Origin of the sequence: Peteryoungia ipomoeae, from assembly GCF_004912165.1 — a bacterium.
In the GTDB taxonomy this organism is placed as follows: Bacteria; Pseudomonadota; Alphaproteobacteria; order Rhizobiales; family Rhizobiaceae; genus Allorhizobium; species Allorhizobium ipomoeae.
Window position 1 is genome coordinate 225,006 of the sequence record NZ_STGV01000005.1, and the last position, 56,361, is coordinate 281,366.

At 60.6% G+C, this 56,361-nt stretch carries 56 protein-coding genes (2 of these 56 running past the window's edge); 39 read left to right on the plus strand and 17 right to left on the minus strand.

Annotated features, from left to right (window positions below):
- The 6 genes from gap to FAA97_RS15875 all read left to right on the plus strand — a co-directional run.
- Positions 1–980 carry the 3' portion of a type I glyceraldehyde-3-phosphate dehydrogenase gene (gene gap / locus FAA97_RS15850; protein ID WP_136599534.1) on the plus strand. The gene continues 31 nt to the left of window position 1, outside the view, so only the last 980 of its 1,011 coding nucleotides appear in the window; its start codon lies off the left edge, out of view; it ends in the stop codon at positions 978–980.
- A gap of 228 nt (positions 981–1,208) precedes the next feature.
- On the plus strand, positions 1,209–2,867 hold the full coding sequence (locus FAA97_RS15855) for a BCCT family transporter (RefSeq protein ID WP_136599535.1): 1,659 nt from the start codon (positions 1,209–1,211) through the stop codon (positions 2,865–2,867).
- A 205-nt stretch (positions 2,868–3,072) separates the two neighbouring features.
- Positions 3,073–4,899: a potassium/proton antiporter gene (locus FAA97_RS15860; RefSeq protein ID WP_136599536.1), complete on the plus strand. Its 1,827-nt coding sequence runs from the start codon at positions 3,073–3,075 to the stop codon at positions 4,897–4,899.
- Between the two features lie 84 nt (positions 4,900–4,983).
- Positions 4,984–6,183, plus strand: a complete 1,200-nt coding sequence (locus FAA97_RS15865; RefSeq protein ID WP_136599537.1) for a phosphoglycerate kinase — start codon at positions 4,984–4,986, stop codon at positions 6,181–6,183.
- A 399-nt stretch (positions 6,184–6,582) separates the two neighbouring features.
- Entirely contained in the window at positions 6,583–7,479 is an 897-nt protein-coding gene (locus tag FAA97_RS15870; protein ID WP_136599538.1) for a fructose bisphosphate aldolase, read from the plus strand.
- A 199-nt stretch (positions 7,480–7,678) separates the two neighbouring features.
- The gene (locus tag FAA97_RS15875) at positions 7,679–8,113 is read left to right on the plus strand and encodes a PACE efflux transporter (protein WP_136599539.1); all 435 of its coding nucleotides are present in this window, start codon (positions 7,679–7,681) and stop codon (positions 8,111–8,113) included.
- A gap of 24 nt (positions 8,114–8,137) precedes the next feature.
- On the opposite strand, the gene FAA97_RS21105 is transcribed toward FAA97_RS15875, so the two are convergent.
- A complete protein-coding gene (locus FAA97_RS21105; RefSeq protein WP_168801018.1) occupies positions 8,138–8,293 on the minus strand; it encodes a hypothetical protein in 156 nt (51 codons plus the stop codon).
- A gap of 239 nt (positions 8,294–8,532) precedes the next feature.
- Between FAA97_RS21105 and FAA97_RS15880 the strand changes: the two genes are divergently transcribed.
- The 3 genes from FAA97_RS15880 to rcdA all read left to right on the plus strand — a co-directional run bounded on the left by FAA97_RS15880 (position 8,533) and on the right by rcdA (position 10,897).
- A complete protein-coding gene (locus FAA97_RS15880; RefSeq protein ID WP_136599540.1) occupies positions 8,533–9,828 on the plus strand; it encodes an MFS transporter in 1,296 nt (431 codons plus the stop codon).
- The gene (locus FAA97_RS15885) at positions 9,825–10,019 is read left to right on the plus strand and encodes a DUF1192 domain-containing protein (protein ID WP_136599541.1); all 195 of its coding nucleotides are present in this window, start codon (positions 9,825–9,827) and stop codon (positions 10,017–10,019) included. The genes FAA97_RS15880 and FAA97_RS15885 overlap by 4 nt, the downstream gene beginning before the upstream one ends.
- A gap of 362 nt (positions 10,020–10,381) precedes the next feature.
- On the plus strand, positions 10,382–10,897 hold the full coding sequence (gene rcdA / locus FAA97_RS15890) for a protease adaptor protein RcdA (RefSeq protein ID WP_136599542.1): 516 nt from the start codon (positions 10,382–10,384) through the stop codon (positions 10,895–10,897).
- A gap of 160 nt (positions 10,898–11,057) precedes the next feature.
- On the opposite strand, the gene rpmE is transcribed toward rcdA, so the two are convergent.
- On the minus strand, positions 11,058–11,279 hold the full coding sequence (rpmE, locus tag FAA97_RS15895) for a 50S ribosomal protein L31 (protein ID WP_006726858.1): 222 nt from the start codon (positions 11,277–11,279) through the stop codon (positions 11,058–11,060).
- Positions 11,280–11,480: 201 nt separating this feature from the next.
- Between rpmE and FAA97_RS15900 the strand changes: the two genes are divergently transcribed.
- Complete coding sequence (locus FAA97_RS15900; protein WP_136599543.1) at positions 11,481–13,283, plus strand: ABC transporter transmembrane domain-containing protein; 1,803 nt, start codon at positions 11,481–11,483, stop codon at positions 13,281–13,283.
- A gap of 58 nt (positions 13,284–13,341) precedes the next feature.
- On the opposite strand, the gene FAA97_RS15905 is transcribed toward FAA97_RS15900, so the two are convergent.
- From FAA97_RS15905 to FAA97_RS15930, 6 genes are all read right to left on the minus strand, one after another.
- Entirely contained in the window at positions 13,342–14,988 is a 1,647-nt protein-coding gene (locus tag FAA97_RS15905) for an FAD-binding dehydrogenase (protein ID WP_136599544.1), read from the minus strand.
- A gap of 94 nt (positions 14,989–15,082) precedes the next feature.
- Complete coding sequence (locus FAA97_RS15910) at positions 15,083–16,114, minus strand: peptidoglycan -binding protein (protein WP_136599545.1); 1,032 nt, start codon at positions 16,112–16,114, stop codon at positions 15,083–15,085.
- Complete coding sequence (locus tag FAA97_RS15915; RefSeq protein WP_136599546.1) at positions 16,114–17,154, minus strand: flagellar motor protein MotA; 1,041 nt, start codon at positions 17,152–17,154, stop codon at positions 16,114–16,116. Before FAA97_RS15915 ends, FAA97_RS15910 begins: the two co-directional genes overlap by 1 nt.
- A gap of 100 nt (positions 17,155–17,254) precedes the next feature.
- Positions 17,255–18,055: an inositol monophosphatase family protein gene (locus FAA97_RS15920; RefSeq protein ID WP_136599547.1), complete on the minus strand. Its 801-nt coding sequence runs from the start codon at positions 18,053–18,055 to the stop codon at positions 17,255–17,257.
- Between the two features lie 217 nt (positions 18,056–18,272).
- Positions 18,273–19,469, minus strand: coding sequence for a tetratricopeptide repeat protein (locus FAA97_RS15925; RefSeq protein WP_136599548.1), 1,197 nt, complete (start codon positions 19,467–19,469; stop codon positions 18,273–18,275).
- Positions 19,470–19,477: 8 nt separating this feature from the next.
- Positions 19,478–20,125, minus strand: a complete 648-nt coding sequence (locus FAA97_RS15930; RefSeq protein WP_136599697.1) for a thiamine phosphate synthase — start codon at positions 20,123–20,125, stop codon at positions 19,478–19,480.
- Positions 20,126–20,232: 107 nt separating this feature from the next.
- Here FAA97_RS15930 and FAA97_RS15935 point away from each other — a divergent pair, with 107 nt between their 5' ends.
- Together FAA97_RS15935 and FAA97_RS15940 are read left to right on the plus strand one after the other, a co-directional pair.
- On the plus strand, positions 20,233–21,009 hold the full coding sequence (locus FAA97_RS15935; protein ID WP_136599549.1) for a sulfite exporter TauE/SafE family protein: 777 nt from the start codon (positions 20,233–20,235) through the stop codon (positions 21,007–21,009).
- A 68-nt stretch (positions 21,010–21,077) separates the two neighbouring features.
- On the plus strand, positions 21,078–21,338 hold the full coding sequence (locus FAA97_RS15940; protein ID WP_136599550.1) for an ArsR/SmtB family transcription factor: 261 nt from the start codon (positions 21,078–21,080) through the stop codon (positions 21,336–21,338).
- Positions 21,339–21,463: 125 nt separating this feature from the next.
- On the opposite strand, the gene FAA97_RS15945 is transcribed toward FAA97_RS15940, so the two are convergent.
- On the minus strand, positions 21,464–21,640 hold the full coding sequence (locus FAA97_RS15945; RefSeq protein ID WP_136599551.1) for a YdcH family protein: 177 nt from the start codon (positions 21,638–21,640) through the stop codon (positions 21,464–21,466).
- A gap of 234 nt (positions 21,641–21,874) precedes the next feature.
- Between FAA97_RS15945 and FAA97_RS15950 the strand changes: the two genes are divergently transcribed.
- The 6 genes from FAA97_RS15950 (at position 21,875) to FAA97_RS15975 (ending at position 25,915) form a co-directional block, all read left to right on the plus strand.
- Entirely contained in the window at positions 21,875–22,078 is a 204-nt protein-coding gene (locus FAA97_RS15950) for a YdcH family protein (RefSeq protein WP_136599552.1), read from the plus strand.
- Positions 22,079–22,096: 18 nt separating this feature from the next.
- Positions 22,097–22,597, plus strand: a complete 501-nt coding sequence (gene purE, locus FAA97_RS15955) for a 5-(carboxyamino)imidazole ribonucleotide mutase (protein ID WP_136599553.1) — start codon at positions 22,097–22,099, stop codon at positions 22,595–22,597.
- Positions 22,594–23,661, plus strand: coding sequence for a 5-(carboxyamino)imidazole ribonucleotide synthase (locus FAA97_RS15960; RefSeq protein ID WP_136599554.1), 1,068 nt, complete (start codon positions 22,594–22,596; stop codon positions 23,659–23,661). The genes purE and FAA97_RS15960 overlap by 4 nt, the downstream gene beginning before the upstream one ends.
- A gap of 171 nt (positions 23,662–23,832) precedes the next feature.
- Positions 23,833–23,958 (plus strand): type B 50S ribosomal protein L36, encoded by a 126-nt coding sequence (gene ykgO, locus FAA97_RS15965; protein WP_006726873.1) that lies wholly within the window; start codon positions 23,833–23,835, stop codon positions 23,956–23,958.
- 111 nt (positions 23,959–24,069) lie between these two features.
- Positions 24,070–24,777, plus strand: coding sequence for a tetratricopeptide repeat protein (locus FAA97_RS15970; RefSeq protein WP_136599555.1), 708 nt, complete (start codon positions 24,070–24,072; stop codon positions 24,775–24,777).
- 76 nt (positions 24,778–24,853) lie between these two features.
- Entirely contained in the window at positions 24,854–25,915 is a 1,062-nt protein-coding gene (locus FAA97_RS15975; RefSeq protein ID WP_136599556.1) for an alpha/beta fold hydrolase, read from the plus strand.
- A gap of 55 nt (positions 25,916–25,970) precedes the next feature.
- On the opposite strand, the gene pyk is transcribed toward FAA97_RS15975, so the two are convergent.
- Positions 25,971–27,410, minus strand: a complete 1,440-nt coding sequence (pyk, locus tag FAA97_RS15980; protein WP_136599557.1) for a pyruvate kinase — start codon at positions 27,408–27,410, stop codon at positions 25,971–25,973.
- Positions 27,410–27,916: a DUF1036 domain-containing protein gene (locus FAA97_RS15985; protein ID WP_136599558.1), complete on the minus strand. Its 507-nt coding sequence runs from the start codon at positions 27,914–27,916 to the stop codon at positions 27,410–27,412. Before FAA97_RS15985 ends, pyk begins: the two co-directional genes overlap by 1 nt.
- A 185-nt stretch (positions 27,917–28,101) precedes the next feature.
- Between FAA97_RS15985 and FAA97_RS15990 the strand changes: the two genes are divergently transcribed.
- From FAA97_RS15990 to FAA97_RS16000, 3 genes are all read left to right on the plus strand, one after another.
- Entirely contained in the window at positions 28,102–28,911 is an 810-nt protein-coding gene (locus tag FAA97_RS15990; protein WP_136599559.1) for an N-formylglutamate amidohydrolase, read from the plus strand.
- Positions 28,912–28,921: 10 nt separating this feature from the next.
- Positions 28,922–29,227: a DUF1244 domain-containing protein gene (locus FAA97_RS15995; RefSeq protein WP_136599560.1), complete on the plus strand. Its 306-nt coding sequence runs from the start codon at positions 28,922–28,924 to the stop codon at positions 29,225–29,227.
- 87 nt (positions 29,228–29,314) lie between these two features.
- Positions 29,315–29,581: a DUF2312 domain-containing protein gene (locus FAA97_RS16000; RefSeq protein WP_054148241.1), complete on the plus strand. Its 267-nt coding sequence runs from the start codon at positions 29,315–29,317 to the stop codon at positions 29,579–29,581.
- A gap of 72 nt (positions 29,582–29,653) precedes the next feature.
- On the opposite strand, the gene FAA97_RS16005 is transcribed toward FAA97_RS16000, so the two are convergent.
- Both FAA97_RS16005 and FAA97_RS16010 read right to left on the minus strand, forming a co-directional pair.
- The gene (locus FAA97_RS16005; protein WP_136599561.1) at positions 29,654–31,465 is read right to left on the minus strand and encodes a peptidoglycan L,D-endopeptidase MepK; all 1,812 of its coding nucleotides are present in this window, start codon (positions 31,463–31,465) and stop codon (positions 29,654–29,656) included.
- A gap of 211 nt (positions 31,466–31,676) precedes the next feature.
- Positions 31,677–33,218, minus strand: coding sequence for a sigma-54-dependent transcriptional regulator (locus tag FAA97_RS16010; protein WP_136599562.1), 1,542 nt, complete (start codon positions 33,216–33,218; stop codon positions 31,677–31,679).
- Positions 33,219–33,467: 249 nt separating this feature from the next.
- On the opposite strand from FAA97_RS16010, the gene FAA97_RS16015 reads away from it, so the two are divergent.
- The 6 genes from FAA97_RS16015 (at position 33,468) to FAA97_RS16040 (ending at position 38,538) form a co-directional block, all read left to right on the plus strand.
- Entirely contained in the window at positions 33,468–35,306 is a 1,839-nt protein-coding gene (locus FAA97_RS16015; RefSeq protein ID WP_136599563.1) for a M3 family oligoendopeptidase, read from the plus strand.
- Positions 35,307–35,517: 211 nt separating this feature from the next.
- Positions 35,518–35,892, plus strand: a complete 375-nt coding sequence (locus tag FAA97_RS16020) for a hypothetical protein (protein ID WP_136599564.1) — start codon at positions 35,518–35,520, stop codon at positions 35,890–35,892.
- 37 nt (positions 35,893–35,929) lie between these two features.
- Entirely contained in the window at positions 35,930–36,388 is a 459-nt protein-coding gene (locus FAA97_RS16025; protein ID WP_136599565.1) for a hypothetical protein, read from the plus strand.
- Between the two features lie 84 nt (positions 36,389–36,472).
- Positions 36,473–37,639 (plus strand): aminodeoxychorismate synthase component I, encoded by a 1,167-nt coding sequence (locus tag FAA97_RS16030; RefSeq protein ID WP_136599566.1) that lies wholly within the window; start codon positions 36,473–36,475, stop codon positions 37,637–37,639.
- Complete coding sequence (locus FAA97_RS16035; RefSeq protein ID WP_136599567.1) at positions 37,624–38,244, plus strand: aminotransferase class IV family protein; 621 nt, start codon at positions 37,624–37,626, stop codon at positions 38,242–38,244. The genes FAA97_RS16030 and FAA97_RS16035 overlap by 16 nt, the downstream gene beginning before the upstream one ends.
- 9 nt (positions 38,245–38,253) lie before the next feature.
- Positions 38,254–38,538, plus strand: coding sequence for a YciI family protein (locus FAA97_RS16040; protein ID WP_136599568.1), 285 nt, complete (start codon positions 38,254–38,256; stop codon positions 38,536–38,538).
- 9 nt (positions 38,539–38,547) lie between these two features.
- Here the strand turns inward: FAA97_RS16040 and FAA97_RS16045 are convergent, their stop codons facing one another.
- A complete protein-coding gene (locus tag FAA97_RS16045; RefSeq protein WP_136599569.1) occupies positions 38,548–38,838 on the minus strand; it encodes a type II toxin-antitoxin system RelE/ParE family toxin in 291 nt (96 codons plus the stop codon).
- The gene (locus FAA97_RS16050; RefSeq protein WP_136599570.1) at positions 38,835–39,077 is read right to left on the minus strand and encodes a hypothetical protein; all 243 of its coding nucleotides are present in this window, start codon (positions 39,075–39,077) and stop codon (positions 38,835–38,837) included. The genes FAA97_RS16045 and FAA97_RS16050 overlap by 4 nt, the downstream gene beginning before the upstream one ends.
- Positions 39,078–39,222: 145 nt before the next feature.
- Here FAA97_RS16050 and FAA97_RS16055 point away from each other — a divergent pair, with 145 nt between their 5' ends.
- The 9 genes from FAA97_RS16055 to FAA97_RS16095 all read left to right on the plus strand — a co-directional run bounded on the left by FAA97_RS16055 (position 39,223) and on the right by FAA97_RS16095 (position 50,383).
- Positions 39,223–40,110: a heme-dependent oxidative N-demethylase family protein gene (locus tag FAA97_RS16055; protein ID WP_136599571.1), complete on the plus strand. Its 888-nt coding sequence runs from the start codon at positions 39,223–39,225 to the stop codon at positions 40,108–40,110.
- A gap of 140 nt (positions 40,111–40,250) precedes the next feature.
- Positions 40,251–41,693, plus strand: coding sequence for a homospermidine synthase (locus FAA97_RS16060; protein WP_136599572.1), 1,443 nt, complete (start codon positions 40,251–40,253; stop codon positions 41,691–41,693).
- A gap of 197 nt (positions 41,694–41,890) precedes the next feature.
- Positions 41,891–42,256 carry an outer membrane lipoprotein Omp10 gene (gene omp10, locus FAA97_RS16065; protein WP_136599573.1) on the plus strand — a complete coding sequence of 122 codons (366 nt, stop codon included), beginning with the start codon at positions 41,891–41,893 and terminating at the stop codon, positions 42,254–42,256.
- 203 nt (positions 42,257–42,459) lie between these two features.
- On the plus strand, positions 42,460–44,439 hold the full coding sequence (locus FAA97_RS16070; protein ID WP_136599574.1) for a bifunctional metallophosphatase/5'-nucleotidase: 1,980 nt from the start codon (positions 42,460–42,462) through the stop codon (positions 44,437–44,439).
- 121 nt (positions 44,440–44,560) lie between these two features.
- Positions 44,561–45,595, plus strand: a complete 1,035-nt coding sequence (gene hemH / locus FAA97_RS16075) for a ferrochelatase (protein WP_136599575.1) — start codon at positions 44,561–44,563, stop codon at positions 45,593–45,595.
- 513 nt (positions 45,596–46,108) lie between these two features.
- Positions 46,109–46,717, plus strand: coding sequence for a hypothetical protein (locus FAA97_RS16080; protein WP_136599576.1), 609 nt, complete (start codon positions 46,109–46,111; stop codon positions 46,715–46,717).
- Positions 46,718–46,788: 71 nt separating this feature from the next.
- Positions 46,789–48,735, plus strand: coding sequence for a methyl-accepting chemotaxis protein (locus FAA97_RS16085; RefSeq protein WP_136599577.1), 1,947 nt, complete (start codon positions 46,789–46,791; stop codon positions 48,733–48,735).
- 164 nt (positions 48,736–48,899) lie between these two features.
- A complete protein-coding gene (locus FAA97_RS16090; protein ID WP_136599578.1) occupies positions 48,900–49,919 on the plus strand; it encodes an SPFH domain-containing protein in 1,020 nt (339 codons plus the stop codon).
- A gap of 5 nt (positions 49,920–49,924) precedes the next feature.
- Positions 49,925–50,383 carry an NfeD family protein gene (locus tag FAA97_RS16095; RefSeq protein WP_136599579.1) on the plus strand — a complete coding sequence of 153 codons (459 nt, stop codon included), beginning with the start codon at positions 49,925–49,927 and terminating at the stop codon, positions 50,381–50,383.
- Between the two features lie 4 nt (positions 50,384–50,387).
- On the opposite strand, the gene FAA97_RS16100 is transcribed toward FAA97_RS16095, so the two are convergent.
- Positions 50,388–51,383 carry a KpsF/GutQ family sugar-phosphate isomerase gene (locus tag FAA97_RS16100; protein ID WP_136599580.1) on the minus strand — a complete coding sequence of 332 codons (996 nt, stop codon included), beginning with the start codon at positions 51,381–51,383 and terminating at the stop codon, positions 50,388–50,390.
- Positions 51,384–51,517: 134 nt separating this feature from the next.
- On the opposite strand from FAA97_RS16100, the gene FAA97_RS16105 reads away from it, so the two are divergent.
- Positions 51,518–53,023, plus strand: a complete 1,506-nt coding sequence (locus FAA97_RS16105) for an outer membrane beta-barrel protein (protein WP_136599581.1) — start codon at positions 51,518–51,520, stop codon at positions 53,021–53,023.
- Between the two features lie 90 nt (positions 53,024–53,113).
- Here the strand turns inward: FAA97_RS16105 and galU are convergent, their stop codons facing one another.
- Positions 53,114–54,001: a UTP--glucose-1-phosphate uridylyltransferase GalU gene (gene galU, locus FAA97_RS16110; protein ID WP_136599582.1), complete on the minus strand. Its 888-nt coding sequence runs from the start codon at positions 53,999–54,001 to the stop codon at positions 53,114–53,116.
- A 254-nt stretch (positions 54,002–54,255) separates the two neighbouring features.
- Here galU and FAA97_RS16115 point away from each other — a divergent pair, with 254 nt between their 5' ends.
- Both FAA97_RS16115 and FAA97_RS16120 read left to right on the plus strand, forming a co-directional pair.
- A complete protein-coding gene (locus tag FAA97_RS16115) occupies positions 54,256–55,410 on the plus strand; it encodes a lytic murein transglycosylase (protein ID WP_425467429.1) in 1,155 nt (384 codons plus the stop codon).
- A gap of 109 nt (positions 55,411–55,519) precedes the next feature.
- A protein-coding gene (locus tag FAA97_RS16120; RefSeq protein WP_136599584.1) for an SGNH/GDSL hydrolase family protein crosses the window boundary here: on the plus strand, positions 55,520–56,361 show its 5' portion. Its footprint extends 370 nt past the window's final position; only the first 842 of its 1,212 coding nucleotides appear in the window; the start codon lies at positions 55,520–55,522; its stop codon lies off the right edge, out of view.

The following is a 56,361-nucleotide window of genomic DNA, read 5'->3' on the forward strand; positions in this document are numbered from 1 at the left end:
GCCGTATCGGACGTAACGTTCTGCGCGCGATCGTCGAATCCGGCCGCACCGACATCGAAGTGGTTGCGATCAACGATCTGGGCCCGGTGGAAACCAACGCCCACCTGCTGCGCTACGATTCCATCCACGGCAAGTTCCCGGCCGAGGTCAAGGTCGACGGCGACACCATCACCGTTGGTGGCGGCAAGCCGATCAAGGTCACCGCGATCAAGGATCCGGCAACCCTCCCGCATGGTGAGCTTGGCGTCGACATCGCCATGGAATGCACCGGCATCTTCACCGCCCGCGACAAGGCTGCCCTGCACCTCCAGGCCGGCGCAAAGCGCGTCATCGTCTCGGCACCGGCCGACGGCGCTGACCTGACTGTCGTCTTCGGCGTCAACCACGACCAGCTGACCAAGGACCACCTGGTCATCTCCAACGCCTCCTGCACGACGAACTGCCTGGTTCCGGTCGTCAAGACGCTGGACGATGCCGTCGGCATCGATCACGGCTTCATGACCACGATCCACTCCTACACCGGTGACCAGCCGACGCTCGACACCATGCACAAGGATCTCTACCGCGCCCGCGCGGCAGCGCTCTCCATGATCCCGACTTCGACCGGCGCCGCAAAGGCCGTCGGCCTGGTTCTGCCGCACCTCAAGGGCCGCCTCGACGGCACCTCGATCCGCGTGCCGACCCCGAATGTCTCCGTCGTCGACTTCAAGTTCGTCGCCAAGAAGAACACGACCGCCCAGGAAATCAACGACGCCATCATCGCCGCCTCGAACGGCGCGCTGAAGGGCATCCTGGGCTACACCGACGAGCCGCTGGTTTCCCGCGACTTCAACCACGACAGCCACTCGTCGATCTTCGCGCTCGACCAGACTAAGGTTCTCGAGGGCAACTTCGTGCGCATCCTGACCTGGTACGACAACGAGTGGGGCTTCTCCAACCGCATGTCGGACACGGCTGTGGCGCTTGCCAAGCTGATCTAACGATCAACACGCACTTAGACAGTTACGCGGGCGGGCTGGAAACAGCCCGCCTTTTTACGTTGATATCGCGATTTTCTGAAACGCGGTGGAACAATTCGAGCGGCCCGCCGTTGGCCAATCGAATTATGGCGCAAAGATGGCATTGAGCCGGCGCCTTCAAGCGCGTGCCGTCAAGGCACGCAGGTGGCCATCGCAGGCCGCAACGGACGATGAAAGGAAACCGACGTTTTGACGTATACACCGACCGAGCAGGATCTCGTGCGCGCGGAAGACGCCATACCCGCACCCGAAGGCGATACCGAGATCATCGAAACCCCCTATGAAATCGGCCAGGACAACATCAGTTTCCGGCGCCGCTTCGTCTTCGAACTCGACATCCACAATGTCGTTTTCAGCGTGTCGGCGATTGCCATCATTGCCTTCACCTTCCTGACGCTGGCATTCCAGACCACGCTGGAGCCGGCCTTTACCGGCCTGCGTGACTTCCTGACAGCCAATCTGGACTGGTTCTTCCTGCTGGCCGGCAATATCTTCGTGCTCGTCTGTGTCGGACTGATCGTCTCGCCGCTCGGCCGCATTCGCCTCGGTGGCCCTGAAGCGACGGCTGACTACAGCACCATTTCCTGGTTTTCGATGCTTTTCGCCGCCGGCATGGGTATCGGCCTCATGTTTTACGGCGTCTCCGAACCCATGGGCCATTTCACGGCTGCCATGGGCGGTCCTGTTTTCGAAGATGGCCTGCGCACCGACTGGGCGCCGCTCGGCGGTGCTGCCGGCGATGCCGAGGCATCGCGCCGTCTTGCCATGGCCGCGACGATCTTCCATTGGGGTCTGCATCCCTGGGCGATCTATGCCGTGGTCGCCCTCGCGCTGGCGCTCTTCTCCTTCAACAAGGGACTGCCGCTGACACTGCGCTCGATCTTCTATCCGATCTTCGGCGAAAAGGTCTGGGGCTGGCCGGGCCATATTATCGACATCCTCGCCGTTTTTGCCACCATCTTCGGCCTGTCGACATCGCTTGGCATTGGCGCGCAGCAGGCAAGCGGCGGTCTGAACTTCCTGTTCGGCATTCCCTCCAATGACACCACCATGATCCTGCTGGTGCTCGGCATTACAGCGATCGCCGTCACTTCGGTCGTTGCGGGGATGGACAAGGGGGTGAAGCTCCTCTCAGAGATCAACATGGGTCTTGCTGCCCTGCTTCTCCTCTTCATCATCGCGGTCGGCCCGACCTCGCAGATCGCCCAGGGCTTCTTCCTCAACCTGCAGGCCTATGCCATCAATCTGCCGGCACTCTCGAACCCGTTCGGCCGCGATGACACGAACTTCCTGCACGGCTGGACAGCCTTCTACTGGGCCTGGTGGATCAGCTGGTCGCCCTTTGTCGGCATGTTTATCGCCCGTGTCAGCCGCGGCCGTACCGTGCGCGAATTGCTCACGGCCGTCCTCGTCATCCCCTCGCTGGTCTCCGTCCTCTGGATGACGGCACTCGGCGGCACGGCCATCAGCCAGGTCGTCAATGAAGGCCTCACCAGCGTTCAGGATGCAGCACTGGAGCTGCAGCTGTTTGAAATGCTGGCGCATCTGCCGCTCACCGGCATCACCTCGCTGATCGGTATTGTTCTGGTGATCGTCTTCTTCGTCACCTCGTCGGACTCCGGATCGCTCGTGATCGACACGATCTCCGCCGGTGGCAAGGTAAATGCCCCCATTCCACAGCGCGTGTTCTGGGCAACCTTCGAGGGTCTTGTCGCGATTGCGCTGCTGCTTGGCGGCGGCCTGGTCGCGCTTCAGGCGATGGCTGTCTCGACAGGCCTGCCCTTTGCCTTCGTTTTGTTGGGCGCATCTTACGCGCTGGTCAAAGGCCTGCTTGCCGAACCTCGCTAAAAAACCAATGGGGCGGATTAAAATATTTAAATCCGCCCCATTATGATCACGATCACACCCGAGATTGCCGAGGCCATTGGGCAAGGCACATGATCCCCGCCACATGTATCGTCTCATGATGAGACCTGCGGACTTCCGGTTTGACAGCCGGAAGGCACAGCAGGACAGTGGACGGGGCTGGGTAAGGTGGGAAAGGGGTCAACGATTGGCAGAGTTCTACGCGGTAACGCTGGTGGCCACCGCACTTGTGCTTCTGGCCGCCTTTTCAAGCCTCCTCGCCTTCCGGTTTGGCGCACCCTTGTTGCTGCTTTTTCTGGTCATTGGTCTGTTTGCCGGCGTTGATGGACTTGGCATAAAGTTTGACAACTTCGGCATGGCCTATGTCATCGGCTCTCTCGCGCTCGCCGTCATCCTGTTTGATTCAGGCTATGGCACTTCCCTGCAATCCTTCCGCCTGTCAGCAGGGCCTGCACTGACGCTGGCCACGGTCGGCGTGCTGCTCACCACGGTTCTTTTCGGCTTAGCCGCCCATTTCCTGCTCGGCTTCACCTATCTCGAAGGCATGCTGCTCGGCGCTATCCTCGGCTCCACCGATGCGGCTGCGGTCTTCTTCCTGTTGCGCATCGGCGGCATCAATATCCGCGACCGGGTACGCTCGACGCTCGAGGTGGAATCCGGCACCAACGACCCGATGGCGATCTTCCTGACAATCGCTCTGGTCACGCTGATATCGAACGACAACCCCGATGGCTTCAACCTCGATCTCGTCAAGCTGTTCATCGAACAGATGGGTATCGGCATTGCACTCGGCCTGCTCGGCGGCGTGATCATCGTCTTCATCCTGCGAAGGCTGCAGATCGAACGCGGCCTTGCGCCAATCTTCATGCTGGCGCTCGCACTGATGATCTTCTCCTTCACTGGCGCCATCGGCGGCAGCGGATTTCTCGCCGTTTATGTTGCCGGCATTTATGCCGGCTCACGCAAACTCCCGGCCAACATCGCCATCAGCCGCTTTCAGGACGGCATGACATGGCTCGCCCAGATCGTGATGTTCCTCGTGCTGGGACTTCTGGCGACCCCTTCCGAGTTTCCGAGCATTCTTATTCCGGCAATCTTGCTTGCCCTGTTCCTGATCTTCATCGCGAGACCGACTGCCGTATGGCTCTGTCTCCTGCCCTTTGACTTCACTCAGCGCGAAACGGGTTTCATCGCCTGGGTCGGCCTGCGCGGCGCCGTCTCGATCCTGCTCGGCATTTTGCCCGTGATCGGCAATCTCGAAAACGGGCAGATCTTCTTCAACACGGCTTTCATCGTCGTGATCCTCTCGCTGGTCATCCAGGGATGGACGATCAAGGCGCTCGCCAAGCGTCTGGCGCTGATCATCCCGCCGCGGATCGGCGCGATCGACAAGGTGGAACTCGACCTGCCGGGTGCTGCCAATCACGAATTGCTGGCATATCGCGTCGTCGCAGGCAGCCCTGTCCTGCAGGGTGAACGCATTCCCCGCTGGGCAATGCCATCCCTCGTCATTCGCGATGGCAAATCGATGCGCTATCAATATGCGGGACGCCTGCGCGAAAACGATCAGGTCTACCTGTTCATCGCGCCAAGCTATTCCAAGCTGCTCGACCGGCTGTTTGCCACGGAAGCCCCGGTGGACGAGGACGACAGTGAATTTTTCGGCACCTTCACCATCTCGCCCAACACCCAGGTTCAGGATCTGGACGACGCCTATGGCCCCCTGTCAATTTCCGATAGCGAGCGCGGCAAGTCCGTGGCCGACATGATCACCCAACGACTTGGAGGGCGGGCCGATTATGCCGACCGCGTACGCCTGGGGTCTATCGTTCTGATCGTGCGGGACATCGACGAACACGGCCATATTTCGTCCGTCGGCGTCTCGCTTGAGCCGGTTGAGCCCGCCACCGAACTGCCGATCTTTCGCAACATCAGCGACATGGTCCATGCAATCCGGGATTATCTGCGTCAGAAGCGCGCCGAGGCGCGGGCCCGACGACAGCCGGAAAAATGAGGCGCGTGCCTTGCACCGCCATTTCAGCGGTGTAAGGTCCGGCCCGTCACCCCCAGTTCAACGCTTTTCACGACGGGTTACTCCATGCCGGCTTTCAAGACACTCGACGATCTCACCGATATCGCAGGCAAGCGCGTGCTTGTCCGCGTCGACCTCAATGTGCCCATGGCGGACGGCAAGGTCTCCGATACGACCCGGATCGAACGCGTTGCTCCCACCATTCTCGAACTGTCGGACAAGGGGGCAAAGGTTATCCTGCTGGCGCATTTCGGCCGTCCCAAGGGCGAGCGCGTGGCCGACCAGTCCCTGTCGCTGATCGCGTCCGCTGTCGAAGAAGTGCTCGACCAGCATGTCCGCTTTGCCGATGATTGCATCGGCCAGCCGGCAGCAGATGCCATTGCCAAGATGCAGAACGGCGACATTCTGCTTCTGGAAAACACCCGCTTCCACAAGGGCGAAGAAAAGAATACGCCGGACTTCACCGCAGAGCTCGCCAAGAACGGCGACATCTACGTCAACGACGCCTTCTCGGCCGCCCATCGCGCCCATGCTTCGACCGAAGGCCTCGCCCATCACCTGCCCGCCTATGCCGGTCGCACCATGCAGGCGGAACTCGAGGCGCTGGAACAGGGCCTCGGCCAGCCGAAGCGTCCGGTCGTTGCCATTGTCGGTGGCGCGAAGGTATCGACCAAGATCGATCTTCTCTCCAATCTCGTCACCAAGGTCGATGCGCTCGTCATCGGCGGCGGCATGGCCAATACCTTCATCGCGGCACAAGGCATCGATGTCGGCAAGTCGCTCTGCGAACACGACCTTGCAGACACGGCACGCTCGATCATGGAAACGGCAAAGACCGCCGGCTGCGCGATCGTCCTGCCCGTTGACGGCGTGGTTGCCCGCGAATTCAAGGCCAATGCCGCCGATGAAACCGTCGAGATCAACGCTATTCCCTCGGATGCCATGATGCTCGATGTCGGGCCGAAATCCGTCGCGCTCGTCAATGACTGGATTTCCAAGGCCTCCACGCTTGTGTGGAACGGCCCGCTCGGCGCGTTCGAGATCGCGCCCTTCGACACGGCAACCGTCTCGGCAGCCAAACATGCGGCAGAGCGCACACGCGACGGCAAGCTCGTTTCGGTGGCCGGCGGGGGCGACACGGTCTCGGCCCTCAACCACGCCGGCGTCGCGGACGACTTCTCCTACGTGTCGACGGCCGGCGGCGCCTTCCTCGAATGGATGGAAGGCAAGGAATTGCCGGGCGTTTCGGTGCTGACCAAAGGCTGATCCTAGCCTGCGGGCTCCAATCACCGCTGCAAGACCGCGTGCTGAAAGGCGCGCGGTTTTTTGTTTGCAACAAAGCCGCCGCCTCGCTGGAACTTTGCGTGGCCTCTCGAGCTTGTCCGCTCGCAAAGCGAAGCGACAACCGAGTTCTGCGAAGAAATTGAAACGCGATTCAAAAATCTTTGAATTTTCAAACGATTGAAATGATTTCAATCGTTTCAATGGGTTAGCGTGCCATTTTCCGGTCGGAGAAGTTCTGTTATCGCCAGCACATCACGCTTTCAGGCGGCGGATTGCGCAGGGAGACTTTGGATACATAAGCGCGCAAGCGTCGCCAGTTGGTTGCAATCGATAGATATGAAGGCGCAATGGATGTGCCATGGTGAGGGATAGGAGTTGACGATGGTGGATGCAAAGATGTTGGACCAGATGCGCTCGGCGCCCGGTTTTATCGCGGCGCTGGACCAGAGCGGTGGTTCGACACCGAAGGCCTTGAGCCTCTATGGCATCGCCGAAAACGACTATCAAAGCGAAGAAGAGATGTTCAGCCTGATGCATGCCATGCGGGTACGCATCATGACGGCACCGGCTTTCACCGGAGAAAAGGTGATCGGCGCAATCCTCTTCGAGCGCACGATGGATGGTGAAGCAGAAGGCCAATCCGTGCCGTCCTATCTCTGGCAGAAGCGGGGCGTCGTGCCCTTCCTCAAGATCGACAAGGGGCTGCTCGATCAGGAGAATGGCGTGCAGTTGATGAAGCCCATGCCGGATCTCGACGCACTGCTGATCCGCGCCCGTGAGAAAGGCATTTTCGGCACCAAGATGCGCTCGGTCATCGCCGATGCTGACAAGGCTGGCATTGCCTCCGTCGTCAAGCAGCAGTTTGAAGTCGCGCGTCAGATCATTGCCCAAGGTCTCGTGCCGATCATTGAGCCGGAGGTTTCGATCGGCAGCGCCACGAAGCAAGAGGCCGAAGCCATCTTGCGCGACGAAATCGCTGCCGAACTCGACAAACTACCCTCCGGCGACAAAGTCATGCTGAAGCTGACCATTCCGACGGTTGCGGATTTTTATGCCCCTCTCGCCGCCCACTCCTCGGTGGTTCGTGTCGTTGCGCTGTCCGGTGGCTATAGCACCGCAGACGCCTGCGAGAAGTTGAGCCACAACCACGCCATGATCGCCAGCTTCTCCCGTGCGCTCACCGAGAAACTGCGCGTCACCATGAGCGATCAGGACTTCAACCAGAGCCTGGCGGAAACCATTAGCCAGATCTATGCGGCCAGCGTCAACAAGGTCTGACCGCACGACGAGAGAAAGGCCCGGTCACGCATCGGGCCTTGCTGCTTCAATGGATCGCGACGAAATCGAAAAGGCGAACCGGTCCATTTGCTCTTGCCCATGCTGAAGGGCCGTCCTATATCGGCCCTCGTGAGGACGACCTCCCCCATCTTGGGCCATGTCTGCGGGACGACCCGCCTGTTTTCCCGGAGGGAACAACATGCGCAGCGTCGCAGATCGTATTCGTCACGCGTTAAGCTTTGAAATCCTTGGACTTGCTCTGGTGACCCCTCTAGGTGCCCTGGCCTTTGACATGCCGATGAGCGATATCGGCGTGGTCGGCGTCGTCGGCGCAACCATCGCTACCGCCTGGAACTACCTCTACAACCTCGGCTTCGACCACGCGATGAACGCATGGACGGGTACCACGCAGAAATCCGTGCTGCAGAGGATTGTGCATGCAGCCCTTTTTGAAGCTGGCCTGCTTGTGATCCTGATGCCCTTCATTGCCTGGTATCTCGGCATCGGCATCTGGGAAGCCTTCGTCATGGACGTAGCTTTCGCCCTTTTCTACATGGTCTATGCCTTCGTCTTCAACTGGGCCTATGACCGGCTGTTCCCGCTGAAGGAATGGCAGGCCGCGCAAGAGGCTTGAGGCTTCCTTTCGCATTGACGGGGGTTACGGGCGCAGAAGAAGGGTCAGGGACCAGAGGGCAAAGGCGACAACCGCAAGCTTCCAGAAGTCGCCACGCCGCTTCAGACCTGGCAAGCCCAGCGGGCGGATGAGCTGGACGATCATGGCGAGGAACAGGAACAGCGAAATCGCCTTTGTCATCGTCTGGACTGCTTTCTTTAAGGTGCCGGTCCAACCGAAACGGAACTCACCGCCCGGCTCAGGGTTTAGAGCTTGAACCCGCTAATGCATCTCAATGCAAGTCATGACGCTGTCACTTTTAAAGGTCAGAGAAATTCGACCTACCGTTGTCTTGTTCAGATAACGGTAGGAAGATCGGCCTAGTGTGACTGACAACCCGCGCCATTGGCCTGCCCCAACCCCGAAAATGACGACATACCATGAGCCGTAACCTGCTTCCTGTGATGGCCCTGCTTCTGGGCACGCTTTTCCTGTTTCTCGGAAACGGTCTGCATGGCCTGCTTCTGCCTGTGCGCGGCGCAGCCGAGGGCTATTCCAACGAAGTTCTCGGCCTGCTCGGCACCACCTGGGCCAGCGGATTCGTGCTCGGCTGCTTCGTCGCACCGCAGCTCGTGATGCGCGTCGGCCATGTGAGGGCCTTTTCGGCCTTTGTCTCGCTGATTTCGGTGACCGCCCTCCTCACCGGCATCCTCGTCGATTCCTACTGGTGGGTGGCCTTGAGGATCATCACAGGCTTCTGCACGGCGGGAACCTCGATGATCATCGAGAGCTGGCTGAACGAGCGCGCCACGAATGAAAGTCGCGGCATGATCTTCTCCTTCTATATCTCCATCACGTTGATCGGCGTGGTAGGCGGTCAGATGCTGGTCGGCGTGTTCGATCCGCTGACCTCGATCCTCTTCATGATCTGCGGCATCGTCTATGGCATCGCCGTCCTGCCAACCCTGATGTCGAAAGCTGCCACACCGCAGCCGCTGAATTCGATCACGCTCGATCTGCCGCTGCTCTATCGAAACTCGCCGGTATCCTTTGTCGGCATCCTGCTCGTCGGCATAGCCAACGGTGCCTATGGTACGCTTGGCGCCGTCTTCGGCGCCCGCGCAGGGCTCGATGCCGGCACGATCGCCATCCTCTTGTCGATCACCATTTTCCTCGGCGCCGTCATGCAGTTTCCGGCCGGCAAGCTCTCCGACCGCATTGATCGCCGCTATGTGCTCGCCGCCCTCGCCTTGATGGCCTCCCTTGCTGCTCTGGTGCTATTCGTCTTCGCGCCGACCGATCCCTTGCAGATCTTCATCTTTGTCGGCATCTACGGCGCGGCAGCCAATGCGCTCTATCCGATCGCCGTTGCGCATGCGAACGACTTTGCCAAGTCGGATGAGTTCGTGAAGGTTTCCGGCGGCCTGCTCCTGCTTTTCGGCATCGGCACGATCATCGGCCCGACGATCGGCGGCCCCGTCATGACGGCAGCCGGGCCCTACGCCCTCTTTGCAGTGACGGCCATCGCGCATCTCTCGATCACCGCCTATGCCCTTTACCGCAGCAGGCTGCGGGCCGCCATCCCGGCAGAGGATCGCGAAAACATGCCGAACCTGCCGCTCAGCGCCTCGCCGATGTCGACCCCTGAAAGCTTGACTCTCGACCCTCGCGCCGCTCCTCTGGAGGAGACGGTCGAGGCAACCGAGGACGATGAACGTGCGGAGGAACGGGTATGAATGACGATCAGGAACGCAGCACAAAAACGACGCGTCACGAGATCGGGTCTGATCTCTCCGCTATTTCGCCGGACGAATTGCGCCTGCGAATCACTGAGCTTGAGGCGGAAATCGCCCGCATCAGCGCGGAACTTGCGCAGAAGGAAGCCAGTCGCCGGGCCGCTGACAGCTTCTTCACCCCCAAAGTATAGGGATGATATCTCCTCATTTTCTCGTGATTGATCCACAAGAAATCACAGAAAGCTTATGCATTAACGCTTCATTAATCGTTTTCGTATTAACTACGTTCATCCAGTCTCCTGGATTCAGACGGTTTCTCCGTGAGGGTCAGGTCTGATTTTCTCCCTGTTTTACCTTCAGAGCCGCAATTGCGGCTCTTTTTTTGCGTATCGCAGCAGCGTTACCGCAAAATTGTGGGAATTAACCCTTCCTTAAGATACGTCTTGCGGATTTTCGGTAATGGTAGCATCTTGCCCCCTACCAAAAGAGGCAGGAACAAGTCCACGACGCTGTCGTTACATGCTTCAGTGATGTGTTTTACAGGAAAGCTCTCATGTCGGAACTCGGAGTGAATACGGTCAGCTTTGCCGGAAAGGCAGCAGCGTCCAGCCAGTTCAAGTCGACTTATGCCGAAGGCATGGGCCTGGTCGAAGAAACCGCGAGCTATCTCGATGGTCCTGGCCGAGCTGCAGCAAAGGTTCTTCCGCGTCAGGCCTCCGTGCTCTACGCGGCTGAATCCATGCGCCTCACCACGCGCCTGATGCAGATGGCATCCTGGCTCCTGCTTCAGCGCGCCGTCAACAATGGCGAGATGAGCCGCGACCAGGTGATTTCGGAGAAGAGCAAGGTTCGTCTCGACGGCTTCAATGTGGATCGTGCCGCTCCTGGCTGGAACGACCTGCCGGAATCCTTCCGTGACCTCGTGGAGCGCTCTCTGCGCCTGCAGAACCGCATTTCTCTCCTTGACCGCGAGATCTACCGTCCCGAAGAAGAGATCATTCACCCGGACAATGAAAACAGCGTCCAGGCTCAGCTTAATCTTCTGCGCACCGCGTTTAACGCCGGCTGACTGGCCGGCGATCAGCACTGAACTTTAAAGCCCGGCCTGCCTACGCAGGACCGGGCCTTTTTCTATCTTTCGACGAGCGGGCATGGCCCGACCAAACGGGCCAAACGCAAAAAACCCGGCACAAGGCCGGGCTTTTCGATGCATTCGCAGTCGACAGCGATTAGAGGCCGAGGCCGCCGAAACGCTTGTTGAACTTCGAAACGCGGCCGCCGCGGTCCAGCAGCTGCTGGTTGCCGCCGGTCCAGGCCGGGTGCGAAGTCGGGTCGATTTCGAGGTTCATCACGGCGCCTTCAGAACCCCAGGTCGAGCGGGTTTCATATTCGGTGCCATCGGTCATGACGACCTTGATGACGTGGTAGTCGGGATGGATGTCAGCCTTCATGGTTCTATTCCTGCTGTGCCGTGCGGTCCATTTGCCGCAATTGCCTCGGCAAGACCTATTCAATAGATGAAGCCGCAGTCCTTATGGGCTACGGCTTCCCAATTCGATGCCGTGCCTATACATGAAGGGCGCAGGGATAACAAGTACCATGGCGCGAAAGCCTGTGGTCCTGAAACAGAGCATGAGTGGGAGCATCAAAGCGTGACGTCGCAAGCCGAAATCAACGATAAGAAGCGCCACTCGTTGAAGCCGCTGGCTTCGCTCCTGCCCTATCTGAAGCGCTATCGCGGGCTTGTCGCCGGCGCCATCCTTTTTCTCGGGCTCGCAGCCGCCACGACGCTTGCCCTGCCCCTTGCCATCCGCCGCATGCTCGATCACGGCTTTTCTGAAGCCGATAGCGGCTTCGTCGATAAGTATTTCGCGATGATGATCGTCATGGCGCTTGTGCTCGCGATTGCGAGCGCGCTTCGCTATTACTTCGTCATCACCATTGGCGAGCGTGTCGTGGCAGATCTTCGCGGCGATGTCTTTGCCCAGGTCACCCGCCTCTCGCCGTCCTTCTTTGACGTCAACCAATCCGGCGAGATCGTCTCGCGCCTGACGGCGGACACGACTCAGCTCAAGTCAGCCGTGGGCGCCACCGCCTCGCTTGCATTGCGCAACTCGATTCTCTGTCTTGGCGCAATCGCCATGATGATCGCAACCAGCCCGAAGCTGTCGATCATGGTGCTTGCCGCCATCCCCGTCATTGTCTTTCCGCTGGTCGGTTTCGGGCGCTCGGTGCGAAAGCGCTCGCGTGCCGCTCAAGATACGCTCGCGGAAGCCTCGACCTTTGCCGGCGATATGATCGGTGCGGCCCGAACCCTCCAGGCCTTCAATGGCGAACAAACGGCACGGACCCGCTATGTTTCTGCCGTCGAGAGCGCCTATGACGCAGCCCGAGCCGCCATCAAATCACGTTCGCTTCTGACGGGCGTGGCGATCACACTCGTCTTCGGCAGTGTAGTCGGTGTGCTCTGGTATGGCGCCCACAGCGTGCTCGCCGGCACGATGACCGCCGGCACACTTGGCCAGTTCCTGCTGTACTCGCTGATCGCTGCGGGCTCGCTCGGCACGCTTTCGGAAGTCTGGGGCGAACTGTCCCAGGCTGCCGGCGCTGCCGAAAGGCTGACCGAACTGCTTGCCGAGAACCCGGCCATCGCGGCTCCCGCCAATCCGGTGGCGCTGCCCAAACCGGCCAAGGGCGCAGTCAAATTCGAAGACGTGCATTTCACCTATCCGTCGAGCCCGACCAAATCGGCGTTGAATGGCCTGAGCTTCTCTGTCGCTCCCGGTGAAACGGTTGCGATCGTTGGTCCGTCGGGGGCCGGCAAGAGCACGATCTTCTCCCTGATCCTGCGGTTCTACGATCCCGCGACCGGCACCATCCGGCTTGATGGTGTGGACCTGCGCGATGCCGACCCGAAGGTCATTCGCGACCGGATCGCGATTGTGCCGCAGGATACGACGATCTTCGCGTCGACAATTCAAGACAACATCGCCTTTGGCAGCCCCAACGCCACGCGGGCCATGGTGGAGGCCGCTTCTAATGCCGCCCAGGCAGGCGAATTCATCGGGCGCCTCGAAAACGGCTTCGACACCATGGTCGGCGAGCGCGGCATCACCCTCTCGGGCGGCCAGCGGCAGCGCATCGCCATTGCCCGCGCCATCCTGCGCGATGCGCCGCTTCTCCTCCTCGATGAAGCGACGTCGGCGCTCGACGCCGAAAGCGAGACCCTGGTGCAAAAGGCACTGGAAATCCTGATGCGCGACCGCACCACGATTGTCATCGCCCACCGCCTGGCAACCGTGCTGAAGGCCGATCGCATCCTTGTGCTGGATCAGGGTGTCATCGCGGAGGAAGGGACGCATCAAAGCCTGATCCGCGATGGCGGGCTCTACGCCAAGCTCGCCCGCCTGCAGTTCGAAACCGGCGGACGCGACTTTACGGCCGCCGCGCAGTAACGCGAAGGCTGCAGGGGATGGTCGATCGGCAGATATGCCCTGCCCCCACTCCCAGACCTTATTGCCCTGCATGCCGGCCGGCAACGCGGCCGGAAAACAAGCAACCGCCCAGGAATGTCCCTTCAAGCGCATTGTAACCATGCATGCCACCGCCACCGAAGCCTGAGACTTCACCGGCAGCATAGAGCCCCGGCACCGGGCTGTTCCCGGCATCGAGTACCCGCCCCTGAAGATCGGTGTGCAGACCGCCCAAGGTCTTGCGGGTCAGGATATGCAGGCGCACGCCGATTAGCGGCCCCGCAGAAGGATCGAGCAGTCGCTTTGGCTTGGCCGTTCTGAGCAAACGGTCACCAAGATAGCGCCGCGCTCCGTTGATGGCGGTGATCTGGATATCCTTGCTGAAAGGGTTGGCGATTTCGCGGTCTCTAGCCTCGATCTGCGTGCGAAGATGATGCACGCCAAGCCGATGCTCGCCCGACAACTCGTTCATGCCGACAATCAGATCTTCGAGGGTATCGCGGACGACAAAATCCTCGCCCTTGTCCATGAAGGCCTGCACCGGTCCCGGCGGATTTTTGCCGAGGCGCTTCAATAGCAATGGAATATCCTTGCCGGTGATATCAGGGTTCTGCTCGGAGCCCGAAAGGGCAAATTCCTTCTTGATGATCGCACGGTTGAGAATGAACCAGGAGTAATCGTCGCCCCGCGCGCGGATCGCTTTCAGCGTGGCAAGCGTATCGAAACCCGGCAGGGCGGGCGCTGAAAACCGGTTGCCATCGGCATCGCACCAGAAGGAGGATGGCCCCGGCAGAATACGGATACCGTGATTGGGCCAGATAGGATCCCAGTTCTTCAGGCCCTCTGTATAGTGCCACATCCTGTCGCCGTTGATCACGGCACCGCCAGCCTCGCGCGAAATGCCGAGCATGCGACCGTCAACATGCGCAGGCACCCCGGCCACCATCTTGCGTGGCGGCTCGCCGAGGCGCTCGATTGGCCAATGCTTGCGCACGAGATCATGATTGCCGCCGATTCCGCCCGACGCGACGATGGTTGCGGCAGCCCGCACCTCAAAATCGCCAACGACATTCCGCGAACTCAAGGCACCACGCACAACAGGATCTGCAGCAAGGATGCTGCCCGCAGCGCCGGTAACCGCACCATTGGTGACCAGCAGCCGATCGACGCGGTGGCGAAACAGGAAGGTCAGTCGGCCAGCATCCGCTGCGGCCCTCGCCGCGCGAATAAATGGCTCGATCACCGCAGGTCCGGTGCCCCATGTCAGATGAAAACGCGGCACGGAATTGCCGTGGCCATGTGCCAGAAGGCCGCCACGCTCCGCCCAGCCGACAACCGGAAACCAGCGCATGCCCTTCTGCCGCAGCCATTGGCGCTTCTCGCCTGCGGCAAATTGCAGATAGGCCTCGGCCCATCGACGCGGCCAGAGATCTTCCGGCCGGTCGAAACCGGCAGACCCCAGCCAATCCTGCCGCGCAAGATCGATGCTGTCGCGGATGCCCATTCGCCGTTGCTCTGGACTATCGACAAAGAACAGCCCTCCCAGCGACCAGAAGGCTTGCCCGCCAAGGCTCTGCTCACCCTCCTGATCAATGAGGCCAACCGTCAGGCCGCGCTCGACGGCCTCCGTTGCTGCCACAAGCCCCGCAAGCCCGCCACCGATCACCAGTATATCGAATTCCCGCATCGGCACTCCCCCTCAGCGGACGATCTTACCTTTACGAATACGTAACTCAACCCACCGATAGCAGACCTGCAACCAAAAGACGCCCGGCAGATCCTTACCGTTCGGTGAGCTTCAGTTCGATGCGCCGGTTCTGGGACAGGATTTCAGGCGTGTCTCCTTCCGCGATCGGCTGATACTCGCCAAAACCCGCGGCCACCAGGCGATTGGCCGGCACACCGCGCTCGATCAGGAATTTGACGACAGAGGTCGCGCGGGCCGATGAAAGCTCCCAGTTGTCGCGGTAACGGCCCGTTCCCGAAAGCGGCGAAGCATCCGTATGACCGTCGACGCGCAGCACCCAGTTGATCTCCGAGGGGATCTCCCTCGCAAGCTCAAGCAGCGCCTGCGCCAGCTTGCCCATCTCGGTGCGCCCTGCATCATCGAGGTCCGCACCACCAACCGGAAAGAGAACTTCGGACTGGAAAACGAAGCGGTCGCCAACAATGCGAATGTTTTCGCGGTCCGACAGGATTTCCCGCAAACGCCCGAAGAAATCCGAACGGTAGCGATTTAGCTCCTGCACGCGCTGCGCAAGCGCCACGTTCAGACGACGGCCAAGATCGGCGATCTTTGCCTGCGACGCATCATCCTTGGCCTCGGAGGCCTGCAGTGCGCCTTCGATCGCCGCGATCTGCGCCCGCAGCGCCGCGATCTGCTGGTTCAGCAGCTCGATCTGGCTCATGGCGCGTGCACTGACCTGGCGTTCGGCATCGAGTTCCGTCGACAGTTGACCGATTCGGACCGAAGCCTGATCCGCAGAGCCGACGCCATTCGCAAGCAATTGTTGCAACCTCGACCGCTCGGTTTCCGAAGACGACAACGAGGATTGAAGCTGGGCGAGCATGTCTTCGAGATCCTGCTTGCCACCCTTCTCAAGCGCAAGAAGCTGGGTCAGCTCGGCGATCTGGCTGTTCAGCCGGTTGAGCACCTCATCCTTGCCGGTAATCTCGCGGCTCAGGATGAACTGCGCCAGCACAAACACGGTCAGCAGAAACATGATGGCCAGCAGAAGCGTCGACAGCGCGTCGACGAAGCCTGGCCAGTAATCGACCCCGCGCTCCCTGCGGCGGTTGCGGCCGAGCGCCATTACTTGCTCCCGCCATTCTTGTCCGAGGTGATGCGATCATTCAGCCGGTCGAGCGTCTTGCGCATGGCACGCGCATCTTCCTGCTGGGCTTCGATCCAGTCGCGCAGCATCTGTTGCTCGTTGCGCATGTTCTTCACCAGGCCCTGAATGCTTTCGGCAAGACCGGCGATGGCAGCAATCGAACGGTCATTGCCGCCGTCACGCCCTGCGATTTTCTGCACTTCGGCAAGCAACTGGCGAATATCGGCACCTGCCAGACCGGCAGCTGCATCCCCGCCCCGCTCCTGATCGAGATCCGTCATGCCCGACAGCCAGTTTTCCAGTTCGGTGTAGAACCGGTTCTGCGCCCGACCCGCCTGCAGGTCGAGAAAGCCGAGAATGAGGGAGCCGGACAGGCCGAGAAGCGAAGACGAAAACGCCGTTCCCATGCCCGACAGCGGCGCCGTCAGTCCGGTTTTCAGGGATTGCAGAATGTCGTTGCTATCGCCCGAAGACGGATTGAGCGACTGGATGACGTCGTTGATCGAGGCAATCGTGCCAAGCAGACCCCAGAAGGTGCCGAGCAGGCCAAGAAACACCAGAAGACCGATGAGGTAGCGGCTGATATCGCGCGATTCATCCAGACGCGTGCCGATGGAATCGAGAATGGACCGCAGCGCGGTGGTCGAAATCGCAATGGAGCGACGCCCCCCGAAAAGCGCCCGCATCGGCGCGAGAAGACGCGGATCACGTCCCACGCGGTCTGCCCCGCCCGCAGCCCGGAACGAGTTGAACCAGCGCACCTCGGGACGCAGGGCCAGAACCTGGTTGAACACCAGAACGATGCCGACCACCAGAACACCGAGAATGAGGCCGTTGAGGCCAGGATTGGTGATGAAGGCCGCATGCGCCTGCCGATAGAGGATGGCGGCAATAAATCCGACAATGATCAGAAAGATGATCATCGTCGTGAAAAACGGCATCGGGCTGGAGAGCTTCTGGCCGTGGTCTCCTGTCCGGACCTCGACCGCTTCCACGTCCTCCAGTCTCACTCTTGCCATGTCGTCTTCAACCTCCGGGGAATCTTGGGCCGGAGGCTAGTGGAAAATTAAGACGAATTGAAGCCGCGAAACCGAGGTAATTTACCTTATATTTCAGGCATCACGCCTGCGGCACCGGACGGTTGACCACCTCTTCCAGTGCCTTGCGGATATATTCGTTGCCGGCAAGCACGGTGCCGTTTTCGAACATTTCCTGGCCACCCTTCATGTCGGAGGCAAAGCCGCCGGCTTCGCGGATCAACAGCAGGCCAGCTGCGATGTCCCAGGCGTTGAGCTGGGCTTCCCAGAAACCGTCGAGGCGACCGGCCGCGACATAGGCGAGGTCAAGCGCGGCCGCACCCAGGCGACGAACGCCGGCGACTTCGCCCATGACGTGACGCAATTCGACAAGGAACTTGCCGTGCTGGCCGCGGCCAAGATGCGGCATGCCGCAGCCGATGACGCAATCAGACAGCACCTTGCGCGCGCCGACCCGGATACGGCGATCGTTCAAGAAGGCGCCGCCGCCCTTTTCTGTGGTATAGAGTTCATCGGTTGCCGGATTGAAGATCACGCCGGCAACGATCTCGCCATTGCGCTCGAGTGCAATCGAGACGGCAAACTGCGGAATGCCATGGAGGAAGTTGGTCGTGCCATCGAGCGGATCGACGATCCAGCGATGTGCGCCGTCCGTGCCCTTGATCTCCTCACCTTCCTCACCGAGGAAACCATAGGTGGGCCGCGACTTCAAAAGCTCCTCGCGGACGATCTTCTCGGCGCGGAAATCGGCCTGCGAGACGAAATCACCGGGGCCCTTGACCGATACCTGCAGGTTCTGGACTTCGCCAAAATCGCGCGACAGCGATTTACCGGCCTTCAGCGCGGCCTGAACCATAACGTTGAGAAGGGCTGAACGGGCCATGTAGATATTCCTTGAAATCGGGGGACGCTGATGCGGCGCTGGATGGAAGCGCGGGCGTGGCGACGGTTGGCCGGTTCAAGACCACAAATATTGCCGGATTTCAAGGAAAAACCCGCAAGCACGGCAAAGCCCGGGCGAAACGCCTAACCCGCTACAGGCTTAAGGACAGCCGAGAGCCGCGAGCGCAACAGGCCGGACCGCCATGCCATCGACCGACCTACCCCCGGCGGAAGCGGTTTGCCTGATCGATTGCCTGCTTTTGCTGCTCTTCCGTCAAGCCGAGATAGAAATCCTCAAGCCCCACATCCTTGAGGCCAGCCCGGCGTGACAGCACATACCACTTGGCCGCCTCCACCGGGTTCGGAGAGGTTCCAAGGGCGTTGATATAGAGATGCGCCAGGCGGTTCTGCGCCACCACATTTCCCCGCTTCGCAGCAATGCTCAGCCAACGGAAGCCCAGCTCATAGTCCCGCGGACCGTTATAGCCGTTGACCAGCCACAACCCCATGTCGAGCTGGGCCGTATCGAAGCCGGCGCGGGCGGCGCGATGCATCCATTCGCGCGCGCGGTCCTTCTTTTCCTTGGGCACATCCTTGAGCGCCGAATAGACCTGCGCCAGCGCGTATTGTGCGTCGGCGATGCCCTGCTCGGCAGCCTTCTCGTAGAAGGGCATGGCCATGGTCAGGCCGCGAACACCGGGGTTTTCCGACACCAGGATCTGCGCCCAGTTGAACTGTGCCGAAGCATTGCCGGCCTCTGCTGCGCGGCGCATGTAGTCGTCGGCCTTCTTCTTGTCGCGCTCAACGACCTGCCCCTCCATGAGGATGAGGGCATACTTGAACATGCCGGCGGGATCGCCGCCCTGGGCAGCCTGCCCGTACCAGAAGGCGGCCCCCTTGGGATCGCGCTTCACGCCAAGGCCCCGCGACATGATTTCCGCAAGCAGCGTCTGAGCAGCCGGATCACCAAGCTGGGCGCGCGGCATCGCCTTGTCGACCGCCGTCAGGAACAAGCCGCGCTGGAAGGCGCCATAAGCGTCATCCGGCTCGTCGGCAAATGGCCGCTCCGGCGGCAGCTCCGGCAAGGGCGTGCCCATGCGCAGGTAGATATTGATGCCCTGGTCCGCCTCGCCATCCGGCGAAATCTTGCCGCCCTTCATGACGGGCGGCTGCGAATCACGCACCCGTCGATCAAGCTCAAGCGCATCGCCATCCACCTCGGGTGTCGCGCCCGCCGGATTGGATGGACTTGGCTGCAGCGTCCCGGCATCGGCCGGATCCGCCGGGATGATGACCGGCGCTTCACCGATATCAAGCCCGTCCTCCTCCTGCGCCAGCGCGACAGAGGACAGCAGGGACACGCCCGCAAGAAGAGCGAGGGAAAGCAGGCGAAGGATGGGCAGGGTTTCACGCATGTCGCGGTCTAAGCTTCAAACCGTGGCGCTTTTTCGTCAAGTTCCGCATTGACCCGCGCAACGATTGCCGCCGCCTGCCCCGGCTCACCAAACACAGCCTTGCCAAGCGCCACGAACTCAACGCCACCTTCTGCAACGGGAACCGCGGAGGATGGATCGGTGCCCCCCATGACAATGCAGGGAATCTCGATCATCGCGGACCACCATTCACCGAGCGCAATATTCTTGGAATGCGCCTCCGGCTTGATGTCACCGTCGAGCTTGCCGAAGAAAACGTAGTCGGGCTGCGCCTCGCCCATTTCCAGTGCGTGATGGCGATCCATGGCATTGCCGCCGCCGACGATCAGTTTCGGCGTGTGCTTCTCGACGGCTTCAGCAAGCGCTTCGGCATTGCCGGTAATGTGCAGACCATCCGCCTTGACCCGACCGGCCACCCGGCTGTTGTCGACGACGAGCGCTGCAGCGCCTGCTGCCTGGATGACCGGGACCAGCGCTTCGGCAATCTTCTGGAAGCTCTGATCGTCGCGTCCATACTGCGGAATGATGACGGAGGCGACATCGCCGCCGCGCAGGGCGTCACCCACAACCGTGGCACAGTCTGCGGCATCCGCAATGTCGGGAACGATGAGAACGAGACGGCAGCGGTCTTCTGTCATTACAGCGGTCAATCCGGTCATGGGACAGCTCCGCACCCTGCGGAATTGGTCCTCGTATTGTCTACACAAATCCGATAGACCGCTCCACCGAAAGGATCAACCGCACAATGCTCACAGACCCGAACTTCTACGCGATCGCCATTCCTGCTGTGATGCTTGTCGGATTGTCCAAAGGAGGGCTGGGCGGCGCTTTCGCCCTGATTGGCGTGCCTCTGCTGGCACTCGCTGTTCCACCGATGCAGGCCGCCGCCATTTTCCTGCCGATCCTGCTGGTCATGGATGCCGTTGCGCTGTGGGCCTGGCGCAAGCACAACGACCGGGCAACGCTTCTGGCACTCCTCCCGGGCGCGCTCATCGGCATTGCGCTGGGCTGGGCGACATCGCGCTATGTCTCGGGCGATGCCATGCGACTGGTGCTCGGAGCCATTTCCCTCGTCTTTGCGCTGAAATACTTCCTTGAGCGACGGACGGTTGCGGGCGACACGCCGGCCAAAGCCACGCAGCACAGACCTGTCGCCGCGACGATTTGGGGTTCGTTTTCCGGCTATGCGAGCTTCGTCGCCCATGCCGGAGGACCGCCCTTCCAGATCTACACCCTGCCGCTCAAGCTTGATCCCTTTTCCTATACCGGCGCCTCGACGCGCTATTTCGCCATCCTCAACGCCATCAAGCTGATCCCCTATTTTGCCCTTGGCGAGCTCGACACAACAAATCTAACCTTGTCGGCAACCCTGCTCCCGGTCGCGCTTGTCTCGACCTTGATCGGGGCAAAACTGGTGCACACCCTGCGCCCCGCAATCTTCTATCCGCTGATGTACGGCATGGTGCTGATTGCCGGCTCGAAACTCTTCTACGACGGGGCTGTCGGCATACTCGGCCTATGACCTTTGGAGGGGTGTTGCGGCGCACATTCGCGCTTGCCGGGCATTGCCAACTGCCCTAGGCTTTCCCCATGTCGAACACGGATCCCTTCATGGCGATTGCAGATCCCAACCGGCGCCTGATCCTTGAGGATCTGCGGCGCGGCTCAAAGACCGTGAACGAGATATCCCAAGCCCTGCCGATCAGCCGACCCGCGGTGTCACAACATCTGAAAGCCTTGCTCGACAGCGGCCTTGTCGATGTTCGCGCCGAAGGCACACGGCGGATCTATTTTCTTCGTCCGGGAGGCTTCGACCGGATGAGCTTGTGGCTCGATCAGTTCTGGTCCTGAGTAGCTCTTCAAGACAAAATAAAACCCCGAAGTTCGAGCGAACTCCGGGGCGTGTGTTCAAGGGTTGCGGCACCAAGCGGACATCGGGATCATCAGATCCTGGCCGGGGCCAGCAATCCCGGCAGTCAATGGCGTGTCGAAGCTCTCAGGCGTTCCATTTCATCCTTGAGACGCAATTTCAGGCGCTTCAGCTCTGCGATCTGTCGATCGTCGACGGAGGGAGATGCGAGCGCGTCATGGAGCTTTTCCTCGAGAGCGCCATGCTTCTTCTGCAGCGAGTCAAGATGAGCCTGTATGGTCATTTGATACGTCCTTCCTTTTCGCCTACCTCCAGCCCTCAGTCGCTAGAGTTTCAGGCTTTGCGAAAGTAATGTGACACGAGAAATGCGGTTTGTCGAAGGCGAAACGACATGGAAGGGACCAGAAAATCGCCGAGAAGGATAACTTCCCGTTACCGGTATTTGGTGATAGGAGCTTGCACGAATCTCCGGCACGTCCCTATAGGATTGGCTGAGGCTTTAAATTGGGGAAAAACGATGGCGGATCAGGAACAGGCTGACATCAGGCTATCTTTGGCAAGGCTCCGCCAGGAGCACGAAGATTACGATGCAGCGATCAACGCCATGCTGGCCACCGGTTGCGATGCCTTGCGCATCCAGCGGATGAAGAAGAAGAAGCTTGTCATCAAGGACAAGATCACCGCCTTGGAAGACCAGGTCATTCCCGACATCATCGCATGAAGGCAGAAGGATAACCGGATGACGGCTGAGTGCCCCCCCGTCGCGATCATCATGGGAAGCCAGTCCGACTGGGAAACCATGAAGAATGCCGCAGACACCCTGGACGCGCTCGGCGTCGACTATGAAGCGCGGATCGTCTCCGCCCACCGCACGCCCGACCGCATGTATGCCTTTGCCAAGGGCGCCCGCGACGAGGGCTTCAAGGTGATCATCGCCGGTGCGGGCGGCGCGGCGCATCTTCCGGGCATGGTCGCCTCGCTCACGTCCCTTCCGGTTTTCGGCGTTCCCGTTCAGTCCAAGTCCATGTCCGGCCTCGACAGTCTCTACTCCATCGTTCAGATGCCGGCCGGCATTCCTGTCGGCACGCTGGCCATCGGGCGCGCCGGTGCCGTCAATGCAGCCCTGCTCGCGGCCCGCGTCCTTGCCGTCTACGACGACGAACTGGCGGATCGGCTCGATGACTGGATCACCCGCCAGACGGCTTCCGTTGGCGACTATCCGGTGGATGAGGCCCCATGAGCATCCGCACGATCGGCATCATCGGTGGCGGCCAGCTCGGTCGCATGCTGGCCATGGCTGCTGCCCGGCTGAACTATCGTACGGTCATTCTGGAACCACAGGCCGATAGCCCCGCATCCCAGGTGGCCAACCGGCAGATTGTTGCTGCCTATGACGATGAAGCAGCGCTGGCCGAGCTTGCCGCGCTCTGCGACGTCGTGACCTACGAATTCGAAAACGTGCCAGTGACGGCAGCCGAACTGCTGACACGCAGCGTCGCCGTCTACCCGCCGGCAAAGGCACTTGAGATTTCGCAGGACCGCCTGACGGAAAAGCGCTTTCTGAATGCTGCCGGCATTGAGACGGCCCGGTTCCATGCCGTCGACAGCCAGGCCGATCTTAAAGCTGCCCTTTCGAACTTCGGTGGCGAAGGCGTGCTGAAGACCTGCCGTCTCGGCTATGACGGCAAGGGCCAGAAAGTCTTCCGCAAGGGCGACACATCAGACGACGCATTTGCCGAACTCGGCAGTGTCCCGCTCATACTCGAAAGCTTCGTGCCTTTCGTCAGGGAAGTGTCGATCATCGCTGCCCGCAGCGCCTCGGGCGAGATCCGCTGCTACGACCCGACCGAAAACGTCCATCGGGGCGGCATTCTGCATACCTCGACGCTGCCGGCGGCCATCTCTGCCGAGACAGCCAACCTCGCACGTCAGTCCGCATCGAAGCTGCTGGACGGCCTCGGCTATGTCGGCGTCGTCGGCATGGAGTTCTTCGTTCTGCAAGACGGCAGCCTCGTCGCCAACGAATTTGCCCCGCGCGTGCACAATTCCGGCCACTGGACGGAAGCAGCCTGCATCGTCTCGCAGTTCGAGCAGCATATCCGCGCCGTTGCCGGACTGCCGCTAGGCAACCCTGTGCGTCACTCCGATTGCGTGATGACGAATCTCATTGGCGACGACATCGATTCTGTCCCTGCCTGGCTCGCAAAGAGCAATGTGCTGGTCCATCTCTACGGCAAGACCGAAGCGCGCGCAGGCCGAAAGATGGGTCATGTCACGCAAATCACGCCCCTGAGCGACCGATAATCCCGTATTTTCAGTCGAACTCGTCGGCAAATTTCGCTCTGCAGGTTGACATTGAGACATGCCTGAGGCTAATTGCCGCCAACTCTTCAGGGGCGCGCCCACCGGCGCGCTTTTGATTGTTTGAGATTACGGTGGACGAACAGTTCCCCGGCATTGTTGTGGACCAGAAAAATGAAGATCAAGAACTCGCTGAAAGCGCTCAAGGCCCGTCATCGCGACAACCGTCTGGTTCGCCGCAAGGGCCGCATCTACATCATCAACAAGCAGAACCCGCGCTTCAAGGCCCGCCAGGGCTGATACTCCTGGGGCCCAGGCCCCATGGATGAATCCGGTCTGCCCGCCGAATTCGGCGTGTCGATGTCTAAAAATTGAGTTTGAAAGACGGCGCTAAGAGATTACGGTCTCTTCATGCGCCGTTTTTCTTTGCGACTCCTCGCCACCTCATTGCTGATCACCCCAATGGCCCTCGCCGGCTGGAGCCATGCTGCGGCTGCCGAAGAGCCGATGCTCGATCAGCCCATGCCTTCGCCGCCAGCGGAAACCAGCCCACCGGTCATCGAAGGCCTGCCCAAGGCAACACCGGAAACCGCGATCGAGCGCATTCCGGCAAAGGATGCGATCAAGGCACCCGCAAAGCCGAAGAGCGTCGACGAACTCGTTGCAGAGCTGAAACGCACGCGAAGCCCGGAGGCTGCGCGCCAGGTCGCCAATACGCTGATGAACCGCTGGGGAACCTCCACAAGCCCCACAGTCAATCTGCTGATGGAATGGTCGGCAAAGGCTGCGGGAGAAAAACGCAATGCCGCTGCACTTGATTTCCTCGATCAGGCAATCGTGCTGAAACCGGATTTTGCCGGCGCCTGGAATCAGCGGGCCACACTGCACTTCACCATGGGCAATTACCGCCGTTCGATCTCCGACATCGAGCGCGTGCTAGAACTGGAGCCAAGGCACTTTGGCGCGATAGCGGGCCTCGCCGGCATTTTGGGCGAACGCGGCAGCAAGGAAGCTGCACTTTCCGCCTGGCAACGCTACCTCGACATCTTCCCGGCCGATCGGGAGGTGCAGAGCCGTGTCAGCACGCTGGCGGAAGAAATCGCCGGTCAGAGGACATAGTTGCCCAGCAGGCTTGACGATTGGCGGACAGCGCCCGATTTGATCGCAAGCCCTGCCTGTAACCTGCGAGTTCCATGTGTCCCTCTCCCTTCGCCTGAGCCTCGTTTTTCTCGCTGTTATAATTCTCGTCCCGCTTGCTCTGGCCATCGCAACACACTTACGCGCCCGCGCAATCGAGGCGCGCTTTCCCAATATCGGCAGCCTGACGGATATCGGTGGCTTCAGCCTCAACGCCTTGCACATACCCGCAGGCCCTGAGGCGGATCTGCCGCCCATCGTGTTCATCCACGGCGCCTCAGGCAATCTGCGGGATCAGGCGGGTGCGTTTCTCGACCCTCTGCGCGGCCGGGCAGAACTCCTCTTCGTGGACCGTCCGGGGCATGGCTATTCCGAGCGCGGCGGCCCCGAGAATGACACGCCGGATGGCCAGGCCAATGCCATCGCCAAGCTTATGGACAAGAAGGGCATCAAGCGCGCGGTCATCGTCGGCCATTCCTTCGGTGGCGCGATCACCGCAAGCTTCGCTGTCCTGCATCCGGAAAAGGTTGAAGGCCTGGTCTTCCTGGCAGCCGCCACCCATCCCTGGCCGGGCGGGGTCGACTGGTATTATCACCTCGCCTCTGCCCCCGTGATCGGGCCGCTCTTCTGCCATACGCTCGCGCTGCATGCCGGCATGATGCGGCTGGATGCTGCAACCCATCATGTCTTTGCCCCCAATCCACGCTCGCAGACCTATGTCGAAGAGACGGGCCCTGCCCTGGTGCTGCGGCCGTCCAGCTTTCGCGCCAACGCAACGGATGTGGCCGGCCTGCATGATTACGTCACGACATTCTCGCCCCGCTACCGCGAGATCGACAAGCCGACAGTCGTGATCACCGGCGACAGCGACGAGATCGTGCTGGAAGAGATCCACTCCCGCGGCCTTGCCCGCGATATCGCAGGCTCTGAACTGGTCTGGATCGAAAATCTCGGACACAAGCCCGATTATGTCGTCACCGATATCGCCATCGCTGCCATCGAGACGGTTGCGGGGATCAAACGCGATCTGCAAGCCATGGCGCGCGCCATCGAGCCGGTGCTTGCGGCAAGTCGGGTGGAGCCTGGCGGCAAGGCTCCTTCACTGCAGGCTGGCCAGTAGCGCAAACGAAAAAGCCGCCCGAAGGCGGCTCTCGTAACAATTGAAGGAACGGGAATCAGATCCCGGTCTGGCCATCAGAGCCGATATAGGCAATGCGCAGCATATTGGTCGAGCCCGGCGTGCCGAGCGGTACACCGGCAGACATGATGATGCGGTCGCCCGGCTTGCCGAAACCTTCTTCAACGGCGATACGGCAGGCACGGTTGACCATGTCGTCGAGATCGGTCGGCTCCGACGAGACCACGCAATGCAGACCCCAGACGACCGACAGACGGCGCGCGGTCTGGATAACCGGCGACAGCGCCAGAACCGGCACTTCAGGACGCTCACGCGAGGCGCGCAGGCCGGTATTGCCCGACGAGGTGTAGCAGACGATCGCCTGCAGGCGGAGCGTTTCGGCGATCTGGCGGGCAGCCAGCGAAATCGCGTCCGCACCGGTTGCTTCCGGCTGGGCGCGCTGGGCGTAGATGATGCCCGGATAGTGCGGCTCGCGCTCGACCGTCTCAGCAATCGACGCCATGGTCGCGACGGCTTCGACCGGATACTGGCCGGAGGCCGATTCGGCGGAAAGCATGATCGCATCGGCACCTTCGAAGACGGCGGTCGCAACGTCGGACACTTCAGCGCGTGTCGGGACGGGAGCCGTGATCATCGATTCGAGCATCTGAGTCGCGACCACGACAGGCTTGCCCTCGCGGCGGCAGGCGCGGATCAGCTGCTTCTGGATACCGGGAACGCGTTCAAGCGGCATTTCCACGCCAAGGTCACCGCGCGCAACCATCAGTGCGTCGGACAGCGCGATGATCTCGTCGATTCGCTCGATGGCCTGCGGCTTTTCGATCTTCGACATCAGGCCGACGCGACCCTTGGCAATCTTGCGCACTTCGGCGAGATCTTCCGGACGCTGGATGAAGGACAACGCCACCCAGTCGACATCGTTGACGGCGAGAACGGCGTCGAGGTCGGCGCGGTCCTTGTCGGTCAGAACGCCGGTGGCGAGAATGGTGTCAGGCAGGCTCACGCCCTTGCGGTCGGAGATCTTGGTGCCCGAAACGACTGTGGTGACGATGCTTTTGCCATCGCACTTTTCAGCCTTCAGATGCAGCTTGCCGTCATCGATCAGCAGCCGATCGCCGGGCTTTACCGATTCCAGGATTTCCGGATGCGGCAGGTAGACGCGGGTCGTATCGCCAGGCGCCTCGTTGTTGTCGAGCGTGAAGGTTTGTCCCGGCTTCAGTTCGACCGTGGTGTCGGCAAACTTGCCAACGCGCAGCTTCGGACCCTGAAGGTCTGCGAGAATACCGATCGGCCGACCACAGGCGGCCTCGACGCTGCGGATACGCTGAACCAGGCTACGCATCACATCATGGCTGGCATGGCTCATATTGATGCGGAAAAGATCAGCGCCAGCTTCGTGCAGCTTGCGGATCATCGCCTCGTCGGAGGAGGCGGGACCGAGGGTTGCGAGGATCTTTACTTTGCGGTTGCGCTTCATCAGTTCTGGCTTTCCTGGGTGCCCGACGAATCGGACAGCTGGACCATCCAGCTCCCCTGCCTGCCGGTGTCATATTCCTTGAATCCCATCTGCTGATAACCGCGCGCAAAGCAGTCCTTCACGCCAACGATCTTGAACTCGTTTTCGGCGACACACATGTTGATGTCCCCGGCCCAACGGCCACCGCGAGCGGCATCCTCAGCATAGAGATAGTAATAGCGCGATTGCAGTTCGCCTTCGATCAGGGTGGCACAGGTACCAGCCGGAACCTGCCACCAACCTTCCGTAATCCACCCCTCTTCAGCCCGATAGCCGACGGCGACGCCGACTAGATTGGGCGTACCATTGCAGACCCTGAATTCGGCATGCGCAGCAGTGGCCGAAAGAAGGGGAACGAACAACGCGCCCGCAATGAGGAAAGGGGTAAGAAAACGCGCGGCGACGCGGTTGCAAGTCTGTCGGATTTGCTTCTGCACGATTGCCGCCGGAACTCCAAAAATGCGCATGGGATGCCTTCTTGCGATGCTGGCCAGAGAATGTCAACGCAACTCTAATCGATTATATTTACCGCCCCCGGCCAGTCCTGGGACCTTCATGTTTGATCTTGGCACAAACGTGACGGCCATGAAAGCTTGCGCTCCCCCATTCCCCATGCGATCAAGCCCTCACCTCCTGAATTGGCTTTCCCGAGATGACCGACACCCCTGTTTTCGAGATTATAGACGGTCGCTATGACAGCGGCTTGTTGTTACTCGCCGATCACGCGACGAATTTTATACCGCCCCGGTATCACAAGTTAGGCCTGCCCGACAGCGCCTTTGGTCGTCACATTGCCTATGACATCGGCATAGAGCCTTTGACGCGCCAGCTGGCAAAACGCCTGGGCGCACCCGCCGTCATGTCGCGTTTTTCCCGCCTGTTGATCGATCCGAATCGCGGCGAAGACGATCCGACCATCATCATGCGGATCTCGGATGGCGCCATCATTCCCGGCAATCATCCAATCAGCCCGGACGAGTGGCAACATCGGATCGAGACCTATCACCGGCCCTATCACGCAGCGATCTCTCAGACGATCGACAGAATCGCGAAGGCAACGGGCGAGGCGCCGCTGGTGCTCTCGCTTCATTCCTATACGCCAGCCTGGAAGGGTGTCGCCAGACCATGGCACGCGGCCGTGCTCTGGGATACCGATGACCGCGCCGTCCATCCGCTGATCAATGACTTGTCTCAGGCAGGCGATGTTCTCGTGGGAGACAACGAACCCTATGACGGCGCGCTGAAGGGCGACACCCTGTATCGCCACTGCATGACGACAGGCATCCCGCATGCGCTTCTGGAAGTGCGTCAGGATCTGATTGCGGACGATGCCGGTGTCGAGGCCTGGGCCAAGCGGCTCGAACCGATCTTCAAGCGCCTCAATGCCGACCCGAAGCTGCACGAATATCGTGTCCACGCGTCTCGTACCGGCGCCTACCCTGCCGCGACCACCACGTCTTGAGGAGCTGACCATGACATTGCCGACCAAAGACGAGCAGACCGAACTCGAAGCCGCGGCCTTTCGCCGCCTGGTATCGCATCTGCGCAATCGGGCCGATGTCCAGAACATCGATCTGATGAACCTGGCGGGCTTCTGCCGCAACTGTCTGTCCAACTGGTATCTCGACACCGCCCGTGAGAAGGGCCTCGACCTGACCAAGGACGAAAGTCGCGAGATCATCTACGGCATGTCCTATGAGCAGTGGAAGTCTGAGCATCAACGCGAAGCCACGCCTGAGCAGCAACAGGCCTTCGAAAAGAACCGCCCACAGGAATGAGCGTGGCGCTTTGCTCTTGACGTCGCGCCTTGTTCGCGGCACCTGAGCGCCACCAAACAGTCTATCCCGAAATGAAGGAGAATGCCCATGTCTGATGCCGCCCACGGCGTCGCCCGCGACCAGCTCCGCGCCTTCGTTGAGCGCATCGAGCGCCTTGAAGAAGAAAAGAAGACGATCGCAGACGACATCAAGGACGTCTACGGCGAAGCCAAGTCCATGGGCTTTGACACCAAGATCCTGAAGAAGGTCATCGCGCTGCGCAAGAAGGACGATCAGGAGCGGATGGAAGAAGATCTGATCCTCGACACCTATCTGCACGCCCTCGGCATGATCGAAAGCCCGCCGGAAGGCTGATCGCTGAAGACAGGATCAAAAATAAACCCGCCTCTCGGCGGGTTTCTTTTTATCAAGTTTTCAGTGTCCAGATCAGGGATTACCGAAGCGGGTGGGATCGATGGTCGTCGCATCGAGGCGGAAGCCTTCCGGAACCGTTGCCGGCGCCGACAGCGTGCGCGACATGACGCGCGAGGCCTTGCCCGGCTTGGCGGCTGACGCCTCGAAACGGCCCTGGCTCATCGCCCACTTCTCCAGCATGGTCTTTGTCAAAGCCGCGCCACCATACATCGCCAGGTGGGCGCGCTCGGCTTCTTCCTGGCCCGGGCGACCACCTTTTACGGGGACGGCCGGATCGGCTGCAACCGACTTTGCCTCGGGAGCATCGAAACCATCACCCAGACGTGCAGCCGAAGTCTGGCGCTCAGGAGGAGCGATCGAGGCCACTTCGGTCGGACGCTGACCAGGCTGCGGCGCCTTGACGATCGGTGAGTTCGCCCGCATCTGCGGCACGGCCGTCACCGGCTCCTGCATGCCATTGCTATCTTCCAGCGCCTGCGCCGCTTCTGGGGACAGAATCGCCTGCTCGACTTCATCGACTTCGGCTTCCGTATCGGCCTGCGCACCGGACAGCAGCGCTTCGGCAACCGCCGGCCTGTTTGCCGGAACCGGCACGGCACCATCGTTGTAGCTGGCCAACAGGGCCTGAACGCTCGGGTCGATCGATGCGGTCATGACATTCGATGCATCGCCGGGGGCGTTACGCGGACCAAGCAGGTTTGGCACCGGCACGGCAATTTCGGCAAGATCGGTAAACTCGCTCGCCTGCGGCTCCGCAACCTGCGGCGTCGCCGATGCGACCTGCTGCAGGGCTTCACCCGCAGCGTTGCGTGGCGGCTGATAGAGCGCGACGGCAAGGCTGCTGTCAGCCGAGCGAAGGGCGGGGCGAGAACCAGGAACGGGAGCATTCACGCCGGGCAATGCTTCCGCAACCATAGCAGGCTCGCTCGCCGTAACCACAGATGGGGCTGCCGGCGCCGGCTCCTGCCTTTGCGGCTGCGAAGCGACAGCCGGGCGCTGCGGGGCCTCGGGCACGTCTTCGGCCTCATCCTCGTCGCCACCGCGGAACAGCATCGCCAAGAGATTGCGGCGCTTGCCTGTCGTCTTTTCCTCGGCGACCATCACCGTATTGCCGCTGGCCAGACGTCGCTTGTATTCCGCCATAGCCTGCTGGTAACCGGGCAAAGGCTTGCCATCGGAGGGAATGTGCACGGTCTTGCCGTCCGGGAAAAGGCGCACGAGATCCTGGCGGTTCATCCGTGGCCATGCGCGGACACCGGCGACATCCATATGAACAAAGGGCGAGCCGGAGTTCGGGTAATAGCCAACACCACCCGCCTGCATCTTCACGCCAATCTCGCGCAGGCGCTTGAGCGGAACACCGGGGATGTAAAAGTCCATCGCCGTGCCTTCCATGTGCTGGCTTTCCTTCGCCACGCCCTTGGAGCGCGACCGCAGCATGGAATTGGTGGCCGGCGAACGATAACCGGATACGGCCTTGATATAACCCGTCGCCTTCGACTGGCGATAGACTTCCCACACGAGGTCGAAGAGCCGCGGATCCATCTTCGTCGGCTCATTGCGGCGCCAGTCGCGCAGGATGTAGTTGAGCTGCTTCAGACCTTTGGCGTCATAGCGACCGTTGCGCTTGAAGGTAATTGAAGCGCGTTCGCCGGTATGCACGAATTCGATATTGAGGGTTCGGGTCTCGGCGCGAGCCTGACCGGCAGCACACAGTGTGACGACGGAAATCAGCAATGCTGCAAAAAGCACCGAGAAAAGACGCGTCGCAAGAAACGGCGCCGGGTCAGTGTGCTTTATGTGCGCGCCGTCATATTGGAGCACACTGTTTTCTCGCGATGCCTGCAACTCTATCCCCGTAAGAAAGACTTAGGTCCCACGCCACCTGAAATGAACGCCAAATGCGGTCTTAGCATGGCAACTGCGCCACAGCCGCACAAGCGCTTCATATACGGTGAACGCTTGCCTAACAAGTAGTTAGCCTTGATAGGTGATTAAGCTTACCCGGGAGTTAACACCATCGCGTTGATGCGGATCAAGCCGCGTCTTTCTGGGGGTTATCTGGATCGATGCCGTAGTCCTTGAGTTTCCTGTAAAGCGTGGAGCGGCCGATGCCGAGCTTGCGGGCCACCTGGCTCATCTGGCCACGGTAGAATTTGAGGGCGAAGCGGATCAGTTCCTCCTCTATTTCCGCCAGTTTGCGAACATTGCCGGCATCATCGGTACTGACGATCACATTGGCCATGGCCGCTGCAGCATAGGCTTGCGTCTGGGCAACGGTCTGGCTCGCCCCGGCGGGCGGGCGGTCAAACAGGGCCGCCTGCGCCTTGGCAATGGCCGAAGGATCGCTGCTCGACATGCTTTCGCCGACAAAACCGAGCCCGGACGGACGGCGGCTTGCCACCTGGGCGGCGATATGCGGAAAATCTCGTTCCTTGAGGCTGACACCGTCAGCGAGCACGACTGCCCGGAATACTGCGTTTTCCAGCTGCCGCGTATTGCCCGGCCAGTCGAAGGCGGTGAGAAGCGCCATGGCCGAGGCTTCGATCGACAGGGTCTTCGACAGCCTCTGCTCAAGCGAGAAACGCTCGACGAAACTGCGCACAAGATGCGGAATATCCTCCTTGCGCCTGCGCAACGCCGCGATCGTGATGGGAAAGACATTCAGCCTGTAATAGAGATCCTCGCGGAAGCGGCCGGATTTGACCTCTTCGATCAGGTCCCGGCTGGTGGCGAGGATCAGGCGAACATTGAGCTTCACCGGCCGATCCTGACCGGCACGAACAAGTTCTCCGTCCTGCACGGCATTGAGCAGGCGCAATTGAACCTGCAGCGGCAGTTCGGCGACCTCATCGATGTAGAGTGTGCCACCTTCCGCCTCGAAGAACTTGCCTGTCGTGCCTGCGCCATTCGCGGCTGAACGCTGCGAGCCGAACAGCATCTCGTCCATCTGCGCCGGCGATATGGCGCTGCAATTGACGCTGACAAAGGGCCGACCGCCCCGTTCGCTTGCCGCATGGATGGCCCGCGCCACCGTTTCCTTGCCAACCCCCATCTCGCCTTCCAGCATCACCGGGATCAGCGATTGCGCTGCACGGCGACCAAGTTCGACGACACGTGACATCGAGGCACTGACCGTGACGATATCGGCGAAGGTGACGGCACCACCCCGCAGCCGCCGTGCGGGCTTGGCCTGCTGGGTGACGTTGTGCAGTTTCAGTGCGGCGTCAAGCACCCCGACCAGACGCTCGCTGCTGACAGGTTTGACGAGAAAATCGAAAGCGCCGGCGCGAACAGCGTCCAGCGCAAGCTCGTTTGCGCCTTCCGTCACCTCGACAATCACCGGAAGTGAGGAATTGATCTCCAGAAGTGCCGGCAAGAGGTCATCCGCTGCTGTGACGGGACCCGATGCGTCAAACACAACCACACCGATGTCATCGCGATGGCGCGACAGAAGGTCGATGCCCTCCTCGCCTGTGTCTGAAATATGCACCACATGGCCTTGCGCTTCGATGGCAGCCTTCATGCTGCGGCGCTCGGCTGCATCTTCATTGATGAGTAGAACATGGGCGTTCAATGTCGTCTCCCCGGGTGAACGGCTTTGCGCGGCCTGCGCGCTCCTGGGTTCAAGGTGTCCGAGAGTGACAGAAAGGACTGAACATGTTGTTGGGAGAAATGCTCGAATTTTAACGAGCTTTAACCAGTTATGGCACAATCCACAGGCGGGTGACGGGGTATCGAACTCGTTCTGGCACAGGCAAGAAACTTGCCGCCACGCACGGGACTGACTACATCTGCCATTCGAAACACATTCCGAGGAGTTCCCATGTTTGTCGTCAAAAGCGCGCCCGCCGAAGCCCAGGCCAGCACCTCGCGGGATCTTGGAGAGCTACCGACATGGCGACTTGAGGATCTCTATCCCGGTCAGACATCCGCCGAGTTTCTGGGCGCTGTTGAAAAGGCAGCAGCGGACGCACTGGCCTTCGAAGTGAAGTGGAAGGGCAAGCTTGCCGAAGCGCTCGAGACGGTCGGGGATACCTCGCTCGCCCAGGCCTCGACTGAAATGGACGCGCTGGAGGATCTTCTGGGCCGCATCGCCTCTTATGCCGGTCTCACCTATTATTCCGACATGACGAACCCGGCGAATGGCAAATTCTTCGGCGACATCCAGGCGAAGCTGACCGACATGTCGTCGCGCCTCCTGTTCTTCCCCCTGGAACTGAACCGTTTGCCCGACGACGCGGTTGACGCCGCCATGGACCGCGACCCGGCCCTTGCGCATTTCCGCCCCTGGATCGTCGACCTTCGCAAGGACAAGCCGCATCAGCTCGATGACCGTATCGAGCAGCTATTCCTTGAAAAATCCCAGACGGGAGCTGCAGCTTTCAACCGTCTCTTTGATGAAACGCTGGCCTCTCTGCGCTTCAAGGTCGGCGACGAGGACATACCGCTTGAGCCGACACTGACGCTCCTTCAGGATGCCGATCCGGAAAAGCGCAGGACTTCGGCCGAAGCGCTGTCGAAGACGTTCAAGGAAAATGCCCGCATCTTCACGCTGGTCACCAACACGCTCGCCAAGGACAAGGACATTTCCGACCGCTGGCGCGGCTTTGAAGACATCGCCGACTCGCGCCACCTCGCCAACCGCGTCGAGCGCGAGGTGGTGGACGCGCTTGCCGAGGCCGTCCGCGAAGCCTATCCGCGCCTGTCGCACCGCTATTACAAGATGAAGGCCAAGTGGCTCGGCATGGAGCAGATGAACTTCTGGGACCGCAATGCGCCGCTTGCGGAAACCCCTGATCGCATCATCCCCTGGGAAGAAGCTAAGGATATGGTGCTCTCTGCCTATGGCGGGTTCGCGCCGGAGATGGCAGAGATCGCCGGCCGCTTTTTCGACGGCGGCTGGATCGATGCCCCGGCCCGGCCCGGCAAGGCGCCCGGCGCCTTTGCCCACCCGACCGTACCGTCAGCCCACCCTTACGTGCTGGTGAACTATCTTGGCAAACCGCGTGATGTCATGACGCTTGCCCATGAACTTGGCCACGGCGTGCACCAGGTGCTTGCCGGCGGCCAGGGTGCCATGATGTGCCAGACGCCGCTGACGCTCGCAGAAACCGCATCCGTCTTCGGCGAGATGCTGACCTTCCGCGCCCTTCTCGACAAGACCACGGACAAGCGCGAGCGCAAGGCGATGCTTGCCCAGAAGGTCGAGGACATGATCAACACGGTCGTGCGCCAGATCGCCTTCTACCAGTTCGAGCGCAAGATCCACACGGCGCGCAAGGAGGGAGAACTGACCGCAGAGCAGATCGGCGAACTCTGGCTCTCCGTGCAGCAGGAGAGCCTTGGGCCTGCGATCAAGATCTCCGAAGGCTATGAAACCTGGTGGACCTATATCCCCCACTTCATCCACTCGCCCTTCTATGTCTACGCCTATGCCTTCGGCGACTGCCTGGTGAACTCGCTCTATGCGGTCTACCAGAACGCCGATCAGGGCTTCCAGGACAAGTATTTCGAACTCCTGAGGGCCGGCGGCACCAAGCATCATTCCGAACTTCTCGCCCCCTTCGGCCTCGACGCCACCGATTCGTCGTTCTGGGCCAAGGGGCTGTCGATGATCGAGGGGCTGATCGATGAACTGGAAGCGCTTGACAGACAAGCATAGGCTGTAGATCCATTTCGTTGCAGGGGATGGGCGCAGATGGATCTAGATCAGAAGTACGGCATCGCCATGCTGCCGGCAGGGCGGGGTATACGAGAATGGGAAAGGTCGCGACAGCCGAAGTCGCTGCTTCGAAAACACCTATCCCGTTCGGACGATCCCCGTTCGACCGTCCTTCTCGACTTCATGCGGCGAGCGCAGGATGCGCTGCGTCATGAGCCGGTACATCTTTCTATCAGTCAAGCTCCTGTGGATACTCGATGAGGAGGCAGGCCTGCGCCTGGCAATCGAGGAAGCCACGAGCCCGGTCTCCGACTTGTCCATCCCGATCCTGATCCTCAATCCTGAGGGATCACGAGGTTGGCAAAAGCTTGGCCATCCATCTTTGTTGCCGCCTCCGCATCGCGGCAGAATTGCCGGGGAACTGATCCTGCGCGCGGACGATGAAGCCCAGGGCTTCTGGGAACTTAACAATTCCTCAGGACGCTACGGCCTAAACTGCGGACGAACCGAGATGCAACTGAATGCCGCAGCCGAACGTTTCGTAGCTGAAGGCGTGAGAATAGACATCGACTTCCAAGGGATATAGGCTCACTTTTAAAGCCAAGTCGAAGGTGGAAATCGGAATGAACGAGACCTTCAAGAAATATCTGCAGAAAATTCAGAGGCTGGGCAAAGTCGAGCGGGCGAAACTCCGCAGCGTCCTCTTGGATGAGGAGACGCATGCAGAATTCCTCGACCTTGTGACCGTCCTGATCGAAGAATCCGACGCATCGGACGAAGCGGCGCTGGAAGATCTGTTCATTTTTGGTGCCCAGATTGCCGATCTATGGCCAGAGGATGAAATCAGATTCGAATTTTCGCAGATCGACCAGTCTGTGCTTGCCTTTCGCTCCGGCTTCTCGGGAGATGAGTTCACAACCGTTTTCTCGGTGGAAGCTCTTGCTGATCTGGAACGACAGGCAACGGATACTGCCATGCCTTCTCCGAGACAGGAGACCGGTAGGTCGGCCTCCAAGGCCCGGTCGAAGCGGCGGGGCAAAACGCACTCGATAGAGCTGCAGAAACATTCCATCGCCGCTTGATGGCTGATGTGAAATCGAACGCCAGCTTCAGCTTTGTCAACCAAACAGGATCCGCTGTGATCCTCGGACATCGATGCGCATATTGTGACTGAAAACAGATCCACCCCTTACGCCCTCTTCCGCGACGACCGTGCCGGAAAGAGCCTCGTCTTTGCCGCCCCGCGCGAGCTTGTTCTGGCGCGGACGGCGGATGAGGTCCGGCCGGCGCTGGAGCGACTGGAGCAAGCCCGAAAATCCGGCAAATGGCTGGCCGGCTACCTGTCCTATGAGGCCGGCTTTGCCTTCGAGGACAAGCTTCAACCGTTGATTGTCGAGGGGCGCGAGACACCGCTGATCGCCATGGGCATCTTCGATGCGCCGGCACCAGAGGATCATCCCCTGGCGCAACCATCCGCCAACATCCGCAATGCCCCGCTCTTGGCCGAGCCGCGCGCGGCCTGGGATCTCGAAGCCTATCGGGAACGCTTCAACCAGCTGCACCACCACTTGCGCAAAGGTGACTGCTATCAGGCAAACCTCACCATGCCGATCACAGCGCGGTGGGACGGCGATCCGCAGGCAGCCTTCTGGTCTCTGGTCGGCCGTCAGCCGGTGCATTACGGCGCCCTGATCAATCTGGCCGGGCCGGTTTTGCTGTCACGCTCGCCGGAGCTCTTTTTTTCCGTTGACGAAGACGGCTGGATCGAGACCCATCCGATGAAGGGAACGGCGCCGCGCGGCACGTCGCCAGACGAGGATGAGGCAATCATTGCGGCCATGCTGGAAGACGAAAAGACCCAGGCCGAAAATCGCATGATCGTCGATCTCCTGCGCAACGACATCTCGGTCATATCAGAAGTCGGGACTCTCGATGTGCCAAAACTCTTTGCCATCGAAACCTACCCGACCGTCCACCAGATGGTGAGCCGTGTGCGCGCCAAACTCAAAGCGGGTATCGGCCTGCCCGAAATCATGGCTGCCCTCTTTCCCTGTGGTTCGGTCACCGGCGCGCCGAAAATGTGGGCCATGCGCATCCTGCACACCCTCGAAGTTGGGCCACGCGACGCCTATTGCGGCGCAATCGGCTGGTGTGATCCCGCGGGCCCCATGCGATTTTCGGTGGCAATCCGCACCATTTCGCTTTTCAACGACGGCCGGGCCGTCTTCAATGTCGGCGGCGGCATCGTCTTCGATTCGAAGGCGGAGGCCGAATATGAGGAATGCCTGCTGAAGGCGCGCTTTGCCGTGGGTGATCAATGGATTTCTCGCTGATCGAGACAATGCGATGGCAGCCGGACGCCGGGTTTCTCCGGCTTGACCAGCATTTGCGCCGCCTGTCCCGCTCCGCCGATGCGCTGGGCTTTCGCCAGCCCCAGGATGTCAAAAATCGGCTGACCAAGGAAATTTCCGGGACGACGGCGCTGCGCGTTCGCCTCGTCATGACCTATCGCGGCAAGATGGAGATCACGGCAACGCCGTTCGAACCTTTGCCCGAGGATACGGTCTGGCGCGTCCGGGTTGCGAAAACCCGCCTTCAGTCCGAAGACAGTCTCTTCCGCCACAAGACGTCGCGCCGCGAACCCTATGAGGCCGCCCGTGCGGAGTTTTCCAAGGAGGACGCCGACGAAGTGATCCTGCTCAACGAGCGCGACGAAGTCTGCGAAGGCACGATCACCAACCTCTTCGCCGAGGCCGATGACAACATGCTCCTGACCCCGCCGCTGACCAGCGGCCTGCTGCCCGGCGTTCTGCGTGCCGAACTGATCCGCGAGCGCAAGGCCCGCGGCGAGGTGCTGAAAATCGACGACCTGCGCCGGCGCAAGCTTTTCGTCGGAAACTCCCTGCGTGGGCTCATCCGCGCCGAATTAGTGGAATAAAGCGAACGCATGTTCATTCTCTCCCTCACCTATGTAAAACCCTCCGAAGACGCCGATCGCCTGATGCAGCCGCACATGGACTGGGTGAATGCCGGCTATGAAAGCGGCCTCTTTCTCGCCTCCGGCCGCAAGAACCCACGCACCGGCGGCGTCATCCTGGCAAAAGGCGACCGCGCCGCAATCGAAACCTATGCAGCAAGCGATCCTTTTGTCATCGAAGGCATCGCCATCTGCGACGTGACCGAAGTTGTTGTAAGCCGGGCGGCGGCTGGGCTTGAGGGCTTGAAGGACTGAGATGCGGGGTCAGTCGCCGCTGCTCCTTGGCGCTTCCCGCCGCCCGTCGAAAACTTCGAGGATTTCGATAACGTCTGTATGAAGCCTGTAATAGACGATGTAGGGCGTACCCGGAACGATCAGCCGCCGGATGTTTGCAAGCCGGGTGCGTGTGCCCAGCTCAGGCTGGAGAGGCAGAAGCTCGACACTAGCAAGGATGCGAGCTGCGACCCGACCGGCAGCAGCGGAATGAAAGCGGGCGATATATCTGCGAATGTGAACGAGATCGTCACGCGCGGTCGTCGCCCAGATCAGTCTCATGGCAGAGAACGGGCATGATCCGGCTGCGGAGGAACCAACTCGTCATCCTCGCCCCAGCTTTCCAGCCAGGCCTTCATCGCCTCATGAGAGATCAGCCCGCGCCCGGCGTCGGGCCGAAGACCATTCTTAACGACTGCCAGTTCCATCTCTTGACGGTCGAGATACTCGGCAACCGCCATCTCCACCACCTCGCGCTCCTCCAACTGGCTGTCTCGAGCGGACTGCCGCAGGCGTGTCATCGTTTTCTCCGAAACAACAACGTTTGGTAGATTTCCCGACATTGGTCGACACTCCAATTCCCCGCAGATCGCGATCCACAGCAAAGCCTGTCTTGTCATCAGATTAGCAAAGCGTCAGGGTGACCGCAAATCGAGACTGGCACATATGTCCACCACCTTCACCCACACACCCTACGCCACCCTGAACCGCCCCTTCACCATCGGCCTCTCCGCACTCGACCCCAGACACTGGATCGAGCCGGATAGTCACCTCCGACGCTATCTCGCTGCGAAGCGGACGCTGGTTGCCACCCACAGGCACGAGGTCTTCCGTGCCACCGAAGACAGCCTGGCCGCCCAGCACGAATGTCTGGAAGCACTGGTGGCACATCTGGAAGCCAATCATCCGAGGATCTATCGCCGCAACGGCAACCAATTTGAGATGGTAGGGCACACGGTCGACCTTGCAGACGAAACCATGCCGCCGCTGATGCGGGCAGGCATGCTGGTCCAAGACGACCTCGTCATCATGCAGAAGCGCGAATCTGGCTGGTGCATTGCCGCCGCCCATCTCTCCTTCCCCTCCTCCTGGTCGCTGGCCGAAAAATTCGATCGGCCGATGGAGGAGGTGCACAGACATGTGCCAGGCTTTGAGGCGGGAACGCGCAATGCCGTCATGATCAACCGCATCTTCGAAAATCTCCAGCCGGGCCAACCGGCCGAGCGTTTCAACTGGTCGATCAACTGGCAGGAAAAGCTGCATCACCCCGAAACGGGCCGCAACGACACGGCAGAGCCGCAAGACGCCGTGGTCCGCGTCGAACGCCAGACCCTGACGAAACTGCCGAAGACGGGCGCCATCGTCTTCACCATTCGCATCTATCTCGACCCTGTCACACTCTTCGACCGGCATGCCGATGGACCGCGCCTCGCAGGCAAACTCGCACGCCAGCTCGAGGCGCTCACCGATCAGCAATCCGCCTATAAAGGCCTTGATGTCCAGAGGGTTCGGCTCATCGAGCGTCTACGTGCAACCTCCGGCGCGGAAAAATAGGCGCGGACGACATTCTCGGGGCGTTGGACGCCCTTTATTGTGTCAGAGTTTTGTGATCTAGAACCGCCACTATCGCTCCGGCCCCACCGAAACAGGCCGGAAACACAGCCCGAAAGAAGCGGGCTTCCAAGGAGACGGACATGAGCGAAAAGACCTACCCGGTATACGGCGAGATCACCGGCCCGATCGTGATGATCGGCTTCGGGTCGATCGGCCGCGGCACCCTGCCGCTGATCGAACGCCACTTCAAGTTCGACAAGAGCCGGATGGTCGTCATCGACCCGCGCAACGACGAAGCGGAACTGCTCGCCAAGCACGGCATCAAGCATATCCAGGCGCATGTCACCAAGGACAACTACAAGAAGCTCCTGAAGCCGCTTCTGACGGAAGGCGAAGGCCAGGGCTTCTGCGTCAACCTCTCGGTCGACACCGGCTCGTTGGATCTGATGAAGCTCTGCCGCAAGCTCGACGTGCTTTACATCGACACCGTCGTCGAGCCCTGGCTCGGCTTCTACTTCGACAAGAACATGAAGAATTCCGAGCGCACCAACTACGCGCTGCGCGAGACCGTTCGCCAGGAAAAGGCAAAGAATCCAGGCGGTTCGACGGCCGTTTCAACCTGCGGTGCAAATCCGGGCATGGTGTCCTGGTTCGTCAAGCAGGGCCTGGTCAACCTTGCCCATGAAATCGGCCTGAAGTTCGAGGAACCGGACCAGAACGACCGCGAAGGCTGGGCCAGGCTGATGAAGAAGGTCGGCGTCAAGGGCGTGCACATCGCCGAGCGCGACACCCAGCGCACCAAGAACCCGAAGCCGCTCAACGTCTTTTGGAACACCTGGTCGGCGGAAGGCTTCATCTCGGAAGGCCTGCAGCCCTCTGAACTCGGCTGGGGCACCCATGAAAACTGGATGCCGAAAAACGCCAAGAAGCACAAGAAGGGCTGCAAGGCCGCGATCTATCTGGAACAGCCGGGTGCCAACACCCGCGTGCGCACCTGGTGCCCGACGCCGGGCCCGCAATACGGCTTCCTCGTCACCCACAACGAGTCGATCTCGATTGCCGACTACTTCACCGTCGAGAAGGACGGCGAAGTCGTCTATCGTCCGACCTGCCACTATGCCTATCATCCGGCCAATGACGCGGTTCTGTCGCTGCATGAAATGTTCGGCAATGGCGGCAATCAGCAGCCTGTCCTGCACGTCCTGAACGAGGACGAACTCGTCGACGGCGTCGACGAACTCGGCGTGCTGCTCTACGGCCACGAGAAGAACGCCTACTGGTACGGTTCGCGCCTGTCGCTGGAAGAGACGCGCCGCATCGCGCCTTATCAGAACGCCACCGGCCTGCAGGTGACCTCCGCCGTGCTCGCCGGCATGGTCTGGGCGCTGGAAAACCCGAAGGCCGGCATCGTCGAGGCCGACGAGATGGATTACAAGCGCTGCCTCGAAGTGCAGTCGCCCTATCTCGGCCCGGTCGAAGGCCACTACACCGACTGGACCCCGCTCGACGGTCGCCCGGGCCTCTTCCCGGAAGACCTCGACGAGAAGGATCCTTGGCAGTTCAAGAACATCCTCGTCCGTTGATCGGGAAGGAACACAAGACGAAGCCTGCTTCTTAACCGAGCAGGCTTCGCATGTCGCAGATGCGCCACAGCAAGGCCGGGATAAGCACCCTCACCCGGTCTCCACGCCTTGCTTTGGCCGATCCTTCACGGCATGGTTCCAAATGATACACAATGGCTGCCGATTAATTCCGGAGGCCACTCAGGTGGGAGCAACCAATGAACATTCGTGCCATCACGGCGATCGCAGCCTGCAGCCTCGCCCTCTCCTCATGCTACAGCACGGGTCCGGCCCGGCAATTGCCAGCTGTTCAACAGGGACCGTCCATTGAGGGCGCATGGGTCGATCCGAACGGCATCGTATCGACCTTCCAGGGCGGCACCTTCAGCACGCGGACGACGGACAGCAATCAGCTGCTCGCCTCCGGTTCCTATGTGTTGCAGAACGAGCGCCTGGTCGAGATCAACATGACCTCGCTGGTGCGCAACACCCGCCAGAAGGTAAACTGCGCACTGGTCACGCCGAGCCAGCTCAACTGCACCTCCGACAGCGGTGCACAGTTCTCGCTTGCGCGCCGCGCCTGATCGCGCCTTTCCATATGAGACGAAAAAGCGGCCACTGGCCGCTTTTTTTTCGCTCTTCAGCCAAACCTAACATGCAACACGGCCTGCCTTTTTTCTTGCCCTTCCGCGGGCTTGATGAAAACATTGGGGTCTGCGCGAGACGGGATTGTTGTCATGAAGACCTGCAATCTTTCGGCGCCACGGGAAAACAGGAGACTCTATCGATGTTCAGACAGGTGAAAATTGGCCTTTTCAGCGCTTCGGTCTTGGCACTGAGTGCAGGTGCGGCCTTTGCCGATTTCGAGCTCAACATCCTGCACATCAACGATCTGCATTCGCGCATCGAAGCGATCAGCAAATCAGACTCCACCTGCTCTGCCGAAGATGCGGCGAAGAACGAATGCTTTGGCGGGATTGCACGCGTCAAGGCGGCCATCGACGCCCGCCGGGCCGAACTGAATGGCAAGAATGTCCTGACGCTCGATGCGGGCGACCAGTTCCAGGGCTCTCTCTTCTACACCACCTACAAGAGCGCACCGATCGCCGAGTTCATGAACGCGATCACCTTTGATGCCATGGCCGTCGGCAACCACGAATTTGATGATGGTCCAGAGGAACTGGCAAAGTTCATTGATGCGCTGAAGTTCCCGATCATCTCGGGCAATACGCTTGCAGGCCTGAACACGCCGATCGCCGACAAGATCAAGCCTTACATCGTCAAGGAATTCGGCACGGAAAAGGTTGCCGTCGTCTCGGTGCTGGCGACCGACACGGACGAGACCTCGTCACCGGGCGACGGCGTCCTGTTTGCCGATGAAATCAGCTACCTGAAGGAAGCCGTGAGCGAGCTTGAAGGCCAGGGCGTCAACAAGATCGTCCTGCTTTCGCATGTTGGCTATGTCAGGGATCAGGAGATCGCCAAGGCCGTCGATGGCATCGACGTGATCGTCGGCGGCCATAGCCACACGCTCCTGTCCAACACAGACGAAAAGGCGCAAGGGCCCTATCCGACCCTGGTCAAAAACCCGGCCGGCAAGGATGTGCCGATCGTTCAGGCCTATGCCTATTCGAAGTATCTCGGCGACCTGACGGTTGTCTTCGATGACCAGGGTGCCGTGACGTCGGCCAAGGGCGAACCGAAACTCCTTGATGCCTCGGTCACGCCGGATGAGGGCTTTGTCGCCAAGGTCGCGGAACTTGCCGGTCCGATCGAAGAGCTGAAGCAGAAGGAAATCGGCTCCACCTCCGAAGCGATCGACGGCTCGCGCGAGACCTGCCGCGCCAAGGAATGCGCCATGGGCAACCTCGTTGCCGACGCCATGGTGGACCGCCTGCAGGATCAGGGCGTGACCATCGCGATCCAGAATGGCGGCGGTCTGCGCGCCTCGATCGACGCCGGCACCGTGACCATGGGCGAAGTCCTCACCGTCCTGCCCTTCCAGAACTCGCTGGCCTCCTTCCAGCTGAAGGGCTCCGACATCGTGGCCGCCCTCGAAAACGGCGTCGGCCAGGTCGAGGAAGCCGCCGGTCGCTTCCCGCAGGTCTCCGGCCTGAAATATGCCTTTGATGCCTCCAAGCCAGCCGGCAGCCGAGTCTCCGACGTTCAGGTGAAGGTCGGCGATGGCTTCGCCGCCATCGACGCGGACACCATCTATGGCGTTGCGACAAACAACTACATGCGCTCCGGTGGTGACGGCTACAAGATCTTCGCAACCGCTGGCCAGAACGCCTATGACTTCGGACCGGGCCTCGAATCCGTGGTCGCCGACTACATTGCCAAAACCGGCGCCTACAAGCCCTATACCGACGGTCGCATCACAGTGATTGAAGCGGCGGCAGCGCCGGCAGCAGAAACCCCGGCGGCTGACGCACCGGCTGCAGACGCAGCCCCAGCGGCCCCCGCACCTGCAACCTCGCAGGCTGCTCCCGCCGCAACCACGCCCGCCCCGGCAACAACGGAGGCTGCTCCTGCCGCAACCGAAACCGCTCCGGCCGCAGCCGAGGCAACAGCAGCACCAGCCGAGACGCCGATGTCTCCGACGGCCGGCAGCACGCATGTGATCGTGCGTGGCGACAACCTTTGGAAGCTTGCCGAACAGGTCTACGGCGACGGCAACAAGTGGCGCCAGATTGCAAAGGCAAACAGGCTGCGCAATCCAAGCCGTCTTCACGTCGGCCAGGCACTGCAATTGCCGGCCAAGTAAGACCCTTTGCCGCATCAACAGGGCCGGTCCGGACTTTTCCGGGCCGGCTTTTGCTTTTATCAGATGATCCCAACCGCTTATTGTGACGTAACGGGTCTGACCGTTTCACCAGGATAGTATCATGACCGAACGCCCCGCCCATTGGCCCGCTGACCACCCCGCCGTCAACTTCGGCAAGGTCGGCGTTCTCCTCGTCAATCTCGGTACACCCGATGGCACGGATTACAAATCCATGCGTCGCTATCTCGAGGAATTTCTGACGGACCGGCGCGTTATCGAATGGTCTAGGCTCTACTGGTATCCGATCCTCTACGGCATCGTCTTGAACAAGCGTCCGCAGAAGGTCGGCAAAGCCTATGAGGAGATCTGGAACAAGGATCTCGATGAGAGCTATCTGCGCACCTACACCCGCAGCCAGGCCGAAAAGCTCGCAGAGTCGCTGAAGGATCTGCCGAACGTGCATGTCGACTGGGCCATGCGCTATGGCAAGCCGGCGATCCAGGCCAAGATGAACGAGATGCAGAAGGCCGGCTGCGAAAAGATCCTCGTCTATCCGCTCTATCCGCATTATGCAGCGGCAACCACGGCGACCGTCAACGACGAGGCGTTCAAGGCGCTGTTGAAAATGCGCTGGCAGCCGGCTCTCCGCACTGTACCGCAATATGCCGACGATCCGGTCTATATCGCCGCCCTTGCCAACTCGATCAACCAGCATCTGGCCACCCTCGACTGGGAGCCCGAGCTGGTCATCACCTCCTATCACGGCATTCCAAAATCCTACTTCCTGAAGGGCGACCCCTATCACTGCCAGTGTCACAAGACGACGCGGCTGTTGCGCGAGCATCTCGGCTGGGAAAAGGACAGACTGATGGTCACCTTCCAGTCCCGTTTCGGGCCGGAGGAATGGCTGCAGCCCTATACCGACAAGACCGTCGAGAAACTGGCACAGGAAGGGGTCAAGCGGATTGCCATCATCAATCCCGGCTTCGTGTCGGACTGCCTCGAAACACTGGAGGAGATCGCGGGTGAAGCCGGCGAGGACTTCCTGCACAATGGCGGCGAAAAATTCACCCATATCCCCTGTCTGAACGACAGTGCCGAAGGCATGCGCGTGATCGAACATATCGTGCGCAAGGAGCTGCAGGGCTGGGTCTGACCAAGCAGGCTCCTGCCATTAGCGGTCGCATCAAACCGAAGCACAGGCGCAAGCCGGACGATGGGCCGCTTTGGTTGACGATCCCAATCCCGGGGCAGCAAATGCTGACCCGGGACAGCTCTCGACTGTTGAAACTTTAGGCAATCGCGAGGGCAAATGCCCAAAAAAAGTATGTTTGCCCTCGTGCTGCGTTTGTCCGCGCAGGTGGCTTTTCATCGGATACAGGGGCAAAAACACCACTTTCCTGCAACTCTGACGAAGCGGCTTAGGGCAAGGCGCCTAATTGCCGGCAGGCAGCCTGGGTGCAATCCAGCGTGAAAATATATTTATATTCCAATATTTAAGCCGAAGCAGTTGCAGCGGCAACACAACCGTTCACAACCGAGATGCTACTCCTCTCCATGCGTCCCGCTAAACCATTGTATTTTACGCAAGTTTTAGTTCCGCGACCGCTAATATTAATACTCCTTTTAACAATGATACCTAGAATACAGGGGATTGAAGGAGACCCCCATGTTGTTCAAACGCGCAATGCTTGCCTCTGTTGTACTTGCCACGTCCGCCCTGCCCGCCCTCGCTGAACCGCCGGCACCGGACGTGAAGAAGCTGATTACGCCTGAACTCGTGCAGGAAATGCGCGACATGATCGGTGTCGAAATCGTCAAGGTTTCCATCGCGGCTCAGAACAATCAGATCGGCGACATCGACCAGGCCAAGATCGACGAACTGGACAACCAGTGGAAGGCAGAGCGCGAGGCAGCCGACAAGCCGCTTATTGCAGCGACATTGTCCAGCCCCCTCTCGGTCTACCTTGCCCGCCTACAGGGCAAGTCGCTCGGTCTCTACGCCGAAATCTTCGTCATGGATAAGAACGGCCTGAACGTCGGCCAGAGCTCGGTCACGAGCGATTTCTGGCAGGGTGACGAAGGCAAGTTCCAGAAGACCTATGACGTCTCGGAGACAGCTCTCTTCATCGACGAGGCTGAATGGGATGACGAAGCCAAGATCTGGCGCAACCAGGTCAGCTTCACCGTCACAGACGCAGCCAATGCCAAGATTGGCGCCGTCACCGTCGAACTCAACCTGACTGAACTTGAGCGCCGTAGCCAATCCGGCGCCTGATCCATTCCGCGGCGCCATGATGGCGATCGTTTCCCACCTGTGCCGCAATATCCATTCGAGGCAGACACGATATGCTGAACAATATTTCCGTCACGACCAAGGGGCTGGTTGCATTCAGTCTGCTTGCCGTGATCGCCATCGCAAGTTCGACGCTGATTTACAACCGCACTATCACAGCAAACGCGTTGGTGGCTGAAGCCGAAAAGGTTGACACACTCCGCGAGACGGCTGCCGAATATTCTGATGACATCTACGTCACGGATCTGAAGCTGAAAAGCTTTCTGCTGACCGGTAACCGGGCTTACGCCGCGGAAGTGGACGAACTGCGCGCAGAAATGAACGCTGACGCTGAAGCTATTCGGAAGCTCTTTGCGGCCGAGGCGCCGGCGGAAGCGCCCGCGATGCAGCAGGCCTTCGAAGCCATCGCCGAATGGCAGACGAACTTCGTCGAGCGCCAAGTCCTCCTGATGCGCGATCCTGCTACCGTGGAACTCGCTCGCGCTATTGAAGTGAGCGGCGAGGGCGAGGCCGTGGTTGGCAGGGCGCAGGGAAGCGTCAAGCAGGCCATGGATCTTCTGACAGCTCGCAGTACCCTGGCCGAGCAGCAGCAGACGCAAGCGCTGAAATCTGTCGAAACGATCGCCCTTGGCGCCGCAATTGCCGTCGCCCTGGCAGCCGCTCTCATGGCATTCCTGAACTATCGCCTCGTATCGCGCCCCCTCGCCCAGCTGGCAACCGCTACGGACAGGCTCTCCAAGGGTGACCTGAGTGTGACGATTACCTCCGGCGGCAAGGATGAGATCGGTCAGATGGCTGCGTCCATGCAGATCTTCCGTGAAGCGGCTGTCGCCAACAAGCGCCTGGAATCCGAAGCCGAAGACAACCGCCGGCAGGCTGAACTGGATCGGATCAACGCGCAGCAGCGTGCCGAGGCCGATGCCGCCGAACGTCTGCGCATTGCCACCTCCGGTCTGGCCGCCGGTCTGAAGCGCCTTTCCGAAGGCGACCTCGCCTTCCAGCTGACCGAAGCCTTCGCCCCGGATTTCGAACAGCTGCGTCACGACTTCAACACGTCGATCCGCCAGCTCAACAACACCATGTCCGCGATCATGAACAGCGTCGCCACCATGGAAACCGGCACCCGCGAAATTGCCACGGGCTCGGACCAGCTGTCGAAGCGGACCGAACAGCAGGCAGCGTCGCTCGAGGAAACCGCCGCCGCCGTCGAAGAGATCACGGCCAATGTGTCGAGCTCGACCAAGCGGACGGAAGAGGCCCGCGGCGTTGCGGCCAAGGCCAATACCTCCGCCACCCAGTCGTCGGAAGTTGTGTCCAAGGCCGAAGAAGCCATGCGCCGCATCGAGGACAGCTCGCAGCAGATCTCCAACATCATCGGCGTCATCGATGAAATCGCCTTCCAGACCAACCTGCTCGCATTGAATGCCGGCGTCGAAGCAGCGCGTGCCGGTGAAGCCGGCAAGGGCTTTGCGGTTGTCGCTCAGGAAGTGCGTGAACTGGCCCAGCGTTCGGCTCAGGCAGCCAAGGAAATCAAGGCCCTGATCCAGAACTCCTCAACCGAAGTTGCAGGTGGTGTCGATCTCGTCCGCAAGACCGGCGAGGCGCTGCGCACCATCGGTGGCCTGATCACCGAGATGAACACGCATATGGATGCGATCGCCATCTCTGCCCGCGAGCAGTCGACCGGCCTTTCGGAAGTCAACCAGGCCGTCAACTCGATGGACCAGACGACCCAGCAGAACGCAGCTATGGTGGAAGAATCGAACGCCGCCTCCGCAGCGCTTGCAGCCGAAGCGGGCAAACTGCGCGAACTGATCACCCAGTTCAGCATCGACGGTTCGCAGAACGCCCAGGTCGGCGCGCTCCGCCAGACGGCCCAGGCCATGGCCCGTCCGCAGGCGACCCACAGCGCAGCACCTGCTCCGGCACCGCGCCGTGCGGCAGCTCCAATGACGCACGGCAACGCCGCCGTTTCGCGCGACAACTGGGAAGAATTCTGAAAGCCAGCCAAATGATTAAGACAGAGGGCGGGATCGAAGGTCCCGCCCTTTTGCTATTGTATGGCATCCCAACCGCGTGACACACACCGCTTGCATTCACGGGCTAAAGTCCCGATGTTAAGGCGGAAACCAAGAAAAATGCCCTAGCGGGCCGGGAGTAGAAAATGCCGTTTGCAGGTCCGGATATTGTCATCATCGCAGTCGTCGCGCTGGTTATCCTCGTTCTCTTTGCGGGGATAAAGACGGTACCGCAGGGGTATCGCTACACGATCGAACGGTTTGGCCGCTATACCCGCACGCTGGAACCGGGCCTCAATATCATCGTTCCCTTCTTTGAGCGCATCGGCGCCAAGATGAACGTGATGGAACAGGTTCTGGACGTTCCGACCCAGGAGGTCATCACCAAGGACAATGCTTCGGTCTCCGCCGATGCGGTCGCCTTCTACCAGATCCTCAATGCTGCCGAAGCGGCCTATCAGGTTGCGAACCTGGAAAACGCCATCCTCAATCTGACCATGACCAATATCCGCTCGGTCATGGGATCGATGGACCTCGACGAACTGCTTTCCAACCGCGAAGTCATCAACGACCGCCTGCTGCGCGTGGTTGACGAGGCCGTCCGCCCCTGGGGTATCAAGGTCACCCGCGTCGAGATCAAGGACATCCAGCCGCCGGTCGACCTCGTCGACGCCATGGGCCGCCAGATGAAGGCCGAGCGCGAAAAGCGCGCCCAGGTTCTCGAAGCCGAAGGTTTCCGTAACGCCCAGATCCTGCGCGCCGAAGGAGCCAAGCAATCGGCCATCCTGCAGGCCGAAGGCCAGCGCGAAGCTGCCTATCGCGAGGCGGAAGCGCGCGAACGTCTGGCCGAAGCCGAAGCCAAGGCAACCCGCATGGTGTCCGAAGCCATCTCTGCCGGTGATATCAACGCCATCAACTACTTCGTTGCCCAGAAGTACACGGAAGCCATGGCCTCCATCGGCACGGCGAACAATGCCAAGGTCGTGCTGATGCCGATGGAAGCGTCATCGCTGATCGGCTCGCTTGGTGGCATCGGTGCCATTGCCAAGGAAGTCTTCGGCGGTGAGCAACAGCGCCCTGCCCCGACTGCACCGCGCCCCGCGGCAGCCGCCCCCGTTCGCAGCACGCCGCCGGCTGGCAACCCTTTTGACCCCAATCGCGAGTGATCGCCATGTTTGCCAGGATCGTCACCGAACTTGGGCCGTGGAGCTGGTGGGTGCTTGGACTTGTACTGCTGGCAGCAGAACTCGTCATGCCCGGCGTCTTTCTCATATGGATCGGGCTCGGTGCGATCCTGACCGGCGCAATCTCTCTCCTTCTCTGGGAGAGCGGCATGTGGACATGGGGCGTCCAGGCGCTGGTCTTTGCGGTCGCGTCGGTCGCCTTCACCCTGCTCGGCCGTCGCTTTCTCTCAAGCCGCGACGGTATCAGCGATCAGCCGCTGCTGAACCAGCGCAGCGCAAGCCTTGTCGGACGCACAGCCACGCTGCAGGAGCCGATCCGCGACGGCCGCGGCCGCGTACGGCTTGACGACACCTTCTGGCTCGTCAGCGGCCCGGATTTGCCTGAGGGCACACGGGTGCGCGTGGTGGGCGGCAGAGACAGCGAGCTGGTTGTCGAAAAGGCCTGACAGGTCAGGCGACGCCGATGCGCAGGAGATCGTGGAAGTGGATGAGCCCGACGGGACAGTTGGTCTCGTCCACCACGATCAAGGCGCCGATGCCGTGTTTGTTGATCATGGCCGCCGCAGAGGTGGCCAATTGATCGCCGCTGATCACCTTCGGATTGCGGGTCATCACATCATCGACCTTCAACACCGAGAGATCCCGCGCCAGATTGCGCGCCATGTCGCCTTCCGTCACGATGCCGCAAAGCTTGCCGTCCTGATCGACGACGCCGACACAGCCGAAATGCTTGTGCGACAGCACCTGGACGGCGTCCGGCATGGACGTCCCGAGCGGCACCAGCGGCACGCGATCACCGGTATGCATGATCTCTCGCACATGCGTCAGGCTCGCGCCCAGCTTGCCGCCCGGATGGAAGGTGCGGAAATCGCCGGGACCAAAGCCTCGTGCCTCGAGAAGCGCAATCGCAATCGCATCGCCCATGGCAAGCTGGAGAACGGCTGATGTCGTCGGCGCAAGGCCATGCGGGCAGGCTTCCTGCACCTTGGGCATCAGAAGCACGACATCCGCATTGCGCGCCAGCGTCGAGTTTTCACCGGCCGTAATGGCAATCAGCGGGATCGAGAAACGCCGGGAAAATGCAAGAATTCCCTGCAGCTCGGTGGTTTCGCCACCCCAGGACAGCGCAACAATGGCGTCATCCTCGGCAATCATGCCAAGATCGCCGTGATTGGCTTCCGAGGGGTGAATGAAGAAGGCCGGCGTGCCGGTGGAGGCAAAGGTCGCGGCGATCTTGGTGCCGATATGGCCACTTTTGCCGACGCCGGTGACGATGACACGACCACTGATCTCGCCAATCGTTTTGACGGCACTGCAAAACGGTGCCGCAAGCGGCCCCGAAAGTGCCTCTTCCAGCATGCGCAGGCCCTCGCGCTCGGTCGAAACGACCCGAAGGGCAGACTGGGTTGCACTGGCTTCGACGAGGTGAACGGCGCGTTTGATCATGGATCGGTCCATATCCCGTTTGCGAATGCCTGTCCACAAGGGTGCATGACCGCTTTGCCCATCCGGACGGCAACGAAAGATTAACCCTCCCGCTTTACGTTTGGGTAAGCATTTGAGGGAACCAGGCTGCCGGAATGACGCGCGAAGCCAGATCACGCACGAGCGGGCGAGACCGCGGGCTAAGACGCGCCTTTGCGCTTCTGCTGGCAAGCCATGTCTTCACGCTGCCCTTTCAAGCCTACGCGCAGCAGGCAGCGACCGGAACGCCGTCTTCAGGCGGTTCGGCTGCCTATGGCCAGACGCAGACCTATCCGGACACGGCATCCGACTTGCAAGCAATCACGCCCGCGGATGCATCAGCCAACGTCGCCGACCCCACGCCCAGCACCGGAAGCCTGCCGGCAGCGGAGGACGATGCCGGGATCTCTCCCCTGCGCGACGACGACATGCTGCGGCAAAATCTTCGCGAGCCGCGCGTCGATGGCACGGGTTCCCTGCCGCAGCGCACGGACGAAGACGATAGCGGCATCCGCTTGGGAAGCTTTATTCTGCGCCCCTCCATCAGCCAGCAGCTTGGCCATGAAAGAAATGGCACGGCGGACAACGACACAAGTCGTAGTTTCTCCGAAACCGGGCTCAAGGGGACGCTCACATCAGACTGGTCCCGCCATGAACTTCGGCTCTCAGGTGACGGCGCCTGGCAGAAGACTCTCTCTGGCGAAGGCAACGACAAGCCGCGCGCAAACCTCGATGCAGCGCTCCGGCTTGACCTGGCAGACGACACGACGCTCGGGGTGAATTCCTTCTATCGCTTCAGCCGCGAAGACACAGACGACCCGAACGCGCTGGCAAACGCCTCCGTGCAATCGGGCGTGCATGAATATGGCGGTGGCCTTTCTCTCGAACGCGACTTCGGACGCATCCGCGGCGCACTCACCGGCGACCTCACCCGATTGACCTATTCGGATGCAGAACTCTCCGATGGAACGACCGTTGCGCGGTCGGATCGCGACCGGTTGCGCGGCACGATCACCGGACGCATCGGTTATGAACTCTCGCCTGCCCTCATCCCCTTTGTCGAGCTGTCAGCCGGACGCATCCGCTACGACGAGACGCTCGACAGCGCAGGCTTCCGCCGCTCTGCCGACGTCTACGGCGCCCGCGGCGGCGTGGCACTTGATCTCGGCGAGAAGCTGCGCGGCGAATTGGCGATCGGGCATGAGGAACAGCGCTTTGACGATGCCCGCCTTGCAGCACTTTCCGCGCTGACCCTGGATGGCAATCTGGACTGGTCGCCGCGCGAGGGTACGTTGGTCAGCCTGACCTGGGACACGAGCATCGATCCATCGACGACCGCAGGCGTCAACGGTGCCGTCGTGCATCAGTTGCGGTCCAGCCTCTCCTATGATCTGCGAAGCAACCTCGTTGCGCGGCTGACAGGCGGCACCACGCTGACCCGCTATGACGGTGACACCGCGGGATCCAACAGCACCGCATGGCTTGCAGGTGCCGGTCTTACTTGGAAGGTCAACCGCTATCTCGATGCCACGGCAGACCTCACCTATGAGCGAACGAAGTATAAAAGCGGAGCCGACAACGACAGCCTGACGGCGCTTGTCGGCCTGACGCTGAAACGCTGACCCCGCCGTCCATCAAGCGACCTCCGGCACGAACGAAAAAGCCCGGCACCGCAACCGGCACCGGGCTTGTTGGTCACAGGTCTGGACGCGTTATTTCAAGGCAGCCAGCAGCGCCTTCAACTGGTCCTCGATGGCGGGACGGATATCTTCGCGCTCGATGGCGAAGGCGACATTGGCGAGGATGAAGCCATCCTTGGCACCGCAATCGAAGGTCTGGCCGCGGAAGTGGTAGCCGGCGAAGTCTTGGCTCTTGGCAAGCTTCAGCATGCCGTCAGTGAGCTGGATCTCGTTGCCGGCGCCGCGCTCCTGCGTCTCCAGGATCTTGAAGATCTCGGGCTGCAGAATGTAGCGGCCGTTGATGAAGAAGTTCGAAGGTGCCGTGCCCTTGGCCGGCTTTTCGACCATCTCGGTAATCTTGAAGCCGCCTTCCAGCGTTTCGCCGACACCGACGATGCCGTATTTATGCGCCTGCTCCGGCGCGCATTCTTCTACCGCGACAATATTTCCGCCGGTTTTCTCATAAAGTTCGACCATGCCCTTGAGGCAGCCCTTATCTGCGCGCATGATCATATCCGGAAGAAGCAGCGCAAAGGGCTGGTGACCCACGATATCGCGCGCGCACCAGACGGCGTGACCGAGACCGAGCGGCTCCTGCTGACGTGTGAAGCTTGTCTGGCCCGCGGTCGGCTGAAGGCTATCGAGGAGCGAAAGCTCGGCATTCTTGTTGCGAGACTTCAAGGTCTGCTCAAGTTCGAACTGGATATCGAAATAGTCCTCGATGACGCCTTTGCCGCGACCGGTCACGAAAACGAAATGCTCGATCCCGGCGTCCATCGCCTCATCGACGACATACTGAATGACAGGCTTATCGACGACGGTTAGCATTTCCTTCGGCACAGCCTTGGTGGCGGGCAGGAAGCGCGTTCCGAGACCAGCAACGGGAAATACGGCTTTACGGATTTTTTCAGGTCGAACCACACATTCCTCCTGGAGGATTCTAATCGATTGAGCGCTTTGCCACGATGACGCGCCAGTAACATACATTTGCTTATAAATGGCAAAGGTGAAACAGGGCGGGGCCGCGTGGTAAAGAGTTTGTTGACGCAACTGCATTAACCTGGAGTGAACAGCCTTTGTTCCGGCTGCCCCACTGTAGAACATACCGGGAGATGCCCATGAAAAGACACCATCCCAACTTCTTCGGCGCTTTGGCGCTTGCGCTGTCCTGCGCCATGATGCCGATGGACGCCTATGCCGATGCCGGGTTTCAGAAATGGATCCGCGACTTTTATCCCACGGCGGCGAAAAGCGGCATCACCGAAAAGACCTACAGAACCGCGTTCAAAGGCGTCTCTGAGCCCGACAAGTTCGTGCTTGAGAAAGCTGCCTACCAGCCGGAGTTCAAGTCCGAAATCTGGGACTATCTCGATAGCCGCGTCAATCCGTTCACCGTCAAGGTCGGCCAGGAAATGCTCGCCAAGCATGGCGGGCTGCTCGACGCGCTGGAGCGCCACTTCGGCGTGGACAAGCATGTGATCCTCGCCATCTGGTCCATGGAGTCCAACTATGGGGCAGCTCTGGAGCGCCCAGACCGGCTGCACAATGTGCCGCAGTCGCTGGCAACCCTTGCCTATGCCGACAAGAAGCGGGCCAAATATGCGCGCACGCAGCTGATCGCCGCACTGAAGATGCTGCAGAACGGCGACGTGACCAACAAGAACCTGATGGGCTCCTGGGCAGGTGCCATGGGCCACACGCAGTTCATTCCTTCCAGCTATCTGCTCTATGGCATCGACGCTGACGGCAACGGCACGAAGGACATCTGGCATTCCATCCCGGATGCGCTGGCGACCGCCGCCAATCTTCTGGCCAAGAACGGCTGGGTGACCGGCCGCACCTGGGGCTACGAGATTGCGGTCCCGCGCGGTGGCGCCAAATATGCCGGCCAGACGAAAACCGTTGCCCAATGGGCAGCACTCGGTTTTGCCCGCCCGAACGGCAAGGGCTTTCGTGATGGTTCCGAACGCGCCGAACTGAAGCTGATGGCAGGCGCCGGAGGCCCCGGCTTCCTCATGACGAAGAACTTCTTCACCATCAAGAAATACAACAATGCCGACAGCTATGCGCTCGGCGTCGGCCTGCTGGCGGACGAGATCGCCGGCTATGGCGGCATGCGCCAGCGCTGGCCACGGCCGGAAGCCTCGCTCGACGTCAAGGAAAAGTTCGAGTTGCAGACCCGTCTGCAGGCGCTCGGTTACTATGACGGCAAGATCGACGGCAATTTCGGGTCCGGGTCGCGTGCGGCAATTTCCGCCATCCAGCAGCGATTGGGCATGTCAACCGATGGTCAGCCCTCGCGCCAATTGCTCGATGCACTGAGGAACTGATCGCATCGCCCGTGACGATGCGCATTGACGAAACGGGGGTCGCGGAGGAATAACGCCTTCGCGACGCTTGGCCTCGGCAGGTGGCCAGGGCATGCAAGGGAGTTCGCCGATGCGAAAGAATGCGACAAAGCTGATCTGCCGCGCGGTTCTCGGTCTGGCCTGCGGCTTCTTTGTGGTTGAAGGCCTCGTTGCATCAGCCGAAGCCCAGCAGTTCGAACGCCGCCGCACCCTGATGGACCTGTTTTTCGGTGACCGACGGCCCCGCGTGCAGCAGGAAGCACCGCCGCGTCAGGTTCCGCGTGCGCAGCGCAGGGAAGACACCCGCGCCAAGACCAACCGAAGTGTGACCAACATCAAGACGCGCCAGCCGGCAGTCGCCCCAAAACCTGTTGTCGAGAAGCTGGAGAATGCCAAGAAGGTGCTGGTCGTTGGCGACTTTGTGGCCGGCGGACTTGGCGAAGGTTTGAAAACCGCATTCGAGGATGCACCTGGCGTTGTCGTCGATGTCCAGAGCAACGGCTCGTCGGGCCTGGTTCGCGACGACTACTACAACTGGTCGGACGAGATGCGCCGGCTGATTGCCGAACGCAAACCCGACGTCGTCGTCCTTCAAATTGGCGCCAACGACCGCCAGCAGATCGTGGCGGACGGCGCACGGCTGGATTTCCGCACCGAGCCCTGGTTTGACGCCTATGCCAACCGGGCAGTGGCGCTGGGCCAGATTGCCCGCGAAACGCGCCTCCCGCTCGTTTGGGTCGGCCTGCCCGCCTTTCAATCCCCGACCATGACGGCAGACGCCCTGCGGCTCAACACAATCTACCGCTCCAGCGCCGAAAAGGTGGGCGGCGAGTTTGTCGATGTCTGGGACGGTTTTGTCGACCAGGACGGCCGCTTCATTGTCACGGGGTCGGATATCAACGGCCAACCTGTCCGTCTGCGCGGCAGCGACGG

Excerpts from the sequence above, each read along its gene's own strand:
- FAA97_RS15865 (WP_136599537.1), top strand. The coding sequence starts at position 4,984 with ATGCCGGCTTTCAAGACACTCGACGATCTCACCGATATCGCAGGCAAG.
- FAA97_RS15870 (WP_136599538.1), top strand. The coding sequence starts at position 6,583 with ATGGTGGATGCAAAGATGTTGGACCAGATGCGCTCGGCGCCCGGTTTT.
- FAA97_RS15875 (WP_136599539.1), top strand. The coding sequence starts at position 7,679 with ATGCGCAGCGTCGCAGATCGTATTCGTCACGCGTTAAGCTTTGAAATC.
- FAA97_RS21105 (WP_168801018.1), bottom strand. The coding sequence starts at position 8,293 with ATGACAAAGGCGATTTCGCTGTTCCTGTTCCTCGCCATGATCGTCCAG.
- FAA97_RS15880 (WP_136599540.1), top strand. The coding sequence starts at position 8,533 with ATGAGCCGTAACCTGCTTCCTGTGATGGCCCTGCTTCTGGGCACGCTT.
- FAA97_RS15885 (WP_136599541.1), top strand. The coding sequence starts at position 9,825 with ATGAATGACGATCAGGAACGCAGCACAAAAACGACGCGTCACGAGATC.
- rcdA (WP_136599542.1), top strand. The coding sequence starts at position 10,382 with ATGTCGGAACTCGGAGTGAATACGGTCAGCTTTGCCGGAAAGGCAGCA.
- rpmE (WP_006726858.1), bottom strand. The coding sequence starts at position 11,279 with ATGAAGGCTGACATCCATCCCGACTACCACGTCATCAAGGTCGTCATG.
- FAA97_RS15905 (WP_136599544.1), bottom strand. The coding sequence starts at position 14,988 with ATGCGGGAATTCGATATACTGGTGATCGGTGGCGGGCTTGCGGGGCTT.
- FAA97_RS15910 (WP_136599545.1), bottom strand. The coding sequence starts at position 16,114 with ATGGCGCTCGGCCGCAACCGCCGCAGGGAGCGCGGGGTCGATTACTGG.
- FAA97_RS15915 (WP_136599546.1), bottom strand. The coding sequence starts at position 17,154 with ATGGCAAGAGTGAGACTGGAGGACGTGGAAGCGGTCGAGGTCCGGACA.
- FAA97_RS15920 (WP_136599547.1), bottom strand. The coding sequence starts at position 18,055 with ATGGCCCGTTCAGCCCTTCTCAACGTTATGGTTCAGGCCGCGCTGAAG.
- FAA97_RS15925 (WP_136599548.1), bottom strand. The coding sequence starts at position 19,469 with ATGCGTGAAACCCTGCCCATCCTTCGCCTGCTTTCCCTCGCTCTTCTT.
- FAA97_RS15930 (WP_136599697.1), bottom strand. The coding sequence starts at position 20,125 with ATGACAGAAGACCGCTGCCGTCTCGTTCTCATCGTTCCCGACATTGCG.
- FAA97_RS15935 (WP_136599549.1), top strand. The coding sequence starts at position 20,233 with ATGCTCACAGACCCGAACTTCTACGCGATCGCCATTCCTGCTGTGATG.
- FAA97_RS15940 (WP_136599550.1), top strand. The coding sequence starts at position 21,078 with ATGTCGAACACGGATCCCTTCATGGCGATTGCAGATCCCAACCGGCGC.
- FAA97_RS15945 (WP_136599551.1), bottom strand. The coding sequence starts at position 21,640 with ATGACCATACAGGCTCATCTTGACTCGCTGCAGAAGAAGCATGGCGCT.
- FAA97_RS15950 (WP_136599552.1), top strand. The coding sequence starts at position 21,875 with ATGGCGGATCAGGAACAGGCTGACATCAGGCTATCTTTGGCAAGGCTC.
- purE (WP_136599553.1), top strand. The coding sequence starts at position 22,097 with ATGACGGCTGAGTGCCCCCCCGTCGCGATCATCATGGGAAGCCAGTCC.
- FAA97_RS15960 (WP_136599554.1), top strand. The coding sequence starts at position 22,594 with ATGAGCATCCGCACGATCGGCATCATCGGTGGCGGCCAGCTCGGTCGC.
- ykgO (WP_006726873.1), top strand. The coding sequence starts at position 23,833 with ATGAAGATCAAGAACTCGCTGAAAGCGCTCAAGGCCCGTCATCGCGAC.
- FAA97_RS15970 (WP_136599555.1), top strand. The coding sequence starts at position 24,070 with ATGCGCCGTTTTTCTTTGCGACTCCTCGCCACCTCATTGCTGATCACC.
- pyk (WP_136599557.1), bottom strand. The coding sequence starts at position 27,410 with ATGAAGCGCAACCGCAAAGTAAAGATCCTCGCAACCCTCGGTCCCGCC.
- FAA97_RS15985 (WP_136599558.1), bottom strand. The coding sequence starts at position 27,916 with ATGCGCATTTTTGGAGTTCCGGCGGCAATCGTGCAGAAGCAAATCCGA.
- FAA97_RS15990 (WP_136599559.1), top strand. The coding sequence starts at position 28,102 with ATGACCGACACCCCTGTTTTCGAGATTATAGACGGTCGCTATGACAGC.
- FAA97_RS15995 (WP_136599560.1), top strand. The coding sequence starts at position 28,922 with ATGACATTGCCGACCAAAGACGAGCAGACCGAACTCGAAGCCGCGGCC.
- FAA97_RS16000 (WP_054148241.1), top strand. The coding sequence starts at position 29,315 with ATGTCTGATGCCGCCCACGGCGTCGCCCGCGACCAGCTCCGCGCCTTC.
- FAA97_RS16015 (WP_136599563.1), top strand. The coding sequence starts at position 33,468 with ATGTTTGTCGTCAAAAGCGCGCCCGCCGAAGCCCAGGCCAGCACCTCG.
- FAA97_RS16020 (WP_136599564.1), top strand. The coding sequence starts at position 35,518 with ATGAGCCGGTACATCTTTCTATCAGTCAAGCTCCTGTGGATACTCGAT.
- FAA97_RS16025 (WP_136599565.1), top strand. The coding sequence starts at position 35,930 with ATGAACGAGACCTTCAAGAAATATCTGCAGAAAATTCAGAGGCTGGGC.
- FAA97_RS16035 (WP_136599567.1), top strand. The coding sequence starts at position 37,624 with ATGGATTTCTCGCTGATCGAGACAATGCGATGGCAGCCGGACGCCGGG.
- FAA97_RS16040 (WP_136599568.1), top strand. The coding sequence starts at position 38,254 with ATGTTCATTCTCTCCCTCACCTATGTAAAACCCTCCGAAGACGCCGAT.
- FAA97_RS16045 (WP_136599569.1), bottom strand. The coding sequence starts at position 38,838 with ATGAGACTGATCTGGGCGACGACCGCGCGTGACGATCTCGTTCACATT.
- FAA97_RS16050 (WP_136599570.1), bottom strand. The coding sequence starts at position 39,077 with ATGACACGCCTGCGGCAGTCCGCTCGAGACAGCCAGTTGGAGGAGCGC.
- FAA97_RS16055 (WP_136599571.1), top strand. The coding sequence starts at position 39,223 with ATGTCCACCACCTTCACCCACACACCCTACGCCACCCTGAACCGCCCC.
- FAA97_RS16060 (WP_136599572.1), top strand. The coding sequence starts at position 40,251 with ATGAGCGAAAAGACCTACCCGGTATACGGCGAGATCACCGGCCCGATC.
- omp10 (WP_136599573.1), top strand. The coding sequence starts at position 41,891 with ATGAACATTCGTGCCATCACGGCGATCGCAGCCTGCAGCCTCGCCCTC.
- FAA97_RS16070 (WP_136599574.1), top strand. The coding sequence starts at position 42,460 with ATGTTCAGACAGGTGAAAATTGGCCTTTTCAGCGCTTCGGTCTTGGCA.
- hemH (WP_136599575.1), top strand. The coding sequence starts at position 44,561 with ATGACCGAACGCCCCGCCCATTGGCCCGCTGACCACCCCGCCGTCAAC.
- FAA97_RS16080 (WP_136599576.1), top strand. The coding sequence starts at position 46,109 with ATGTTGTTCAAACGCGCAATGCTTGCCTCTGTTGTACTTGCCACGTCC.
- FAA97_RS16085 (WP_136599577.1), top strand. The coding sequence starts at position 46,789 with ATGCTGAACAATATTTCCGTCACGACCAAGGGGCTGGTTGCATTCAGT.
- FAA97_RS16090 (WP_136599578.1), top strand. The coding sequence starts at position 48,900 with ATGCCGTTTGCAGGTCCGGATATTGTCATCATCGCAGTCGTCGCGCTG.
- FAA97_RS16095 (WP_136599579.1), top strand. The coding sequence starts at position 49,925 with ATGTTTGCCAGGATCGTCACCGAACTTGGGCCGTGGAGCTGGTGGGTG.
- FAA97_RS16100 (WP_136599580.1), bottom strand. The coding sequence starts at position 51,383 with ATGATCAAACGCGCCGTTCACCTCGTCGAAGCCAGTGCAACCCAGTCT.
- FAA97_RS16105 (WP_136599581.1), top strand. The coding sequence starts at position 51,518 with ATGACGCGCGAAGCCAGATCACGCACGAGCGGGCGAGACCGCGGGCTA.
- FAA97_RS16115 (WP_425467429.1), top strand. The coding sequence starts at position 54,256 with ATGATGCCGATGGACGCCTATGCCGATGCCGGGTTTCAGAAATGGATC.